The sequence below is a fragment of the Streptomyces sp. NPDC104381 genome (genome assembly GCF_055583745.1).
This window is the reverse complement of the sequence record NZ_JBVJNK010000005.1, coordinates 224,207-279,793: the sequence shown is the minus strand read 5'-3', so window position 1 is coordinate 279,793 and position 55,587 is coordinate 224,207. Positions and strand designations below refer to the sequence as shown.

The following is a 55,587-nucleotide window of genomic DNA, read 5'->3' as shown; positions in this document are numbered from 1 at the left end:
TCTGCCCGGCTACTCCAGCAGGTCGTCCAGGTTGAGCAGCGCCAGCAGGGACACCGCCTCCGCGACCTCCACATAGGCCGCGGCACACGCCCCGCACCGCTGGAGATGCCGGGCGACCGGGCCGCTCTCGTCCTCCTCCAGGGCATCGAGTACGTAGGCGCCCAGCAGCTGCCGCACATGCGGGTCCTCGCCCCGGCCGGCTGTCATCGCACCTCGAATCTCCCGACGGATCCTGCCCTTCTGCCCACGCGGGGCGCGCGCCCCCGGTTCAATGCTGCGTGTAGCCCGGTGCCGAGTCGACGAAAGAGGCGAGACGGGATGCGTCCCGAAGATGACGAAGGAACCGGCGGGGGCGGGCTGCTGGTCCCGATGGCCTGGATGTACTCCGAGTACATCGCCGACGAGGTCCTGGCGACCGGTGACCTGATGGAACCGACGACCCTGGAGTACCGGGCCGGGCGCGACGCGCTCGCCCTGACGATCTTCCTCTCGGACGGTGCGGCCGCCGAGGAGCTCCCCGCGGCGCGGGTGGACGAGCTGCGGCTGCTCACGGCGTACGGCGGCTCCTGGAGGCGGTGGGTCTGCGCGCGGCTGGAGGCGCTGGAGCGGCCGACCGCCCCGGCCGGGCTGCCGGGCCCCGACCTCGCACTGGCGCGGGCCGCCTGGCGGTGGCTGGAGGAGACCGAGCTGCTGGCCGCCGACCTCGACGCCATCGGCCCGCAGCCGTGGGAGCCGGTGGACGCCGACGGCGGGGAGGAGGCGGAGGGCGAGACCCGGGTGTGGACGCCGGCGTGGCAGCTGGGCCTGCCGCTGGGCCATCTGGCCGTCCATCTGTACTGAGCGGCGGAGCCGCGGGTCATGAACCGTGTACGCCCGCACGGTACTTGGGCAGCCTCAGGGTGATCTTCATGCCCGCGCCGACGCCGGTCTCGATGACCAGACCGTAGTCGTCCCCGTACACCTGGCGAAGCCGTTCGTCCACGTTGAGCAGGCCGATGCCGGTGGAGGTGCCGCCCTCGCCGCGCAGGATCTGCCGCAGGCGCTCCGGTTCCATCCCGGTGCCGTCGTCCTCGATAACGACCTCCGCCTCGGCACCCGCGTCCAGCGCGCTGATGGTGATGCGGCTGGTGCGTACGGCGCCTTCGAGTCCGTGCTTGACGGCGTTCTCGACCAGCGGCTGGAGGCAGAGGAACGGGAGCGATACGGGAAGGACCTCCGGCGCGACCTGGAGGGTCACCGAGAGGCGTTCCCCGAAGCGGGCCCGCACCAGCGCCAGATACTGGTCGATGGAGTGGAGTTCGTCGGCCAGGGTGGTGAACTCGCCGTGCCTGCGGAACGAGTAGCGGGTGAAGTCGGCGAACTCCAGGAGCAGTTCGCGCGCCCGCTCCGGGTCGGTCCGGACGAACGACGCGATGGCGGCCAGGGAGTTGAAGATGAAGTGCGGGGAGATCTGGGCCCGTAGCGCCTTGATCTCGGCCTCGATGAGCTGGGTGCGGGAGCGGTCGAGCTCGGCGAGCTCCAGCTGTACGCAGACCCAGCGGGCCACCTCCCCGGCCGCCCTGGCCAGCACCGCCGACTCACGGGGCGCGTAGGCGACGAGCGTGCCGAGCACCCGGTGGTCGACGGTGAGCGGGACGGCGACGGCCCAGCGCAACGGGCAGTCGAGGTCCTCGCAGTCGCTGTGGAAGGCGGTGTCCCTGCCGCTGGCGAGGAGCCCCTCGACCTGGCGCATCACGTCCGCGCCGTGGTGGTCCCCCTCGCCGTCCCACACCAGCACGCTCTCGCGGTCGGTGAGGCAGAGGGCGTCGGTGCCGAGCAGGGAGCGCAGACGCCGTGCCGATCTGCGCGCGCTCTCCTCGGTGAGCCCGGCGCGCAGCGGGGGCGCCGCCAGGGAGGCGGTGTGCAGGGTCTCGAAGGTGGCGTGCTCGACGGGCGTGCCCACATCGCTGGTGCGTACGGGACGGGCGGTACGGCCCAGCAGGAAGCCCGTGCCGAAAAGCAGCAGGACGAGCACGGCGATGACCGCGATCCCGGCCCCGGTCATCGCACCCGCCCCGAGGTCAGCGCCTCCGGCAGATGGAAGCGGGTCATGGCGGCGTTGGTGCCCGGCGGTATCCGCCCCGGGGTGGCCAGGGAGACCAGGATCATCGCGAGGAAGCCGACCGGTACGGACCAGACGGCGGGCCAGGCCAGCAGGGCGTGCGGCCAGCCGGGCGGGCGCACCGCCCCGCTGACGGTGATGGCCACGGACAGCAGTGCGGAGCCGCCGCCGAGCAGCAACCCGGCGATCGCACCGGGCGGGGTGAGCCGCCGCCACCAGATGCCGAGGACGAGCAGGGGGCAGAACGACGACGCGGAGACCGCGAAGGCCATGCCGACGGCGTCGGCCACGGGCACCCGGCTGACCACCAGCGAGCCGGCCAGCGGCACGGCGATGGCCAGGACGGTGGCGAGCCGGAACTGCCGTACGCCGCGCGAGGGCAGGACGTCCTGGGTGATCACTCCGGCGACGGCCATGGTGAGCCCGGAAGCCGTGGACAGGAACGCGGCGAACGCCCCGCCCGCGAGGAGCGCGCCGAGCAGATCACCGCCGAGGCCGCCGATCACCCGGGCGGGCAGCAGCAGGACGGCGGCGTCGGCGTCACCGCCGTGCATGAGCTCGGGTGCGTACAGCCGGCCCAGTGCCCCGTACACCGGCGGCAGCAGATAGAACAGGCCGACCAGGGCGAGCACGGCGACCGTGGTGCGGCGGGCGTCTCGGCCGTTGGGGCTGGTGTAGAAGCGGACCACCACATGGGGCAGGCCCATGGTGCCGAGGAAGGTGGCCACGATCAGTCCGTACGTCGCGTAGAGCGGATGGTCGGCGCGGAAGACGGAGATCTGCTCGTCGAAGCTGACCCGGGGGCGGCCGTCGCCCTGCCAGGCCAGCACCAGGAAGATGGCGGGCACCAGCAGGGCGGTGAGCTTCAGCCAGTACTGGAACACCTGCACGAAGGTGATCGAGCGCATGCCGCCCGCGGCGACGGCGAGCACGACGACGGAGGCGACCAGTACGTCACCGAGCCAGCCGGGCGCCCCGGTGAGGATCTTCAGGGTGAGCCCGGCGCCCTGGAGCTGCGGCACCAGGTACACCCAGCCGGCGCCGACGACGAACACGCTGACCAGCCGGCGTACCTGACGCGATTCGAGCCGCCCCTCGGCGAAGTCGGGCAGGGTGTACGCCCCCGAGCGGCGCAGCGGGGCGGCGACGAACACCAGCAGCACGAGATATCCGGCGGTGTAGCCGACCGGGTACCAGAGCATGTCGGGGCCGTGCACCAGGACCAGCCCGGCGATGCCGAGGAAGGACGCGGCGGACAGGTACTCGCCGCTGATCGCCGCCGCGTTGAGCCTCGGCCGTACGGTGCGCGACGCGACGTAGAAGTCGGAGGTGGTACGGGAGATCCGCAGCCCGAAGCCGCCGACCAGGACGGTGGCCAGGACGACGAGGGCGACCGCCACCACCGCTGCCGGGTGGCCGGGTGCGCTCACGGTGCGGGGAGGCCTTCCACGAGCCGGGCGAAGTCGCGCTCGTTGCGCTCGGCCCTGCGCACGTACCACCAGGCGGCCAGGGTGAGCGGCGGATAGGTGGCGAAGCCGAGCACCGCCCAGACGAGCGCGTTGCTGTGCAGCGCCTCGAAGACCAGGGGCAGGGTCCCGGCAACGAGGGCGAGCACCGCGAAGGCGGTGAGTCCGGCCCGGAGCTGGCTGCGCATCAGTGAGCGTACGTAGGCGCCGCCGAGTGCGGTCTGCTCGTCGATCTCGGACTGGGCACGGTAGCGGGGCAGCGGGCGCACCCGCCGGGGCTCGCCCGTGACCACTTCGCGCCGGGGCGTGCTCTCTGCGGACATGGGCCCGGAGTTTAGGCGGCGCGGGGCCCGGCTGGGAAGGGCCGGCTGCCGGTCGAGCCAGGTCAGCGGCCGGTCTGCCGCATCAGGAGATCGCGCAGGGCGCGGGTGTGGCGGCGGCTGACGGCGAGCTCGGCGCCGCCGATGCGCACGCTCATGCTGCCCGCGTCGAGCCGGAGTTCGTCGATCCGGTTGAGCGCCACGAGATGGCGGCGGTGGATGCGTACGAACCCCCGGGAGCGCCAGCGCTCCTCCAGGGTGGTGAGCGGAATGCGGACGAGATGGCTGCCGGACGAGGTGTGCAGGCGGGCGTAGTCGCCCTGCGCCTCGGCGTACGCGATGTCGTCGACGGGTACGAACCGGATGACCCCGCCCAGCTCGACGGCGACCTGGTCGGCGGCCGCGTCGTGGACGGAGGCGGTGCGCTCACCGACCTGCTCGGCGACCCGGCGGACGGCCTCGGCCAGTCGCTCCCGGCGGACGGGCTTGAGCACGTAGTCGACGGCCTTGAGGTCGAAGGCGTGTACGGCGAACCCCTCGTGGGCGGTGACGAAGACGATGAGCGGCGGCGCGGCGAACCCGGCCAGCAGCTGGGCGACGTCGAGGCCGGTGAGCCCCGCCATGTGGATGTCCAGGAAGACGACGTCGATCGCGGAGGGGTCCTCGGGCCCGGCGTCGACGGCTCCCCCGATACGGCGGAGCGCCTCGGTGGCACCGGTGGCGCCCTCGGCGCTGCGGACGCGGGGATCGGCCCGCAGGAGGTAGAGGAGCTCCTCCAGGGCGGGTGGTTCGTCGTCGACGGCGAGTACGCGCAGCATGAGGCCGGAGTGTAGGTGCTCGGGCGGTGCGATGGCTTGAGTGATTCACGGGTTCGTCGCGTACCTGGGGGCATGCGCGCCATCGAACTTCACCGCGACGCCGGGGCCTATGCGCTCGGGGTGCTCGGGACCGCCGACACCTGCCGCTTCGAGGAGCATCTGGCGGGGTGCTCCGCGTGTGTGGTCAGGCTGCGCGAGTTCGGCCCCGTGGTGGCCCACCTGGCGGCGTACGTACGCCTGCTGCCGCCCGGTGGCGTCCCCCGCCCGGTCCGGCGGCCGTGAGCCGGGCCGCTACTTGAGCAGGCGGGAGAGCCGCCGGTCGGCGAGGGGCTTGCCACCGGTCTGGCAGGTGGGGCAGTACTGGAGCGACGAGTCGCTGAAGGACACCTCCAGGATGGTGTCCCCGCAGACCGGGCAGGGCTGCCCGGTACGGCCGTGGACGCGCATGCCGCTCTTCTTCTCGGCCTTGAGCCGCCCCGCCGCGACGCCCCGGGAGCGTTCGACCGCGTCCTTCAGCGTGGTGCGCATGGCGTTGTACAGGTGGGTGATGTCGTTGTCGCCGAGTGCGGTGGTGAGCTTGAACGGTGACATCTTCGCGACGTGCAGGATCTCGTCGCTGTAGGCGTTGCCGATGCCCGCGATCAGCGACTGGTCGCGCAGGGCCCCCTTGATCTGCCGGCGGGCCCCGCCGAGCACCATCGCGAACGCGTCCCGGTCGAAGGAGTCGGCCAGCGGATCGGGCCCGAGGCGTGCCACTCCGGGCACGTCCGCCGGGTCGTGCACCAGGTGGACGGCGAGGCGTTTCGTGGTGCCCATCTCGGTCAGGTCGAAGCCGTCGCCCCCGGTGAGGACCGTCCGGAGGGCGAGCGGTCCCTTGCCCGGGCGGGGCGGGGCGGCGGGGAAGCTGTCCTTCCAGCGGAGCCAGCCGGCCCGCGCGAGGTGGATGAGCAGATGGAGCTCTCCGGCCGTGATGTCGAGGAACTTGCCGTGCCGGGTCACGGAGGTCACGGTGGCGCCTTCGAGGGCGGTGGGCGGCGGGTCGTACGTCTTCAGGACGCTGATCGCGAGCGGCAGGACGCGGGCGATCTCCTTGCCGACCAGTTGGTCGTCGAGGAAGTCCCGCAGGGCTTCGACTTCCGGCAGTTCGGGCATGACTCCAGCCTGCCGCAACGGCCCCGCGGATGCCCGCCGGACGGCACGCCTTCAGACGGACGGTTCCCGCAGCCCGTAGACCCGCCGCGCGGTGCCCGCGAGGACGGACCGCTGCCCGTCCTCCCCCAGCCCGCGGGTCAGCGTGCGTGCCGCGTCCAGGACCTCGGTGTACCCGGCGGCGAGCCGGCACACGGGCCAGTCGGAGCCGAACATCAGCCGGTCCGGTCCGAAGGCATCGACGACGGTGTCCGCGTACGGGCGCAGGTCGTCAACGGTCCAGGTGCGCGGGTCCGCCTCGGTGACCAGACCGGAGAGCTTGCAGACGGTGTTGGGCAGAGCCGCGAGTGCCCGCAGATGCTCCGCCCAGGGGTGCGCCGTCCGCGTCGCCACCGGCGGTTTGCCGGCGTGGTCGAGTACGAGGGTGAGCTCCGGCAGGAGCGCGGCGGCGCGGGTGGCGGCGGGCAGCTGGTGGGGCAGGACGATCAGGTCGTAGACGAGTCCGGCGGCGGCGACGGCACGCAGCCCGCGCAGGACGTCGGGGCGCAGCAGCCACTCCGGATCGGCCTCCCCCTGGACCTGGTGGCGGATTCCGGCGAGCCGGCCGCCGCCGGGCAGGGCGCGGAGTGCGGCGAGGGCGTCGGCGACGTCCGGGGCGGTGAGGTCGGTCCAGCCGACGACGCCCGCGACCAGGGTGCTGCCGTAGGCGAGCGCGAGGAGTTCGGGGGTCTCCTCGGCCACGGTGACCGTCTGGACGAGCACCGTGGCGACCACTCCGGCGGCTCGGGCCTCGGGCTCCAGGTCGGCGAGGGTGAAGGTGCGGCGGAGAGGGGCGAGTTCCTCGCCGGTGATCCACTCCTGGTCACGCACCGCGAGGTCCCACACATGGTGGTGGGCGTCGACGAGGGGTGGCGGGGTCGTGTTCACAGCACGCCTTCCGCACGCAGGTCGTCCCAGAGCGCGTCCGGGACCGGCGCCCGGAACCGGGCGGCGGCGTCCCGCACCTCTTCCGGCGAGCGCGCCCCGACCAGGACCCCCGCGACGGCCGGGTGGCGGAGCGGGTAGTGCAGGGCGGCGGCCCGCAGCGGTACTCCGTGTCCCTCGGCGATGTCCCGGAGCCGTACGGCCCGCTCCAGGACGGGCACGGGGGCCGCCGTGTAGTCGTACGTCGCACCGGGGCGCGGGTCGATGAGCAGCCCGGAGTTGAAGACACCTCCGACGACCACACCGCGGCCCCGGGCGGCGGCCTCCGGCAGCAGGGTGTCGAGGGCGCTGTGGTCGAGGAGGGTGAGGCGGCCGGCGCAGAGCACCACGTCGACGTCGGTCTCGCGCAGGAAGCGGGTGAGCATCGCGGTCTGGTTCATGCCGGCGCCGATGGCGCCGACCACGCCCTCCGCGCGCAGCCGCTCCAGCGCCGGGTAGCCCTCGCGGAAGGCGGTCTCCCCGTGGTCGTCGGGGTCGTGGAGGTAGACGATGTCGACCCGGTCGAGGCCGAGGCGCCCGAGGCTGTCCTCGATGCTGCGGCGGATGCCGTCGGCGCCGAAGTCCCAGCGGCGCCGGTGGGTGTGCGGCACGGCGAACCCCTCGGACAGCCCCGTGTGGGCCGCCCTTCCGGCGGGGTCCACCGGGTCGAGCAGCCGGCCCGCCTTCGTGGACACCACGTAGGCGTCCCGGGGCCGGTGCCGCAGCGCCTCGCCGAGGCGGCGTTCGGAGAGTCCGAGGCCGTAGTGCGGGGCGGTGTCGAAGTAGCGGATGCCCTCGTCCCATGCCGCGTCGACGGTGGCGGCGGCCTGTGCCGGACCGACCTCGGTGAAGAGGTTGCCGATGGCCGCCGCCCCGAAGCCGAGTCCGGTGATCTCGACCGTGCCGCGTCCGAGCCTGATGCGCCGCATGTCCCTGCCGCCCCCGCCGGTGATCCCTGGTGGTCCTGATGGCCCGTGGAGGACTATTCATCGGATCAATCGGCCGCGTCAACAGGGTCCCGGCGATCGGCACCTACGCCGGCGCGGGCACCGTGGGCACGAGGGCGTGCAGGTCGTGCAGCTCCTCGTGGACCGCGCGCGCCAGCCGGTCGAGATCCGGCAGCGCCTTCCCGTCGGCGACCAGTCCGACCTGTACTCCTCCGCCGTACGTGGTCAGGGCGACGGCCAGCGACTGCCCGCGGGCCAGCGGCGCCATGGGGTAGACGGCGCGCAGCGGGCACCCGCCGAGCGAGAGCGCGGAGCGGGGCAGGGGCACGCTGGTGACCAGGATGTCGAAGAGCATGCGGGCCGCGTTACCGGCCAGCGGCGCTCCGAACCGGTGGGCCAGCGCGGGCAGCTGGTCGGCCAGGACGGCGACGGCGCCCGCCCCGCGCAGCGGCCCGGCCGCCTTGTTCCGGTCCATCCCGGTGCGTACGAGGCGCAGCCGTTCCCGTGGGTCGGGCTCGCCGACGGGCAGTCCCAGGAGGTACGCGGAGAGCTTGTTGCCGGTGGCCGCTCCGCCGGGGCGGCGCCGGGAGACGGGCACCAGGGCGCGCGGGTCGGTTCCGGGCAGCGGCTCACCGCGTTCGAGCATCCAGCGGCGCAGCCCACCGGCCACCACGGCGAGCAGCACGTCGTTGCCCGTGCCGCCCTCGGTGCGGCGGATCCGCTGCACCGCCCCGGCGTCGAGGTCCGCGGTGGCGAGCCTGCGTGTGCCGCTGGAGCGCGCGGTCAGCGCCGTGCCGGCCCGCAGGTCGAGGCGGCTGGCGCGTACGACGGAGGCACCGACCCCGAGCGCCCTGCGCACGTCCCCGAGCCGGTCCATCGCCATGCCCGCGGCCTCGTACGGGCCGGGCAGCCAGGAGCGGGGCGGCACGGGTGTCCGGCGCCGCACCGCGCCCCGGCCCGCACCGGCGGAGGCGATCTGGTCGAAGATGCCGGCGCCGATGGCGACGGCGCGCATCCCGTCGGCGAGCGCGTGGTGCAGCTTCACCAGGACGGCGAACGGTCCGTCACCCGGGCTGTCGAGGAGGTACATCTGCCAGGGCGGCAGGCCCCGGCCGAGCGGCCGTTCCATGAGTTCACCGGCGAGCCGGGTCGCCTCCCCCATGAAGTCGCCCTCGGGGAGCACGACCCGCCTGACGTGACGCTGCACGTCGAAGTCCTTGTCGGTGAACCAGGCCGCGCCGCCGACGGGCAGCAGGACGTCCCGCACCCGCATCCGGAGCCGGGGGATCGCGGCGGCCCTGTCGCCGAGCAGCTCCAGCAGGTCCTGCGCGGTGACACCGGGCACCGGGTCGAAGACGGCGAGGGCGCCGAGGTGCATCGGATGGCTCTCGGATTCGAGGTGCCAGAAAGCCAGGTCAAGAGGTGCCAGAAGCTCGGTACTCAACGGGGCCTCGCGTCTTCGACAGCGGAACGGCGGGATCGAAGTCAATCCCGCAGCGTCAGTTACGGTCAAGTATGGACATGTTACGTACTGTTACAGTCTCGCGCTCTCACGACAGCCGCGCTACCGGTGGCCCGGGATGACGAACTCGCACCACACGCACTTGCCGTTGCCGCGCGACTCCACTCCCCATACGTCGGCGATCCGGTCGACGAGCATGAGCCCTCGGCCCGACACCCCGGACTCCCCCGCGTCCCTGCGGCGCGGCAGCGCGCTGGAGCGGTCCTCCACGTCGACGCGGAGGCGGCGTTCGGGGCCGGTGAGCATCCGGATGGTGACGATGGCTCCGCCGTCGGTGTGCATCAGCGCGTTGGTGATCAGCTCGTCGGCCGCGAGCTCGACCTCGTCCGCCCGGCCCTTGGCGCCCCAGGCCCGGACGGCCGCCCGGATCATGTGACGGGCGGACGTCAGCGCCTCCGGGTCGTTCTGCGCGACGTGCTGCTGGAGACGGCCGCCCGGATGGGGGGCGTGGGCCGCGTTACGGCGCAGCAGCAGCACCGCCATGTCGTCCTCGCCACCGCGCTCGTCGATGACCTCGCAGAGTCGTTCGGCCAGTTTCTGGAGGTCCTGCGGGCCGTCGCGGACCGTCGTCGTCAGCAGGCGCATGCCGTCGTCGAGGTCGGTTCCGGGCAGCTCCACCATTCCGTCGGTGTAGAGGATCATCGTCTGGCCCGGGTCCAGGTCGACGGTGCTGACCGGGTATTCGAGCTGCCCGAACTCCGCCGAGAGACCCAGCGGCAGCCCGCCGTCGACCGGCAGCCTGCGGCAGCTGCCGTCGACGTCCCGCAGGGCCGGGTCGACGTGCCCGGCCCTGACCATCTGCACCACTCCGGTGGTCATGTCGGCCTCGGCGTAGGTGCAGGTCGCGAAGCGGTCCGTGTCGAGCTCGTGGAGGAAGACGGAGGCCCGCGCCATGACCGTGGCGGGGCTGTGCCCTTCGGCCGCGTAGGCGCGGAGCACGATGCGGAGCTGCCCCATGACGGCGGCGGCGTGCGTGTCGTGCCCCTGTACGTCACCGATGACGGCGCCGACCCGGCCGCCGGGCAGCGGGATGATGTCGTACCAGTCCCCGCCGATGTCCCTGCCGAGCCGCGCCGAGCGGTAGCGGACGGCGACCTGGGCCCCGGGCACCTCGGGGATCCGGCGCGGCAGCATCGCCTGCTGGAGCCCTTCGGCGAGGTCGTGCTCCTGTTCGTAGAGCATCGCCCGCTGGAGGCTCTGCGCGATCGAACTGCCGAGGGCCACCAGCAGGTTCCGCTCGTCGCTGGTGAAGCCGGCCTTGTCGCCGTAGAGCAGCCCGAGTGCGCCGATCGGGCGGGCCTGGGCGATGAGCGGCATGTAGGCGGCGGCGGTGATGCCGAGGTGGCTGATGTGCGGCCAGAGGATGGGGTACGACGTCGCGAAGTCCTCCGGCGTCTCGATGAAGCGGGGCGTGAGCGTGCGGATGACCTCGCTCATCGGGTAGGGCTCGTCCGTGCGGGTGTAGCGGGTGCCCTGCACGAACGCCCCTTCGGGGCCGTCCGCCACCAGATGGATGCGTCCGGACTCCAGCAGGCCCATGACGAGGCTGGTGGCACCGAGGTTGGCCAGGCCCCGGGAGCTCTTCAGCACATCGGTGACGTCCTTGACCGTACGGGCGTGGGCCAGCGCCGCCGTGGTGCCCTCGACCAGGCTCGTACGGCGGCGGCGCTCCTCGTCGACGGTCCGCCGGGCGGTGGACTCGGCCAGCTCCTGGGTGGCGTCCCGGATGATCCCGATGATGCGGCGGGGGCGCCCGGTGCCGTCGCGGCGGATGAACCCCTGGGTGTGCGTCCAGCAGAGGGTGCCGTCGCGCCGCGTCCTGCGGAAGTAGGCGCCGTAGTTGCTGCGACCGCTCTTGAGGGCCTGGGAGACCATGCTGTCCAGCCGGATCGCCTCGTCCGGGGGGACGCGTTCCGCGAGCGCCGCCGGACGGCCGTCGTACTCGTCGGGACGCAGGTCGAACACATCGAGGGCGGGCTCGTCCATGTGCATGAGGCCGCTGTCCAGATCCCAGTCGAAGCTGCCCATTCGGTTCAGGGCGAGACTGAGGTCCGGGTGGGCGGGCCAGTCGTCCGGGAGTGACAGGGCACCCGCTACCCGATCATCCATGTGCGCCACTCTGCCATTATTTGTCCGATTCCTCGACCGAACCCACACCTTGAACGCGTTCAAGGTTGCCCCTATGCTCGGCACGACACGAATTGAACACGTTCAATTATGCGTTGTTCGTGCACGTGGACGGGGGTGGGCGCGATGTCCGTACTGGTCGGACTGATCGTGATGCTGGGCATGCTGGTGATCGTTCCGCTGGGTCTGGGGCTCGTCGCCGATCCCTCGCTCGACAGGCTGCGGCGGCTGTGGCCGCTCTTCGCGGTGCCCGGCGCGGTGTCCCTGTGGCTGCCACGCGGCGCCGTCGCCACCGCGCTCGCCCTCTGCTACGCACTGGGTACGCTGCTGCTCGCGGCGCAGGCGCCCCGGCGCCTCGCCCGTACCCGCAGCGCACGCCCGGTGGAGGCCGCCCTGCTCACCGCGCTGGTCACACCGTCGGTCGCCGCGCTCGCCCTGGTCGCCGAGCGCTCCGGACACGAGCTGTTCGGCTTCGGGCTCGGCATCCTGGCGCTGACCGTGCCGCACTTCCACTTCGCCGGTTTCGCCGCCGCCCTCGTCGCCGGGCTCGTCTGCCGCGCGGAGGACGACACGGCGGGCCGGTTCGCCGCCCTGAGCGTGCCGTTCGGCACCCTGCTCGTCCTCGTCGGCTACTTCACCGGGGAGTGGACCGAGCTGGCCGGGGCCGTCGTGCTCACCGCCGGGATGTGGACGGTCGCCCTCCTGACCTGGCGCGCCGCGCCGGCCCCCGGCCGGGACCGCCTCACCCGCGCCCTGCTCGCCGTATCGGCGGGCGTACTCGCGGTCACCATGGTGCTCGCGCTGAGCTGGGCGCTCGGCGAGGCCACCGGACTGCCGCACCCCACCCTGACCTGGATGGCGGCCACGCACGGCCTCGGCAACGCGCTGGGCTTCGCGCTCTGCGCGCTGCTCGCCAGGCGCCGGCTCCAGCACCTCACCCACCCGGAAGGCAGGACCGTATGAGCACGCTGACGTACCCCGAGGTCGGAGCCACCCTGCTCGGACCGCTCCCGGACGGCTACAGCCATCTGCACCACCGCGCCGCCGTCGGCAGGGGCCGGGCCGACTTCGAGGCGGCGGGCGCCGCCGTCACCGAGTGGCGCATGCACCGCGCGTCGGGAGCCACGCTGAACGCCTCCGCCGCGCGTGCCGCCGCCGGAGTCACCGTCGAGGTGTCGGCGGGCGTCGGACCGCTCCGCCTCACCGCCCCCTGCGAGATCGTCTGGACGGCGTACGAGGAACACCGCACCGGATTCGCGTACGGCACACTGCCACGGCATCCGGAGCGAGGGGAGGAGAGTTTCGTGGTGGAGCTGGCGGACGACGGAACGGTGTGGTTCACCGTCATGGCCTTCTCACGGGCCGCCTCCTGGTACAGCCGGCTGGCCGGCCCGCTCGTCCCGGTGGCCCAGCGGTGGTACGCCCGGCGGCTCGCGGCCACGCTGCGCCGCGTCGTGTCGGCCGCCTGAAGGGCGGGGCGCGCCGGATACTGGGGACGGTGGAGTGGTTCACCGCAGACGGCTACTGGCTGAGCAGGCTGATCTTCCAGCGGGCGCTCGCCGTCGTCTACCTCGTCGCGTTCACCGCCGCCGCGCTCCAGTTCCGGGCGCTGATCGGCTCCCGGGGCATGCTGCCGGTGCCCGATCTGCTGCGGCGGACCCCGTGGCGCGCCGCGCCCGGACTGTTCCGCCTGCACTACTCCGACCGCTTCTTCGCGCTGGTCGCCTGGGCGGGCGCCGCGGTCTCCCTCGCCCTGCTGGCCGGGCTGGACGCGCACCTCCCGCTGGGGGCGGCGATGGCCCTGTGGGCGGTCCCCTGGGTGCTGTACCTGTCGATCGTCCAGGTCGGCCAGGTCTGGTACGGCTTCGGCTGGGAGTCGCTCCTGCTGGAGACGGGCTTCCTCGCCGTCTTCCTCGGCAACGGTGACACGGCGGCCCCGGTACTGATCCTCTGGCTGCTGCGCTGGCTGCTCTTCCGGGTGGAGTTCGGCGCCGGGCTCATCAAGATCCGGGGGGACGAGTGCTGGCGGAAGCTCACCTGCCTCGACTTCCACCACGAGACCCAGCCGATGCCGGGACCGCTGAGCTGGTTCTTCCACCATCTCCCGAGGCCCGCGCACCGGGTGGAGACCGCCGCCAACCACGTCACCCAGCTCGTGGTGCCGTTCCTGCTGTTCACCCCGCAGCCGGTGGCCAGTGTCGCGGCGGGGCTGATGGTGGTCACACAGCTGTGGCTGGTCCTCTCGGGGAACTTCGCCTGGCTGAACTGGCTGACGATCGTCCTCGCCCTCGCCGCGGTCGACTGGTCGCTGATCGCCGTTCCGCCGCCGCGCCGACCGGATGCGCCCCTCTGGTACGAGGTGGTGGTCATCGCCGTCACCGCCCTCGTCCTTGCCCTCAGCTACCGCCCGGCGCGGAACCTGCTCTCCCGCCGGCAGGCGATGAACCGCTCCTACGACCCGCTGCACCTGGTCAACACCTACGGGGCCTTCGGGAGCATCAGCAGGATGCGGCTCGAGGTGGTGGTCGAGGGCACCGACGAGGACGTGATCACCGAGGGCACCCGCTGGTCCGAGTACGGCTTCCGGGGCAAGCCGGGCGACCCCCGCCGGCTGCCGCGCCAGTTCGCTCCGTACCATCTGCGGCTGGACTGGATGATGTGGTTCGCGGCGCTCTCCCCCGCCTACGCGCGCTCCTGGTTCGGGCCGTTCGTCGAACGGCTGCTGCGCGGCGACCGCGACACCCTGCGGCTGCTGGGCCACAACCCGTTCCCCGACGGCCCGCCGGCCCATGTCCGCGCCAGGGTCTACCACTACCGGTTCACGGACCCGCGGGAGCTGCGGGCCACCGGGTGCTGGTGGGACCGGACGTACGTACGCGAATTCATGAGGCCGGTGGCGCGCCCCGTCCCGGTGCGGCCCGGCGGGCACGGGCGCGGTCAGGGGGACGGAGGGCGACGGCGGCGGTGACCGGAAAAGGCCCCTGCCCCCGTCCGGAGACGGGGGCAGGGGCCGAGACGCCGCTCGAACGGGTACGGCGCGGGTCAGTCGATCCCGGGCAGGATGTGCGGCTCGGCCAGATCGTCCTCGTAGCCCGCCAGCCGGATCGGTGCGGACCTCGCCCAGACCTCGATGTTCCGGAGCTTCTCGGGCCGGCGGCCCTGCTCCGTGGCCCGTGCGGACGGGCGCGTCTCGGTCTTCGTCATTTCAGGTGTCACCGCGGACTCCTTTGCGTCGCGTAACCCCGGGCGGTGGCGACGCTGCGGCTGTGAGAACCGTGTCGACCGCCCTCTGCGGGGCAGGGGCAGAAACAGTTCGGTCGCGGTGGCGCCGGGTACGGGGTGGGACGGCGGACTGCTTACAGTCCTGTCCCAGGACGGCCGAGGAAGCTTCGTGGATCCCTTGGTGGCGTCCGTTCCACCCAGCCTAACCAAATGAGCGCCGTCCCGCTCGACAGAACGTGTGGCCTGGGTCACTTTCAGCCAACGGGAACGGCGGCGACCCGCTCCACGCGGGGCCGCCGCTGTGTCCCGGGTCACCGCAGGTGACGGGAGGTGCGGGAGAGTCCTGAGGGGGTCACCAGTTCGCGGGGGCGTAATCCTTCAGGAAGCAGCCGTAGAGCTCTTCGCCCTGTTCACCGCGGACGATCGGGTCGTAGACCCGGGCGGCGCCGTCGACGAGGTCGAGCGGGGCGTGAAAACCCTCCTCCGCGAGACGGATCTTGTCGGGGTGCGGCCGCTCGTCGGTGATCCAGCCGGTGTCGACGGCCGTCATGAGGATGCGGTCCTTCTCGAACATCTCCTGGGCGCTGGTGCGGGTCAGCATGTTCAGCGCGGCCTTGGCCATGTTGGTGTGCGGGTGCCCGGCGCCCTTGTAGCCCCTGCCGAACACGCCCTCCATCGCGGAGACGTTCACGACGTAGGCGCGCTTCGCGGCGGTCGAGGCCATCGAGGGGCGGAGCCGGCTGATCAGGATGAAGGGGGCCGTGGAGTTGCAGAGCTGGACCTCCAGGAGCTCGATCGGCTCGACCTCGTCCACGGTCTGGATCCAGCTGTTGGTGTCGTGGAGGTCGGGGACCAGACCGCCGGCGTCGATCGCGGTGCCCGCGGCGATACGGGCCGGCGAGGCGGAGCCGGTCACCAGAGCGAGGTCCGTGACGTCCTGCGCGCTGAGCCCCTCACCCTCCTTGCGGGCCGCGGGCAGGGCGGCCACGCGGTCGACGGTGCCGCTGCCGAAGGTGCCGATCACGTGGGCCGCGGGCAGCTCGCCGGCCGGGAGCGGCGCGGACTCGGCGGCCAGCAGCTCGCTGTAGGCCTGCGGGGAGCGGCGGACGGTCTGCGCGGCGTTGTTGATCAGGATGTCGAGCGGCCCCTCGGCGGCCACCGAGTCGGCGAGCGCGACGACCTGGGCGGGGTCGCGCAGGTCGATGCCGACGATCTTCAGGCGGTGGATCCACTCGTCGCTGTCCGGCATCGCCTTGAAGCGGCGGATGGCGTCGTTGGGGAAGCGGGTGGTGATGGTGGTGTGCGCGCCGTCGCGCAGCAGCCGCAGCGCGATGTACATGCCGATCTTGGCGCGCCCGCCGGTGAGCAGGGCCCGGCGTCCGGTGAGGTCGGCGCGCGCGTCGCGCCGGCCGCGGTTCTCCTTGGCGCACTGCTGGCAGAGCTGGTGGTAGAAGGCGTCCACCTCGACGTACCGGGTCTTGCAGATGTAGCAGGACCTGGGGCGCTGGAGTATGCCCGCGATCTCGGCGGTGGCCGAGGACGACGGCAGGACGCCCTGCGTCTCGTCGTCGATGCGCTCGGCCGAGCCGGTCGCCGTGGCCTCGGTGACGGCCTTGTCGTGCGCGGTCTTGGCGGCGCGGCGCTCCTGGCGGCGGCGCTGCTTCACCGTGCGGTAGATGCCCGCGGTGGCCCGGCGTACGGCGATGGCGTCCGGGTGGTCGACCTCGATGGTGTTCAGCTCGTCGAGCACGCTCAGGCAGACGGCCAGCCGCTCCGGGTCGATACCGGGACCGAACTCGTCGATACCGGGAGCGAACTCCTGGCTGTCCTCTGTCACCGTCATTGCCGTTCCTCTGTCACTCGTCACTCATGCCGTTGTCGGGCTTCGGTGGGGAGTGATCCGGCCGGGAGCCGGCGAGGGCAGGCGCGCACGGGCGGAATGCCCCGGTCAAGTCTGCCACGAGTCGGGCGTTGCTCAGTTCGGTGCCGCCCCCTGCCCGGCTTCGGAGAGCGGGGTGGCGATGGACTCGAGGGACTTCTGCTCGGCCGCCACCGCGAAGAAGAACGCGACCAGTCCGGCGGCCACCATGAGGCCGGCCCCGATGCAGAAGGCCAGGACGGTGTCACCGACCACGCCGCTCGCCGTCAGGTCGGCGAAGACCAGCGGTCCGGTGATGCCTCCTGCCGCGGTCCCCACGGCGTAGAAGAACGCGATCGCCATCGCCCGGGTCTCCATCGGGAAGATCTCGCTCACCGTCAGATAGGCGGAGCTGGCACCGGCGGAGGCGACGAAGAGGACCAGGCACCAGCAGCCGGTCATGGTGACGGCCGTCAGCACCCCGGCCCCGAAGAGCCACGCGGTTCCGAACAGGAGCAGCCCGGAGAGGATGTACGTCCCCGCGATCATCGGCTTGCGCCCGACCGTGTCGAAGAGGCGGCCCAGGAAGAGCGGTCCCAGGAAGTTGCAGAAGGCGATGACGGCGAAGTAGTAGCCGGTGGCACCGCTGGAGACGTCGAAGAACTTCACGAGGATCGAGCCGAAGCCGAAGGTGATGGCGTTGTAGAGGAACGCCTGGCCGATGAAGAGGGCGAGCCCGAGGACGGCCCGTTTGGGGTAGGAGCGGAAGACGGTCCGGGCGATCAGCCCGAACCCGATGCTCTTGCGCTGCCGCACGGTGATGGAGGGCTCGGCCGGGGGCAGGGTCCGGCCGGTCTCCGACTCCACCTCCCGCTCCACCCCCTCGACCAGCTTCTCCGCCTCGTCGTCGCGCCCGTGGATGAACATCCAGCGCGGGCTCTCCGGCACATGACGGCGCACCAGGAGGATGACGAGCCCCAGGACCACGCCCAGCGCGAAGGTCAGCCGCCAGCCGATGTCCTTGGGGAAGATGGCGGTGTCCAGGGCGAGTACGGAGAGGAGGGAGCCGGCCATGGCGCCGAGCCAGAAGCTGCCGTTGATGATGAGGTCGACGCGGCCCCGGTACTTGCTGGGGATCAGTTCGTCGATGGCCGAGTTGATCGCCGCGTACTCCCCTCCGATGCCGAAGCCGGTGAGGAAGCGGAAGAGGAAGAACCACCACGCCGAGAAGGAGATCGCGGTGAGCGCGGTGGCCGCCAGATAGACGGCGAGGGTGATCAGGAAGAGCTTCTTGCGTCCGTAACGGTCGGTGAGCCATCCGAAGACCAGCGCACCGGAGCAGGCGCCCGCCACGTACAGCGCGGCGGCGATGCCGGTGACCTGGGCGTCGGTGATGGGAAGTCCGCTGCCGTCCTCGGACAGCCGGCTGGCGATGTTGCCGACGACCGTGACCTCCAGGCCGTCGAGGATCCAGACCGTGCCCAGGCCGATCACGATCATCCAGTGCCAGCGCGACCAGGGGAGCCGGTCCAGCCGTGCCGGGATCCGGGTCGTGACAGTGCGTCCGTCTGCCGTACCGGTGTCGCTCATGAGTCCTCCTCAGCTTCCGGAACCACAGGTGCCCGGAACGAGGCGTGACTCACACCTGAGCACGGAAGAGTAACCGGAAGCACCCGGGCGGGTACGCAACGTCACCCCTGAGGGCCTTCTTCCGGCCCGCCGCGGATTTTCCGGAAAATCTTCGGTACTGGGTGGCATGAGTTCCGGATCGCGGGGCATGCGCCCGTCACTGCACGCGGATTCACCAGGGAGGGCGACACCATGACGGCCATGTCAGTGCGAACCACCGAAGCGATCGGCACAGCGGGCACGCCGTGCGACGAGGCGGGTGCGGGTTCCGACACGGCCGCGCTTCCGTGGATCGAGGACGCCGGCAAGGTGGCCCCGCAGGACGCCCGGGCCATGTCGAAGCTCTTCTTCGACCGGCTCCAGGCCCTCGAGGAGGGCACCCACGAGTACCAGTACGCGCGCAACACCCTGATCGAGATGAATCTCTCCCTGGTGCGCTTCGCCGCCTCGCGGTTCCGCAACCGGGGCGGTGACGACACCGAGGACATCATCCAGGTGGGGACGATCGGCCTGATCAAGGCGATCGACCGGTTCGACCTGTCCCGCGAGGTCGAGTTCGCGACCTTCGCGGTGCCGTACATCGTCGGTGAGATCAAGCGGTTCTTCCGTGACACGACCTGGTCGGTGCACGTGCCGCGACGGCTCCAGGAGCTGCGCGTCGAGCTGGCCAAGGCCAAGGAGCAGCTGTCGGCGGAGCTCGACCGCGACCCGACCGTCGCGGAGCTCGCCGTGCACCTCGATCTCCCCGAGGAGGAGATCATCGAGGGCCTCGTCGCCGCCAACGGCTACTCGGCGGGCTCGCTGGACACCCCGAACGCCGACAGCGAGTCCGGCAGCGACCAGCGCGCCTACGCCGACCTGCTCGGCGACGACGACCCGGGCATGGAGAGCGTCGAGAACCTGCACACCCTCGCCCCGCTGCTGCGGCAGCTGGACGACCGGGAGCGCAAGATCGTCCGGATGCGCTTCGGCCAGGAGATGACACAGGCGCAGATCGGCGCCGAGCTGGGCGTCTCGCAGATGCATGTGTCGCGTCTGCTCAGCAGGATCGTCAAGCGCCTGCGCGCGGGCATGAGCGTGGAGGCCTGAACCCCCGGCGTACGCACGGATCGACTGAGGCCCGGCCGAGTGCCGGGCCTCAGTCACATATGCTTCCAGCCGATACGGCCGTGGCTGTCCCGTGCCGTCCTTCAACTAGGGGGTGGAGCGTGGCCGACTCGCCGTTGGGCACCTCTGCGCGTGTGCACCGGTCCGGCGTGGTCCCGGAGCAGCAGAGGGGGCTGTCCGGTACGGACGTGTCCGTCTGGGACGTCGACGCGGTCCTGCTCCTGGTGGAGGACGACGCCGGGGACGCGCTCCTGGTCGAGGAGATGCTCACCGACAGCGAGCTGGACGCCCCGCTCACGTGGTGCAAGACGATGGCGGAGGCGCGGCGCTTCCTGCTGGACTGCCGTACGCCGGTCTGTGTCCTGCTGGATCTGCATCTGCCCGATGTGAACGGCCTCGACGCCGTGCGTCAGCTCGTCGGCTCGGCCCCTGACGCGGCCGTGATCGTGCTGACGGGGCTGGCCGAGTCGGAGACCGGTCTGTCGGCGGTGGCGCAGGGCGCGCAGGACTATCTCGTCAAGGGCCGGATCGATCCCGAGGTGCTGGGCCGCGCGGTCCGCTACGCCCTCCAGCGCAAGCACGCCGAGCGTTCGGCGGCCGCGATGCGCACCAGCCGTCTGATCGCCCAGGAGAACGCCCGCCTGGAGCGCGCGCTGCTGCCGATCCCGCTGCTGCTGGACGACAGCTTCCAGGTCGCCGCACGCTACGAGGCCGGGCGCGCGCACGGCCTGCTGAGCGGCGACTTCTACGACGTGGTGCAGACCGCCGACGGCGCGGTGCACGCGGTGATCGGCGATGTGTCGGGGCACGGCGCCGCGGAGGCGGCCCTGGGGGTCTGTCTCCGGGTCGCCTGGCGCACCGCGGTCCTGACCGGTGTCACCCAGCTGGAGAAGATCGGTCTGCTGGAGGGGATTCTCGTCGCCGAGCGGTCCGATCCGCATGTGTTCGCCACCCTGACCTCGCTCGTGTTCCCGCCGGGCCGGGACAGGGTGCTCGTGGCGCGGGCCGGGCATCCTGGGCTGCTGGTGCGGCGCGGCACGGAGGTCGCCTGGGTGGAGCCCGACACGGGCATGGCGCTCGGTCTGCTGCCCGGCGCGGGCCGCTGGACGATCACGGAGCTGGAGCTCTTCCCCGACAGCGAGCTCGTCCTGTTCACCGACGGCCTGTTCGAGGGGCGTACGGGCCCCAAGTCCAGGCTGGGCGAGGACGGTCTGCTGGGCGTGGCCGGCAAGTACGGCGCGCTGGAACCCGCCGCGTTCGTCGACGCGCTGGTCGCCGAGGCCACCGAGAGCGCCTCCCCGTACGGTGGACTGGCGGACGACGTCGCCGTTCTGCATCTGGGCTGGAAGGCAGGTACATGAGCACGGAGGAACCGGCGGCCTCACCGCCCGGACCGATAGCCCGGCTGTCGGTGCAGAACTGGGTGCATCTGATCCTGGCCGGCTTCGTGCTGGTGGTGTGCGGATGCCTCGTCGTGGGAGGGCTCGTCCTCTCCCGGATCTCCGACCGGACCACGGAGCTGGTGGACCGCATCCAGCCCGCCCGCTCGGCGTCCTTCCAGTTGCAGAACGCGCTCCTCGACCAGGAGACCGGGGTACGCGGTTACGCGCTCACCGGTGACCCCTCGTTCCTGGAGCCCTACGAGCAAGGCATGCGGGCCGAGAAGGAGCGGCTGGCCCGGGTGCGCTCGCTGACCGGGGGCGAGCAGCCGTTCGCCGACGACCTGGACCGGCTCGCGGAGTCCGCCCAGCAGTGGCGGACCCTGCGGGCCGAGCCGCTGATCGCGGCGGTGCGCGCGACCGGACCCGCCGGCGCGTCCTCGGCCCCGATCGCGCGGAGCAAGGCGGAGTTCGACGCGCTGCGCGCTCTGTACACCGCCCAGCAGGAGCACCTGGACGAGGCGCGTGACACCGCTCGCGCCGAGCTGTCCGACGCGCGCACCACCCGCGACCGTGCGCTGATCGCCCTCATCCTCGGCTTCGTCCTGGCCGTCGTGTCGCTGAGTCTGCTGCTGCACCGCATGGTGGGCCGTCCCCTGGCCGCGCTGACCGCGGCCTCGGGCAGGGTGCGGCAGGGCTCCTTCGACAGCAGGATCGAGGTCCACGGGCCTTCCGACGTCAGAGCGGTGGCCGCCGCGGCCGAGGACATGCGCCGGCGCCTGGCCGTCGAGCTGGCCGAGTCCCAGGAGCGGGAGACGCTCCTGGCCGAGCAGACCGCGGAGCTGCGCCGCTCCAACTCCGAGCTGGAGCAGTTCGCCTACGTGGCCTCGCACGACCTCCAGGAGCCGCTGCGGAAGGTGGCGTCCTTCTGCCAGCTGCTGGAGAAGCGCTACAGCGCGGAGCTGGACGACCGCGGACGGCAGTACATCGACTTCGCGGTCGACGGCGCCAAGCGGATGCAGGTGCTCATCAACGACCTGCTGACCTTCTCCCGGGTCGGCCGGGTGCAGCAGAGCTGGAAACCGGTCGACCTCGAAGCGGCGCTGGACCGGGCCCTGTCCAACCTCACCCTGATCGTCGAGGAGTCCGGAGCCGTCGTCGTACGCGAGGACGCGCTGCCCGAGCTGCTCGGCGACTCGACGTCGCTCACCATGGTGTGGCAGAACCTGATCGGGAACGCGGTCAAGTTCCGGCGGCGCGACGTGCCGTGCCGGATCACCGTCGGGTGTGTCCGGGAGGGCGACGACTGGCATCTCACGGTCGCCGACAACGGCATCGGCATCGCGCCGGAGTTCGCGGACAAGGTGTTCGTGATCTTCCAGCGTCTGCACGCCCGTGACGAGTACGAGGGGACCGGGATCGGGCTCTCCCTCTGCCGCAAGATCATCGAGTTCCACGGTGGCCGGATCTGGCTGGACCCCGAGCCGGCCGAGGGCACACTGATCCACTTCACCCTGCCCGTCCTCCCCGAGGCACCCACACACACCACGGCGGAGCTCCTCGCCCCCGCCGCCCTCACCCCCCGGTCGGGAGACCCCCTGTGAACGACGCCGTCAAGCCCATCGAGGTCCTGCTCGTCGAGGACGATCCCGGCGACGAGCTGATGACCCGTGAGGCGTTCGAGGACAACAAGATCCGCAACACCCTCCACGTGGTCCGCGACGGGCAGGAGGCGCTGGACTTCCTCTACCGCCAGGGCGAGTACCCGGACGCGCCGCGTCCGGATCTGGTCCTCCTCGACCTGAACCTGCCGAGGTACGACGGCCGGCAGGTGCTGGAGCGCATCAAGACGGACCCGGAGCTGGCACTGATCCCGGTGGTGGTCCTCACCACGTCCTCCGCCGAGGAGGACATCCTGCGGAGCTACAAGCTGCACGCCAACGCCTATGTCACCAAGCCGGTCGACCTGGAGCAGTTCATCGGTGCGGTGCGCCAGATCGACGACTTCTTCGTCAGCGTGGTCCGGCTCCCTCCGCGTCCGTAAGATCTGCAGAGATCTCCCGGAGTGGGATCTCTCGACGCGGGTAGACGAACGGCGAGAAGAGGTCGACGACCTCCCCTGCGGCGCCCCTGGCTGGAGTACATGAACGAACAGGCCACCTCACGGCCGGACGATCCCCTGCAGGGGCCCCCGTCCACCGAGGTTCTGCTCACCGCCGAGGTGTTCGACGGCGAGCCCGGATGCATCGCGCAGGCCCGCGCGCTGGCCGAGCGTTTCCTGGCGCGGCTCGTGGCGGAGTGGCTCGCCGTCCTGGGCGAGCACACCCGCAGCGATCTGATGCTGGCGGTCAGCGAGCTCATCACCAACGCGGACCGCTACAGCCACGGTCCGTACATGCTGGAGCTCGAGGGCGACGCCCGGCGGATCAGTGTCACCGTGTACGACAGCAGCACGGCGCTCCCCGTGCTCTACTCCCCCGACCCGTCCCGCCTCGGCGGTCACGGGATGGAGATCGTGGTCGCGCTCTGCGACCGGCTCACGGCCGAGCGCGTGCCCGTCGGCAAGCGCATCCGCGCCGAGTTCATGCTCAGCACCTGATCGGCCCGGCGCCGGCCTCCGGCCCGTCACGTCCTCGGACACCCGGCGCGTCGGGACGGCGGCGGTGCGTCACCTCTCCGGCGAACTTCTGAGCCTTCGGGCGAGGAGGACTACCGTCAGGAGGAGGACCCTGAAGGGATGGACGTACTACCGGAGCAGTACGCCGAATCGCCGCCTCAGGGACGACGACGCGGCGGCTCCGACGGGACATCGTGGTGTACATGAGTTCCCTCGCGCTTTCCGTGCTGCTGTCACTGGTCTCCGCGGTCGCCTACGCGGCCGGGGCGATCGTCCAGGAGCGCGTGGCCGCGTCCGGTGACAGCCGCCCTTACGCACCGCTGCGCAACGGCGCCTGGTGGGTGGCTGTGGCCCTCAACGGCGTGGGAGCGGTCCTCCACGTCGTGGCGCTCGCGTACGGGCCTCTCAGCCTCGTACAGCCCCTCGGGGCGCTGACGATCGTCTTCGCCCTGCCGATGGCGGCGCTCTTCGTGGGCCGCAGGGCGGGGCGTACGGCCTGGCGCGGTGCGCTGATGGCCACGGTCGGCCTCGCCGGGCTGCTGGCCCTCACTGGGAGCGCGGGGTCCCACACGCTGGCCGGGCCGGAACAGCTCCTGCTCGCGGCCGTGACCGCCGGTGCCGTGGTGGCCGTCCTGCTGCTCGCCAAGGGGCTGCACCGGCCGATGCCGCGCAGCGTGGTGCTGGCCACCGGCGCGGGTGTCGCCTTCGGCATGGCGTCGGTGTTCACCAAGACCGTGGCCGTGGAGTGGACCTCCGGCTCGGTGACGTCCGGGCTGCCGACGCTCCTGGTGATCGCGGCGCTGGCGGCGGCCGGGCTGCTGCTCTCCCAGGCGGCGTACCGGGGGGCCGGTCTGGCGGCGCCGCTGGCGACGGTCACGGTGGTCAATCCGGTGGTGGCGGCCGCCGTGGGTCTCACGATGTTCGGGGAGCAGTTCCGCCACGGCATGACGGGCACCCTGCTCGCCCTCGCCTGCGGGGCGCTGGCGGCGGCCGGTCTGGTGCTGCTGACCACGCAGCGCGTGGGGGCGGAGCGGGTGGAGTCCGAGCGTGCGGAGTCCGAGCGGGTTGAGTCCGGGGAGCGTACGCCGGAGCGGCACACGGGTGGTCCGGACGTGCCCCGGCAGGTGGCGCTGCCCGAGCCGGCGAAACCCGCGGGGGTACAGGGCACGGCGGTGCTGCCGGCCCCCTTTCCGGGGCCCGCCGCGCTCTCCCTGCCGCTGACCCTCCCGTTGGACCACGGCGGCGGGCGCGTGGAGTTCGGCGGCAAGCAGCCCGCCCGCCGGGGTGACTTAGAGGACCTGGCCGGGACGGTTCAGACGCTGACGCCGCCGGCCCTGAGGTAGGCCAGGGGGTCGATGTCGGATCCGTAGCCGGGGCCGGTGCGGATCTCGAAGTGCAGGTGCGGGCCGGTGCTGTTGCCGGTGGATCCGGAGCGCGCGATCCGCTGGCCGCTGCCGACCTGCTGGCCCTCGCGCACATGGAGCGAGGAGAGGTGGGCGTACTGGCTGTACCTGCCGTCGCCGTGCCGGATGACGACCTCGTAGCCGTACGCGCCCGCCCAGCCGGCCGAGACGACCTTCCCGGACGCCACGGCCTTCACGGAGGTGCCGGTGGGTACGGGGAAGTCGACGCCCGTGTGGTAGCCGCTGGACCAGGAACCGGCCTGGTGGTACGGGGTTCCGGTGCGGGCGGACACGGGGGCGGTGAGGGCGGACCGCGGCTTGGACGCCTTCTTGGCGGGGGCCGCGGGCTGCTTCGCCTTCGGCTTGGGGGCGGCCTTCGGGGCCGCCTTCTCCGTGGCCTTCGGGGTGGCGGTCTTCGCGGGCGCGGCCTTCCCCGTGGTCTTCGGTGCCGTGGCCCTGGGGGCGGTCTTCTGCTTCGGGGCGGTCGTCGGCGCTCCGGCCACGTCGAGGGTCAGCCGCTGTCCGGGGAGGATGAGGTCGGGGTCGGCGCCCACCACGGTGCGGTTGGCGGCGTACAGCCGCTGCCAGCCGCCCTGGACCCGCTCGGTCGACGCGATGCCGGAGAGGGAGTCGCCCCGTGCGACGGTGTACGACTCGCGTGGGCCGGGCACCGCGGTCGGGGAGGTCTTCGCCGCCACCGCGTCCCGGGCCTTCGTGGCGGCCGTGCTTCCGGTGGCCGCGCTCCTGGCGGGGCGGGCCTCCGCCGCCTTGTGCTGAGGGGCGTTCGGGGTGGTGGCGGCGGGTGCGTCGCCGCCCTGCTTCAGTCCGGCGCGTACGGAGCACGTCGGCCAGGCGCCCGGGCCCTGCCCGTCGAGGACCTTCTCGGCGACGGCTATCTGCTGGTCCCTGGTCGCCAGATCGGCCCGTGCGGCGTAGGCCGTGCCACCGTAGGCGTCCCAGGTCGAGCGGGTGAACTGCAGTCCCCCGTAGTAGCCGTTGCCGGTGTTGATGTGCCAGTTGCCCGTCGACTCGCAGGCGGCGACCTTCTCCCACACATCGGTCGAGGCGGCCCCTGCCGAGGCCGCCGTGAGCAGCGGGAGCGCGATCCCCGCGCCTCCCGCCGTCACCGTGAGCGAGGCACGGTTGATCCGGCTGGGCTGGTATCTGCGGTGCCGTCCGTTCGCGGCCATGATCAGGCTCCCCCACTGGCAGTAGGACACGTCGCAAGCGGCCAACTTATGGGCCTACGAAGGCCGGTGACAAGGGAACAGCTGCCACCGGCCTCCCACGCGCACCGGCGCACCACCCCGTCCGGCAGGACGGCCACCCGCCACCTGACCTCTTCGAGCACCCTGGGAGAGCGCTCTATCCCCGCCTCTTCCTGATGCTATAAAGGCCCTCATGACGGAACCCCGATCACCCGGCGCGGCGCCCACCCTGGAGGACGTGGCGCGGGCGGCCGGTGTCTCGCGCGCGACGGTCTCGCGGGTCATCAACGGGGTGCGCAACGTCGACCCCGCCATCCAGGAGGCCGTGCGGCAGGCGGTGTCGGTCACCGGTTACACACCCAACCGCGCGGCCCGCTCCCTGGTCACCCGGCGTACGGACGCCCTGGCCCTGGTGGTGTCGGGCGCGGGGGGCGAGCCGGACGGGGAGGGGCCCGCCGAGGAGGGGTCCTTCACGGCCCAGGTCTTCGCCGACCCGTTCTTCGGCCGGGTGGTGACCGGCATCGTCAACTACCTGCGGCCGCGCGGGATGCATCCGGTGCTGATGTTCGCCGAGACCTCCCGGGCCCGGGACGAGGTGCTGGCGTATCTGCGTCAGGGCAGTGCCGACGGGGCGCTGATCGTGTCGACCCACGCGCGGGATCCGCTGCCGGGGCTCATCACGGAGGCCGGGCTGCCCGCGGTGCTGTACGCACGCCCGGCCCGGCCGACCCGGATCAGCTACGTCGACCTGGCCCACCGGGACGGCGCCCGGCTGGCCGCAGAGCATCTGCTGGCCCGTGGCTGCCGCCGGATCGCCACCATCACCGGGCCGCTGGACATACCGGCGGCGCAGGAGAGGCTCGCGGGGTTCCGGGACACGATGGCACAGCACGGCCGTGCCGGCGCCCCGGTCGCCGAGGGACTGTTCACCCAGGAGAGCGGCGAGGCCGCGATGGAACGGCTGCTGGCCGAACACCCGGGGCTGGACGGGGTGTTCGCGGCGAACGACCTGATGGCGACGGGCGCGTGCCATGTGCTGCGGGAGCACGGGAAGCGGGTGCCCGAGGATGTCGCGGTGATCGGCTTCGACGACAGCAGCGCCGCCTCGGCCTGCCGCCCGCCTCTCACCACGGTGCGGCAGCCGGTGGAGGACATGGCGGCGGAGATGGCCGGCCTGCTGCTGGACCGGCTCGCCGCACCGGACAGGCCGGCGACCTCGGTGATCTTCGAACCGGTGCTGGTCGTCAGGGATTCCGCCTAGCACGCCCGGCCCGGGGTCTTCGCGCTGACGCGTGGCGGGGCTCGGCGCGAGCGGCCGGGAGGTCCTCCGGCGCTGCCGCCACCCTGCCGCTCAGCCCGCCGCCGTCCTGCTGCGGCCCGGTGTCACCCGGTCCGGGGCCGGCGCCACGCTCCGGAGGGGCTGGGGCACGGGGCGGGTGCCGCCGCGGGCCAGGAAGTCGGACAGGGGCAGGGTCGCCGCGCCCACCGTGACCGCGTCCGGGCCGAGGTGGCCCAGGTCGATCGTCGTACGGGCCACGGCGTGTTCGAGGGCGTACTCCCGGGCGTACCGGCGGATCTCCGGGAGGAGGTGGGGGCCGATGAGCAGACCCGCCCAGCCGCCGAGCAGGATGCGTTCGGGCAGGAAGAGGTTGACCAGGTCGGCCAGGGCCGCGCCCAGGCACTCCGCCGTCTCGTCCAGGATCGAGACCGCGACCGGGTCCGGGGCAGGGCCGCCGGGTCCCGGGTAGGCGGCCTCCAGGAGTGCGGCGAGTGCCGTCTCGTCGTCGGCGTCCAGGGGGAGCGGGCCTCCGGCCTCCTGCCAGCGCTCCCGCATGGCCTCCGCACCGGCGTAGGCCTCCAGGCAGCCTATGGAGCCGCATCGGCACCGGCGGCCCCGCAGCTGCACCGTGGTGTGGCCCCACTCCAGGGCCGCGTTCGAGAGGTCCTCGTCGAGGATGTCCCCCCGGCTGACGCTGGCGCCGACCCCTGAGCCGATCAGGGCGACGGCGGCCGCGCCGGCACCGCGGCCGCCGCCGAACCACATCTCGGCCTGTCCCAGCGTCTTCGCGCCGTTGTCGATGAAGAACGGCACCTCCGGCGGCACGTCCACCACCTCACGGAGCAGCCGTTCGAAGGGGACCGCGCTCCATCCGATGGTCTGGCCGTGCACGACCGCGCCGGGGCCGCCCGCGGGCTCCGGGGCGTCGCGTTCGATGATCCCGGGCACCCCGATGCCGATGCCGAGCAGCATGCGGGGGTCGGCGCCGGCGTCCCGCAGGACGTCGGACACCCCCGACCTGACATGGCCGACGATGCGCTCGACGTCGTATCCGTGCTGGGCCAGCAGGCGGTCGGTACGGGCGAGTTCCGTCAGTGAGAGGTCGAAGAGCTCGACGCGCACCCGGGTCTCGCCGATGTCGATCCCCACGAACAGGCCGCCACCCGGTGCGATCCTCAGCAGCGTGCGGGGGCGCCCGCCGTCGGAGTCGACGACGCCGGCCTCCTCCAGGAGCCCCTCGGAGGCCAGCTCGGCGACCACGTTACTGATGGATCCCGAACTCAGCCCGGTCGCGGGGCCCAGCTCCTGACGGCTCAGCGGGCCGTCGAAATACAACCGTTGCAATACCCGCGCCCGATTGCCCCTTCGCAGGTCACGCACGGTCCGTCTGCTGCGCTCAGCCATGTTGCTCCCTTCGTCCCGGCAACATACCCCGGTCCGGGCTCTTGACGCGCACTTTCTTCAGCTCTTAAATCACATCTTAAATTAAGAGCGGAAGGGTCGTTCGGATCCCGAACCCGCACCCTCCCCGGAAAGGGGCCACCTTTCATGCGCCACCTCAGAGCCGCAGCAGCCGTCACCCTCGCCATATCCGTCGCCGCCGGAGTCACCGGCTGCGGGGGCGGGACCTCGTCGGCCGGCGGCAGCAACGAGTCGCCGAAGACCCTGACGTACTGGGCGTCCAACCAGGGACCGAGCGTCGAGGCCGACAAGAAGATCCTCACTCCCGAGCTGAAGAAGTTCGAGAAGGAGACGGGGATCAAGGTGAAGCTGGAGGTCGTCCCCTGGGCCGACCTGCTGAACCGCATCCTCGCCGCCACCACGTCGGGTCAGGGCCCGGACGTGCTGAACATCGGCAACACCTGGTCGGCGTCGCTCCAGGCCACCGGGGCGCTGCTTCCCTGGGACGACAAGAACTTCGAGGCGATCGGCGGCCGGGACCGCTTCATCGACTCGGCGGTCGCCTCGGCCGGCAAGGAGGGCGAGCCCCCGGCGGCGGTGCCGCTCTACTCGCTGTCGTACGCCCTCTACTACAACAAGAAGATGTTCGCCGACGCGGGCATCACCACCCCGCCGGCCACCTGGGACCAGCTCGTCGCGGACGGCAAGAAGCTGTCCAAGGACGGCAAGTGGGCCCTGGGCGCCGAGGGGTCCAACCTCTCCAACAACATCCACCAGACGTTCGTCCTGGGACAGCAGCACGGCGCGGACTTCTTCGACAAGGACGGCAAGGCGGACTTCACCTCCGACGGCGCCGTCAGCGCCGTGAAGCAGTACGTCGACTTCATGGCGAAGGACAAGATCATCGCCCCGGGCAACGCGGAGTACGCCCAGAACCAGTCGCTGACGGACTTCGCCAAGGGCCGGACCGCCATGGTCCTGTGGCAGGCCGCCGCCACCACCTTCGCCTCGCAGGGCATGAAGCCGGAGGAGTGGGGCGTGGCTCCCGTCCCCGTGCCGGCCGGTGCGCCGGGCGCGGGCAAGCAGACCAACTCCATGGTGGCCGGCATCAACATGGCGGTCTTCAAGAACACCAAGAACATCGACGGTGCGAAGAAGTTCGTCAAGTTCATGACGAGCGACGAGGAGCAGAAGATCCTCTGCAAGACCTACGGGTCGATCCCGCCCGTCAAGGCCGCCCAGTCGGATCCCGCGTTCGCCGCGCCGGAGCTGAAGGTCCTGCGCGACACCCTCGCCACCAGCGCCGCCCCGCTCCCCCAGGTGCCGAACGAGTCGCAGTTCGAGACGGCCGTGGGCACCGCGGTCAAGGAGCTGTTCGCGGACGCCGCGGCCGGCAAGCCCGTCACCACCGAAACAGTCAAGGCGCGCCTCGAAAAGGCCCAGCAGACGATGCAGCAGTGAGGCTCTCTCCATGACCGCCACCGTGACCACCGACCCCGGGCCCGCCACGTCGGCCGGGGGTACGAGCCGGGGCAGCGGGGGTGCGCGCCGCAGGATGCCGCGCATCCCCGAGCGGATCCGCCAAGGCGGGCTCCCCTACCTCCTGCTCCTCCCCGCAGTCCTCCTCGAACTGCTCATCCATCTGATCCCGATGATCGTCGGCATCGTGATGAGCTTCCGTCAGCTCACCCAGTTCTTCATCAACAACTGGAGCGCCGCGCCCTGGAGCGGCCTGGACAACTACAGGCTCTCCGTCGACTTCGACGCGCCGATCGGCGAGGCCCTCCTCCACTCCTTCTTCGTCACCTGTGTCTTCACGTTCTTCGCCGTCGGTCTCGCGTGGCTCCTCGGGGTCGCCGCGGCGATCATGCTCCAGGAGAGCTTCCGGGGCCGCGGCATCCTGCGGACGATCTTCCTCGTCCCGTACGCCCTGCCGGTCTACGCGGCGGTCATCACCTGGGCGTTCATGTTCCAGCGGGACAACGGGCTGGTGAACCACGTCCTCCACGACCAGCTGGGACTGACCGACCAGCCGTCCTTCTGGCTGATCGGCGACAACAGCATCTACGCGCTGATCATCGTCTCGGTCTGGAAGGGCTGGCCCTTCGCCTTCCTCATGCTGATGGCCGCGCTGCAGAACATCCCGCGCGAGCTGTACGAGGCCGCCTCGATCGACGGCGCCGGGATCTGGCAGCAGATCCGCAAGATCACGCTGCCTTCACTGCGCCCCGTCAACCAGGTGCTGGTGCTCGTGCTCTTCCTGTGGACGTTCAACGACTTCAACACGCCGTACGTGCTGTTCGGGAAGTCGGCTCCCGCGAGCGCCGACCTCATCTCGATCCACATCTACCAGTCGTCGTTCGTCACCTGGAACTTCGGCACCGGCTCGGCGATGTCCGTGCTGCTGCTGCTCTTCCTCCTGGCCGTGACGGCCGTCTACCTGTTCCTCACCTCACGCGGAAGGAAGGCTTCCCGTGCCTAGCCGCGCCGCCCGCCGGTCCCCCATGGCCGCGCCGCAGTCGTTCCTCTGGACCCGCCGCGTCGTCCTGACCCTGCTCACGGGCTTCGTCCTGCTGCCGGTCTACGTGATGATCAGCAGCTCGCTGAAGCCGCTCCAGGAGGTGTCGGGGAAGTTCCGGTGGATCCCGCACGGACTGACCGTGCAGCCGTACTTCGACATCTGGGAGACGGTCCCGCTCGCCAAGTACTTCGTGAACTCGCTGATCGTGGCCGGCTCCGCGACCGTCCTCTCCGTGGTGATCGCGGTGTTCTCGGCCTATGCCGTGAGCCGCTACAGCTTCCGCGGCAAGCGCGTCTTCACCGTCACGGTGCTCTCCACTCAGATGTTCCCGGGGATCCTCTTCCTCCTCCCGCTGTTCCTCATCTTCGTCAACATCGGCAACAGCACCGGCCTGGCGCTCTACGGCTCGCGGGGCGGGCTGATCCTCACGTACCTGACGTTCTCGCTGCCCTTCTCCATCTGGATGCTGATCGGCTACTTCGACTCCATCCCGAGGGACCTGGACGAGGCCGCCATGGTGGACGGCTGCGGCCCGATCCGCGCCCTCTTCCGGGTGGTCGTGCCGGCCGCCGTGCCGGGCATCGTCGCCGTCTCCGTGTACGCGTTCATGACGGCGTGGGGCGAGGTGCTGTTCGCCTCCGTCATGACCAACGACGCCACCCGCACCCTCGCGGTGGGCCTCCAGGGCTACTCCACGCTGAACGACGTGTACTGGAACCAGGTCATGGCGGCCTCGCTCGTCGTCAGCCTGCCCGTCGTCGTCGGGTTCCTGCTGCTGCAGCGCTACCTCGTCGCCGGGCTCACCGCGGGGGCCGTCAAGTGACCGATCCGGAAAGGCAGTCGGTGAACGATCTCAGCGCTCTCCCGGACGACTTCACCTGGGGTGTGGCGACGGCCGCGTACCAGATCGAGGGTGCCGTGGCCGAGGACGGCCGCTCCCCCTCGATCTGGGACACCTTCTCCCACACCCCGGGCGCCGTCGACAACGGCGACACCGGCGACGTGGCCTGCGACCACTACCACCGGGTCCCCGAGGACATCGGCCTGATCAAGCAGCTCGGGGCGGGCGCCTACCGGTTCTCGGTGGCCTGGCCCCGGGTCGTCCCCGGGGGCGACGGCCCGGTGAACAAGGCCGGTCTCGACTTCTACGACCGCCTCGTGGACGGGCTCCTGGAGGCCGGGATCACCCCGTTCGCCACGCTCTACCACTGGGACCTGCCGCAGGTGCTCCAGGACCGGGGCGGCTGGACCGTCCGCGAGACCGCCGAGCACTTCGCGGCGTACGCCTCCGTCGTCGTCGAACGCCTCGGCGACCGGGTCAAGGACTGGGCGACGCTCAACGAGCCGCTCTGCTCGGCGTGGATCGGCCATCTGGAGGGGCGGATGGCTCCTGGTCTGACCGATCTGACCGCCGCCGTCCGCGCCTCGTACCACCTCCACCTCGGCCACGGTCTGGCCGTACGGGCGATCCGCGCACTGGTCCCGGACGCCCGGGTCGGCATCGTGAACAACCTCAGCCCGATCGAGCCGGCGAGCCAGAGCCCGGCCGACCTCGCCGCCGCCGCACGGGCCGACGGCCACATCAACCGGTGGTGGCTGGACCCCATCCACGGCCGTGGCTACCCGCAGGACATGCTCGACCTCTACGGAGTCGGACTTCCCCTGCGCCCGGGCGACCTGGAGACCATCGCGGCGCCACTCGACTGGATCGGGCTGAACTACTACTTCCGCCAGATCGTCACCGACGACCCGGACGGTCCCGTCCCCCACGCCCGGCAGGTACAACTGCCCGGTTCCCGGCGGACCGCCATGGACTGGGAGGTCCACTCCGAGGGCCTGGAGCAGCTGCTGCTCCGCCTCACCGAGGAGTACGGCGCCCGGCGGATCCATGTCACCGAGAACGGCTCGGCCTACCGGGACGTCGTCGGCCCCGACGGCTCGGTGCACGATCCCGAACGCACCCGGTACCTGGAGGAGCACCTGGCCGCCTGCGCCCGCGCCGTGGGCAGGGGCGCGCCACTGGCCGGCTACTTCGCCTGGTCGCTCCTGGACAACTTCGAATGGGCGTACGGCTACGACAAGCGTTTCGGCCTGGTCCACGTCGACTACGAGACGCAGCGCCGCACGGTCAAGACGAGCGGGCGGCGGTACGCGGAGCTGATCCGCGCGTTCTCGGGCGGCAGGCCCCGCACGGCGGCCTGAGCCCTTTCCCCGGGCGACGGCCCGAACCCCCGGCCCGGCGGCCCCACCTGCCGGTGTCCGGGGGTGCTTGTCGTTCGGCACACCGCAGGTGGGCGATCGGACGTGGGAGGTCCGGCGCTTATGCTCGCCGTATGGAGCAGAGCGAAGTCCTCAAGCGAGTGATCGGCATCCTCACGGAGGCGGGCGAGATACAGCGCCATGCCGAGGGGGACGCCGGCGGCGTCGACCCGGACGCCGGCGAGAGCATGGTGACGACCCTCCTCAACGAGACGATGCCGCACATCGCCATCCCCTCCGACGCGACCGTGGAGGAGATGGCCGCTCTGGTGGGGCGCGAGGTCGGCGGTGCCGTCGAACAACTGGTCGGAGCGTTCACCCTCGCCTTCATCGCGCTCGCCCAGATCCACGACTCCGGACAGGAGGACGTGACTTCGGCCGATGTGCTCCAGGATCTGGCGCTGCGGGCCGAGGAGCTGAGCACGGGTGACGAGGGCCCCGAGGAACCTCTCTAGGGGCCGGCAGGAATCTCGCCGTGAACGGGTCCGCGGCGGGCCACGGGGTTCCGTGGCCCGCCGCGGACTGTCCGGCCGCACCGACGGCGGGGAGTGGGACGGTGCGGCGGGTTCTGCGGGCGGTCAGCTCCGGTAGACGCCGAACTCGTAGAGCGAGTAGCCCCAGGGGGTGCCGCGCACGCTGGTGTTCACCCGTACGTAGCGCGCCTCACCTGCGACGTCGATGTCGTCGATGCCGCCGTTGCCCTCGGTGACGGTGTGGACGGTGGTCCAGTTCTGGCCGTCGTCCGAGGTCTGCAGGGTGTACCCCTTGGCGTACGCGGTCTCCCACGCGAGCTGCACATGGTCGAACGCGGTCCTCGCCCCGAGGTCGACCTGGATCCACTGCTGGTCGGCCCAGTCGCTGGCCCAACGGGTGTCGTAGGACCCGTCGACCGCGTTGCCCGCGGGGCAGGGGCAGCCGGTGCTGTCCGGCTGGAAGGTGGACGCGGTGGCCGGCTTGCCCGCCGCCAGGTTCGTGCCGCCGACCTCGGGCGGGACGACCTTGAAGGACTTCGTCTCGATGCCGACGTTGCCCTTGCCGTCCGAGGTCTTGATGTAGACCTTCCACACACCGAGGCGGTCGGGAGCGGTGACCTCGAAGGTACCGTCGCCCTTGTCCGTGAACCGCGCGTCGTTGAGCTGTCCGCTGTCGTCCACGTACTTGCTGCCGAGCAGCACCTGGTGGGTGAGCGGGTCACCGTCGGGGTCGGAGATCGAGGCCTTGACCGTGAAGGGCTTGCCGGCCTGGACGGCCGAGGAGTTCTCCACCGTCATGCCGCTGATCACGGGCGGCGTGTTGTCGCCCGAGGTGTCGGCTCCGTACGCCTGCTTCACCGCGTAGTACGAGAGCCGCTTCTGGCCTGCCGGGAGCAGGTTGAACCAGACCCCGCCGAAGTCGTACTCGGTGCCGTAGTGGAACAGGGTCGCGCCCAGCGCCACTCCGGAGTGGTCGGTGATGCACTGCCACGCCTTGCCGTAACCCGCCGCCTTGGCCACGTCGGTCGGCTCGTCCGGTACGCCGTTGGCGTCGTCGGGCACCTCCCACTCACCGGCGGGGCCGCCCTCGGTCACGATGTACGGCTTGTCGAAGCCCCCGTCCTCCCAGTACTTCTGGATGTCGCAGACGGCTCCGTACGAGTTCACCGCGTACAGGTCGAGGTCCGGGGCGTTCTTCTTGTAGTACGGCCATGCCCCGGTCCACGCGTCGGTCGAGGTGACCGGGTGGTCGGGGTCGACCGCGTGGATCTTCTTGGCGATGTCGTTGACGAACGTCGTGTACGCGTCCCGCTGCTGTTCGAGGGCGTCGCCGCTGTAGCAGTTCTGGAGGCCGAGCACGGACTCGTTGCCCACGTTCCACATGAGGACGCCCGGGTGGTCCTTGTAGGTCTCCACCCACTTGGGGAACTCGGCGAGCATGTCGTTCTTGTAGCCGGTGTCCGTCAGGTAGTTGACGCACCCACCGCTGCCCGGGCCGCCGCCCGGCTGGAGCCAGAAGCCGGCGACGACCTTGATGCCGTTGTCGGCCGCGCTGTCCAGCAGCGGCTTCGTGGTGGCGTCGGTGCCCCAGGTCCGGATGGTGTTGACGCCCATCGACCTGACGTCCGGCATGTACGTCCCGGCGTCGGCGACGGCCGGGCCCCAGGTCAGGCCCTTCACCGTGTACGGCGCACCGTCGACGGTCAGCTTCCAGGCGCCCTGCGATCCCTCGACCTTCACCACGCTGCCGGCCGCCTGCGCGGCGGGCACGGGCAGGGCGGCGGCTCCCGCGGCGACGAGGGCGGCGACGGCGAGACGTGCCGTCGTACGCCGTCGGCCGCGGGCCGTGGGGGTGAGACGTGACCATTTCATGAGGAGACAGCTCCTAGTGGGGGGAGAGGGATGGGAGAGCGCTCTCCCTCATGGGCGCGGTGCACCCATGAGGGAGAGGCGGTGCGATCAGGGAAGTTCGTAGTTCTCGTCCAGGGCGGCCCCCTCACCGGGGTTGTTCTGGTCGTAGCCCCGGGCGTCGCACTGCAGGCCGCCCACGATGCAGTGGCCGACCATCGCGTCCAGGGTCGCGTCGTCCCAGGCGTTGAAGAAGTCGTAGTGGAAGGAGTGGCCCGTGCCGCTGGCCAGCCTCACCTGCGACATGTCACCGTTGACGGGCCAGGCCATCTTGAACTCGATCATCGGCAGGGCGACGGGGTGACTGGCCGGGCAGACGTCCTGGTTGGCGCCCATCACGACCGGATAGGCCATGTGGGCCTGGTGGTCCGGGGTGTCAAGGTGCTGACCGTCCCAGCAACTGGGCGCCTGCATACGGAGGTTGAGCTGGGTGTCCTGGCTGGTGGGGCAGGTGGCCGGGAACTCGTAGTTGTGGTAGCTCTCGCCGCACTCGTACCCCTCGACCATGCCGGGGTGGTTGCGGAACTCCTCGGCGGTCTGCATCGGACTGCCGACGACGAAGCGCAGCCCCTTGGGGAACGGCCGTACGGTCCGGTAGTCGGTGACACCCGCCTTGTAGTAGATGGTCTGCGGACCGACCGGGCGCACCTCCTGATCGCCGTTGTAGAGGGTCGGCATCCAGTACGCGGACAGGTCACCGGGCGCCTTGCACGCCGTGCCGCCCTCGCCCAGCGAGGCGGTGGTGCTGTTCTCGTCCGTGGTGTCGTTGCCCATGAACGTGTGGTTGTGGGACTTGCCGGTCTGCCCCGGGTAGACGATCGGGTCGACCGAACCGGTGTGGTTGACCGAGCAGTTCGCCTGGAACTCGTGGAAGTACCGGTGGGGCGGGATCTCGGTGGACGGCTCCACCCCGGTGACCGGCGGGTTCGCCGGAATGTACCCGTCGCCGTCGGGATCGTCACCCGACGGGACGGGGTCGGCCGCCGCCATCGCGTGCCCCTGCATGACGTGGGACGCCGCGGCCGGGTCACCGGCGCTCCTCGGAGCCGCCTCGGCCGCCGGGGCGCCGGCGCGGGTGATCGCGGTGAACCCCATGACGACCAGGGCCAGTGCGGTGACCATGACGAGGGCGGACACCAGGGTGGTTCTGCTGATTCTTTCGGCCATGCGGACCTCCATGCCGCTCTGCGTCCGCGCACATCGGGTGCGCGGTGGGGGGAGAGTGGAGCTGGATGGTGCGTCGTACGGAAACTCTGGGAGAGCGCTCTCCCAGGGCGGTGCCAGTGTTACGCCGTGGCTGAGAACATGTCAATAGTTCGTGAACCATGCGCGGTGCAAAGGAAGTTGGACACGGGCTGCGGGCGCGGCGCGGTCCGGGGGTGCGGGGGACGCGCGGGGCCGACTGGGCCCGGGGGCGACATCGCGGGGCGCGGCGCGGACCGGGGCGGACGGAGCCCGGGGCGGCATCGCGGGGGGCGTGGCCGGAGCGAGCGGGCGGCGGGTGCGCGTCGGAGGTCCGGTCGCCCCGGCCGGGGGGAGCGCCCGGAGGAAGGTGCCGGCGCCCGGTGACGGGGAGGCCGCAGGGCTGCCACCCGCACGGCAGGGCAGCGGGAGCGTCCGAACGGCGCGCCGCACCCGGATGAGCCGTCGAAGTCCGTCGGGGTCTGTCGGGACGGGGTGACCCGCCGGAGCCCGTACGGTCGGGATGAGCCGTCGAGCCCGTGCGCACGGCTGCGGGCCGGGGCACGGGCCGGGTACGGCCGAGGTCTGCTGCGACAGGGGGCCACCCTGCTGCCGCAGCAGACCGGTCACTACCGCCGGGCCCGCGAAGACCCGGCGGAGCCGTGCGTCAGGCCGTGTGGAGGGTCAGCCCGTAACGGTTGAGGATCTCGTTGATGGGCTGGTGCCAGGTCTCACCGCCGCTGCTGCAGTTGCCCCAGCCTCCCGAGGTGACGCCCTGCGCCTGGTCGCCGCTGATGAACGAGCCGCCGGAGTCGCCGCCTTCGGCGCAGACGCTGGTCTTGGTCATCTGGTGGACGGCGCCCTGGCTGTAGTTGACGGTCTCGTTCTTGGCGAGCACGTTGCCGCAGTGCCAGTGGGTGGTCGAGCCGGACCGGCAGATCGACGCGCCGATCGGGGCCTCGTTGGAGCCGCGGACCAGCTGGTCGGAGACGGTGCCCCAGCCGAGGACCACCGGGACGGTCCACCAGCCGCTGCCCACGTTCACCCAGGCGTAGTCGTTGTCGGGAAAGGAGGAACCCTGGAAGTTGCCGATGGCCGAGCCGTCCCAGCCCCTGACCGCTCCGCCCGCCTGGCCGCAGTGGCCGGCCGTGACGAAGCCACCGTGAACCGAGAAGCCTATGGAACACCGGACGTTGCCGGTGTAGTACGGGTCGCCGCCCACGGTTCCGGCGGCGAAGGTCTGCGGGGCCTCGGCGGTCTGCTCCACCGTGACGGGACCCGCCTTACGGGCCTTCGCGACGAAGGCACGGACATCGTTGTCACCCTGCCCGGAGGCGACGACGTTCACCACGACGCTGTTGGCCTCGGGGTCGACGTGCCAGCTGCTGACGCCGCTGGGTGCGGACAGGGCGTCCAGCTTGCTCTTCACGGCGTCGAGCTCGCGCGCCGTGTGGTTCACGACCCGGACGTCCGCCCCGGCAGCCCGGACGGCACCGGACTTGGCGCTGTCCGTGACGGCGACCGTGAGCCGGCCGCTGTCCGCGTCGTACCAGGAGCCGCCGAACGCCGTCCCGGCCGCGCTGCGCGCCGGGCCCTCGACGGCCGTCGCCGCCTTCTCGGCGGTGAGCCTGGCCTCCGCCTGGCTCTTCGTCAGCCCGAGGTCGCGCTGCATGGCCGTGAGGATGCCGGCCGATGCCTGGGGCTCGGAGGTGGAACGGGTGTCGGCGGCGGAGGCCTGGGTCAGGCCGGCGGTCGCCCAGGTGCCGATGATGAGCAGTGCGGAGAGACCGGTCCGCACCATCGTCGTCTGTCTCAAGGGAGTGCCCCTTCTGTTGTTCCAGCTTCGTGGGGGTGGAACAGGAAGCATCCGAGAGCCGTCTGAGAGCGCTCTCAGAAGTGCCGCTACGGACTGTAGTCCAGTTCGACGGGCAGGTCCATGCCAATGACAGACCGGGCGGACGCGTCTGTGGGACCACCCCTCGGCCATGCGACCAGCCGTGCGGTCAGGGGGTGAGCAGAGGAAGTCCCGCGTCGCGCCAGGGCGCCCGGAACGCGTCCCACCGGCCGCCGCCGTCCTCCGGCACGGTGTCCCAGATCCGTACGGCGCCGGAGGTGACCGGCGGCCAGCCGGGGTCACCCGAGGTGGCGAAATCCGCCCATGCCCGCGTCATGCGCTCGGCCAGGGCGAGGTCGGCGGCGGCGGGAGGCCCTCCGATGAGGAAGTGGACGCTCTCGTCCTCGACGGTGCCGAAGGCGAACGGGATGTCGGCGCAGTGCCAGGCCCTGACCGGCCTCCCCCGGCCGTCGCGCTGCCGGACGAAGCGGGAGAGGTGGGTGCGGCCCCCCGCTCGGGCGTGGGACTCCGCCAGCCTGCTGCTGTACTCGCCGAACAGCAGGTCCCCGTACACGGCCAGACAGAGGTCGTGCACGGACGCTTCGGGCATCAGCGAGCGGTAGGCGTCCAGCAGGGTTCCCGGGAGCCGGTGGTCCGAGGCGAACGTGGCGAGCCGCTGCTCCGTGGTGACGCGTGCGCAGCTGCCCACGGCGTCCAGCAGCCGGTACTCCTCGATGGTGTGGCAGACCATCAGGTCCACCCCGCGAGCCGCTCCCCCGGCACACGCCGTGAGGGGGTCGGTGGGCAGTCCGGCCACGCCCGCCACGGGCCCGTAGATCGCCGGGTCGTAGTGGCGCGGCCCCGAGGCAGGGTCGCGCCGGTAGCTCTCGGCCACCCGGTCGGAGGCGTCGACGAGGGTCCCCGGGGAGGCCGACGCCAGCCCCGCGTACGTGGCGGGCACGCCGGCCGCCGCGGCGACCTCCGCCGTGGTGCGGGCGGCGGGCCCCGGGGTGGCGCAGGCGTTCACGGCGCTGTGCGCGATGGCACGGCGGAAGAGACCGCGGGCCGCGTCCATCACCGCCAGGCAGGCGACCGAGGTCGCGCCGGAGGACTGCCCGGCCACGGTGACGCGGCCGGGGTCGCCGCCGAACGCGGCGATGTTGTCCCGCACCCAGCGCAGCGCGGCGATCTGGTCGAGCAACCCCCGGTTGTCGGGGCAGGGTTCCTCGCCACGGGTGGGCGGGACATGGCCGAACCCCTCGAAGCCGAGCCGGTAGTTGAGGGTGACGACCACGAGTCCGTGCCGGGCCGGCGCCGTACCGTCGAAGTCCGGCTGGGCGGAGGAGCCGAAGACGTAGGCGCCGCCGTGGATCCAGACGAGCACGGGCAGCCCGTCACCGACGCCACCCGGGGTCCAGATGTTGAGGCTGAGGATGTCCTCGTCGCCCGGTGACCAGACGGGCGATCCGGGCAGCTCGGCCGACTGCGGGGCGACGGGCCCGAAGGCGGTGCACTCCCTCACCCCGTCCCAGGGTGCGGCGGGGCGCGGGGCCCTGAATCTCCCGGCACCGAACGGCGGTGCCGCATAGGGGATTCCGCGCAGCTCGACGACTCCCGGATCGCGGACGGACCTCCGCCCGCCGACCACTCCGGCCTCCGTCGTGAACGTCTGCATCGCTTCTCCCCCGTCCGGCCCCTGGCGAGGGCGCCCTGGTGGGCCCTCGGTATGCCCCCTGGGGAAGCCTCGCACCGCCCCGGTGGCCCCGGCCAACACCTGCCGGGCCCCGATCCACACGCCCGCGATGTGAATCGACCGGCAGGCAACCCGTCCGCGAGGTGAATCAGTCGGGCGATCCTCGGCCTGTCGGTCCCGTGCCGCACCCGGGAGCGCCGATCCTGGAGGCGCCCTTCCCGACCCTTCGCACAGGAAGCCCGGTGGCACCATGACATCCGGCCCGTCCCCGGCAGCCGGCGTACACGTACCGGACACGAAGCTCGCGGCCGAGGCCACCGAGCTCGTACGCGACACGACCGGCGAACTCGTCTACCACCACTCGCACCGGGTCTTCCTCTTCGGTGCCCTTCAGGGGCGCCGGCGCGATCTCTCGTTCGACCCGGAACTCCTGTACATCGGCGCCATGTTCCACGACCTGGGCCTCGGCGAACGCTTCCACGACAGTGGCCGGCGCTTCGAGGTGGACAGCGCGGACGAGGCGCGCCGGTTCCTCCAGTCGCGCGGGGTGCCCGAGGACAGCGTCCGGCGGGTGTGGACGGCGATCGCCCTGCACACCACCCCCGGCATCCCGGCCTTCATGGAGCCCGAGGTGGCGCTGGTGACCGCCGGGGTGGAGTACGACGTCCTCGGCATCGGCTACGACGACATCTCCGACGCCGACCGGGCCGCCGTCGTCGCGCTCCATCCACGGCCGGACTTCAAACGCCGGATCCTTGCCGCGTTCACCGAGGGGATCCGCCCCAAGCCGGAGACGACGTTCGGCAACGTCAAGGCCGACGTGCTCCAGCACTACGTTCCCGGCTTCGAGCGCGGTGACTTCGTACGCACCATTCTCGAATCGCCGTGGCCCGAGTGAGGCCCGCCGTCGGTACGGCCGGGGCGCACCGCGCCGTAACGGAGGGACCGTCATGACCGAGGAACGGCAGGAGATGCTGGCACGCCTGGATGTCTTCGTCGGCGAGTGGTCGCTGGAACCGCACTTCCCCGGGGGCCGGTCGTCACCGCCGGGTGAGGTGCCGAAGGCCCGCACCTGGTTCGAGTGGGCCCTCGATGGGCAGTTCCTCGTGCAGCGTACGGAGATTCCGGTCCCCGAGGCTCCGGACGGCCTGATGGTCGTCCGTGCCGACCCGGGGACCGGGGCGTACACGCAGCACTACTTCGATTCACGGGGCGTGGCCCGTCTGTACGCGATGGACTTCGACGGCAGGGTGTGGACGCTCACGCGTGAGTCGCCCGACTTCACGCCCCTGGAGTTCCGTCAGCGGTTCACCGGCACGTTCAGCGAGGACGGCTCCACCATCACCGGCGGCTGGGAGGTCCGTTTCGACGGCGGTGAGTGGGAGCACGACTTCGCTCTGACCTACCGCAGGGCGGGCTGACCCCTCCCCCGGGCATCCGCGCACCAGGGCCTCCCCCGCCACGGGGCGCATGTACGTCCGCGCGGATGGTCCCGGTTCCGCTTCAGGGACGTACGGCTGCGCCCCACCTCCGTGACGCGGCGAGCAGCGCGGCCGTGAACGGGTGCCGGGGCGCGGTCAGGATCTGTTCCCTGGTCCCCTGCTCGACCACGTGTCCCCCGTCCAGCACGGCGATGCGGGTGGCGGGTGCCGCCGTGTCGAGGTCGTGGGTGATCAGCACGACGCCCGGCCCGCCGGGGCGCCGGATCAGCGTCGCGAGGAGGTCCAGCAGGGAGCGGCGGGTCACGGGGTCCAGCCCCGAGGTGATCTCGTCGCAGACCAGCACCCGGGGCCGCGCGAGGAGGGCCCGGGCGAGGGCCGCGCGCTGGAGTTCGCCGCCGGACAGTCCGCCCGGCGTCCTGCGGACGAGGGCGTCGTCCAGTCCCAGGTCCGTCAGCGTCCGCCGGGCCTCCTCCGTCGCCTCCCGGTGAGCGGCGCCGCGCAGGCGGACCGCGGTGCGGGCCACCTGGTCCAGGACCGGCCGGTGTTCGTCGAAGGCGGCCCGGGCGTCCTGGAAGACGTACTGCACGGCGGCGAGCTCCTCGCGGCCGCGATCGCGCAGGCTGCGCGGCAGCGGTGTGCCGTCGAGCAGGATCTGCCCCGTGTGGTCGCGGTGGAGCCCGGCGAGACAGCGGCCCAGGGTGGTCTTGCCGCTGCCCGAGCGTCCGACGACGGCGAGGCATTCGCCGCTGCGGAGCGTGAGCCGGTCCACGTGCAGCACGGGGACGCGGCGGCCGGCCGTGCGGTGGCGGGCGGTGAGCCCGCCGACCGTCAGCAGGTCCGCGCCGGCGTGCCCGGGGTCGGCGTACGGCTGGGTCCTCGGTTCGGCGAGCAGCTCCTTGGTCCACGGGTGCGTGGGGCCGTCCAGGATCCGGTGGGCCGGGCCCTGCTCGACCACACGGCCGCCACGCATCACGAGTACGTCGTCGGCCAGTTCGCGTACGACGTCGAGGTCGTGGCTGAGCAGCAGTACGGCGATGCCCCGGGCGGCCACCGCCGCGAGCTGGTCGACGATGCGGCGCTTGGTCAGGGCGTCCTGCCCGGTGGTGGGCTCGTCGGCGACGACGACCCGGGCGCCGAGGAGCAGCGCCTGCGCCAGGACGACGCGCTGCTGCTGGCCGCCGGACAGCTGGTGCGGGTAGCGGCGCAGTACGTCGGCGGACGCGTCCAGCTGGGCGTCGGCGAGGGCTTCGGCGACGCGCTGTCGTGCCGCCGTACGGCGCTGCGTGCGGGGCAGGTCCCGTACCTGTTGCCGTGCCATGTCGTGCAGCAGGGCTCCGGTGCGGCGGGCCGGGTTGAGGACGGCGGCGGGGTGCTGGGGGACGTAGCCGATCCGGGTGCCGCGGACCGTCACCTCGCCGGTCACGCGGGCGCCCGTGGGGTGTTCGCCGAGCAGGGCGAGGCCGGTCGTGGTCTTGCCGCTGCCGGACGCGCCGACCAGGGCGGTGATGGTGCCGGGCCGGATCCGCAGCGAGACGTGGTCCACGAGCGTCCGCCCGCCGACCTCCACGGTCAGCCCGGTGACGGAGGCGAGCACGGGGTTCTCGTTCATGGGCGACGGGCCTTCCGGGGCGGGGTGCGGCGCTGCATGGCGGCGTCGACGAGCAGGTTGCCGCCCATGGTGAGGGCCACGATGAGGAGGGCGGGCACGACGACGGCCCAGGGCTGGATGAGCAGTCCGGTGCGGTTGCGGTCGACCATCACGGCCCAGTCGGCGGCGTCCGGGGCGACCCCGATGCCCAGGAAGGCGGCGGTGGCCACCAGGTAGAGCACGCCGGTGAGCCGGATCCCGGCGTCGGCGGCCAGGGTACGCAGGATGGACCGCCCGACGTATCCGACGGCGATCCGCCACCAGCTCTCCCCCTGCATGCGCAGGGCCTCCACGGCGGGCCGGGACGCGGCTTCCGCGGCGGCCGCGCGCACGATGCGGGCGGCGTCCGGGATGGAGACGAAGGCCACCAGCAGCGCGAGCCCCACCGCTCCCGGCGGGAAGGCGGCGGCGACGAGAAGGATCATGAGCAGCGAGGGGACGGCGAGCAGGACGTCCGGCGGACGCATCAGCACCTCCTCCAGCCACCTCCGGTGGGTGAGCGCGCCGATCAGGCCGAGCGGCAGGGCCACGAGGTACGCGAGGGCGGTGGCCGCCAGTGCGACGAGGACCACGGGCCGCCCGCCGAGCAGTACCTGCTGCACGACGTCGCGGCCGACGAAGTCGGTGCCGAGCCGGTGCCCTTCGCCGAGGGTGAAGGAGGCGGCGCGGGCGGTGGGCTCCCCCACGAGGAACGGCCCGGCCAGGGCGAGGCCGAGCGGGATCGCGACGACGGCGGCCCCGGGCCCGTATCCGCGGAGCCGCTTCACGCCGCCACCCCCGTGCGCGGGGCGAGCCGGTGGGTGACGAGGTCGGCGCCGAGGTTGAGCACGACGGTGGCGAGACCGAAGGCCACCGCGAGTCCCTGGACGACGGGGATGTCGCGGTCGGCCACCGCGTTCATGAGGACGGTGCCGAGTCCGGGGATCACGTAGAGGGCCTCCACGACGATGACGCCGCACAGCAGCCAGTCGATGGTCCTGGCGAGCTGCTGGGTGGCGGGGGCGAGGGCGTTGGGCAGGGCGTGCGCGTAGCGGACGCGGGCGCCGGGGATCCCGTACCGCTGGGCGTGGGCGGTGTACGGGGCGGCGAGCGCCTCGATCATGCCGGCCCTGACCAGCCGGGCCAGCGAGCAGACGGGCCGGGCGAGCAGGACCAGGACGGGCAGGACGAGCACGGCCGGGTGCGCGAGCAGTCCTGTCCCGTAGCCGACGGCGGTCGGCGGGAACCAGCCGAGCCGCAGCGCGAAGACGCTCACCAGCAGGACGCCGAGGGCGAATTCGGGCACCGCGTAGACGCCGAGGGTCGCGGAGCTGATGAGGCGGTCGGTGAACCGCCCCTCGTGACGGGCGGCCAGGACGCCGAGGCCCAACCCCGCCGGGACCAGGAGCAGGACGGTGACGGTGGCGAGGAGCAGGGTGGGGCCGAAGCCGTCCGCGAGGAATCCGGACACGGGCCGTCCGGAGGTGAGGGAGGTGCCGAGGTCGCCGTGGAGCAGGCCCAGCACCCAGTCGGCCAGGCGCTCGTGGGCGGGACGGTCGAGGCCCATGGCCTCGCGGACGGCCGCGATGCGCTGCGGGTCGGGCTGGTCCCCGGCGAAGGCGACGGCGGCGTCCCCCGGCAGGGCCTCGGTGAGTGCGAAGACCAGCAGGACGACGGCCGCGGTCTGGACGGCGCCGAGCAGCAGCCTGCGGGCGATCCAGGAGCGCAGTCCGTTCACGCCAGCCAGACCTTGTCGAAGCGTGCCCAGTCCAGGGTGTTGGCGGGTGCCTCGCGCGCGACACCGCGCAGGTTGCGTGCGGTGCCGAGGATCCAGTCGCCGAAGCCCCAGACGAGGAAGCCCCCTTCGGTGTACAGCTGTCGCTGCATGCGCCCGTAGAGGGCGGCGCGGGCGGTCCGGTCCCTGGTGGACTGCGCCTGCCGGTACAGCGCGTCGAAGTTCTTGTCCTGCCACTTGGTGGCGTTGGTGGTGGAGTCGGTGAGCAGCCGCTGGGAGATGTGGGACTCGATGGGCATGGCCCCGGAGCGGTAGCAGCACAGGGTGCCGGAGTCGAGGATGTCCTTCCAGTAGGAGTCCTTGCTTCCCATCCGTACGTCGACGGTGACTCCGGCGCGTGCCGCCTGGTCCCGGAAGATCCCGGCGGCCTCGGTGAAGCCGGCGGCGACGGCGGAGGTGTCGAGGGTGACCTTCAGATCCTGGGCGCCCGCCTGCGCGAGAAGGCTGCGGGCGCGGCCGATGTCCTGGGCTCGCTGGGGGAGTTCGTCCGCGTAGTACTCGTATCCCTTGCCGAAGAGGTCGTTGCCCTGCTCGCCCGCGCCGGACAGGGCGCCGTCCACCAGTTCCCGGCGGTCGGCGATGAGGAAGAACGCCTCGCGGACCCGGGGGTCGTCGAAGGGCGGGCGGTCGGTCTTCATGGCGAAGGCCTGCATGGCGCTGTTGCGGAGCCGGACGATCTCGATGCCGCCGGCCTTCTCGTGGGCGCGCCCGGTGGCGGGGTTGAGCTCGTGGGCGTATTCGATCTGGCCGCCGAGGAGGGCGTTGACGCGGGCGGACTCCTCGTTGGCGACGACGAATTCGAGCTCGTCCAGGTGCGGGGCGCCGTCCCAGTGGGTGTCGTTGCGCCGCAGGACGGTGGAGCGGCCGGGGGTGAAGGAGACGAAGCGGAAGGGGCCGGAGCCGACCGGGGCGCGGTCGAAGGAGGTGGCGCCGTCCTTGACGATGTACGTGCCGAACGCGGCTATGACGTTGGGGAATTCGGCCGTGGGCCGTTTGAGGACGAAGTCGACGGTGCGCTCGCCCGTGGCGCGGCTGGCCTTCAGGTCGATGGGTTCCAGGGACGCGCGGGCACGGTACGCCTTCTCGGGGTCGGCGATGCGGCGGTAGCTGTAGAGGACGTCGGCGGCGGTCACGGGTGTGCCGTCGTGGAACTCCGCCTGACGCAGGGTGACGGTCCAGCGGTCGAGGCCCGTGTTCGACTCCCACTTCTCGGCCAGGCGCGGCACCGCGGACAGGTCGGCGCCGTAGTCGGCGAGCTTGTCGAAGAGGGCCTTGCTGCGGGCGGCATCGGCGAAGAGGTTGCCCAGGTGCGGGTCGAGGGTCTCGCTCGCGCCGCCTCCGGCGAAGGCGGCGCGCAGCCGTCCGCCGCGCCGGGGGGTGCCGTCGCCCTTGCCGGACGCGGCCTCGGTGGCCGGAGAGCCGGAGCAACCGGCGAGGGTGAGGGCGCTGAAGCCGGCCACTCCCCCGGCGGCGGCGAGGAAGTCCCGCCTGTGCGGGCCGGGGGAGCGTGTCGGTCGGTCGGCCGGTGCGGTCATGGTTGTTCTCCTGTTTCCGGCTGTGCGGAAGGGGCGGGTGTGGTGACGGCGGGGGTTCTCGCGACGAGGTGGATCCGGTCGCCGTCGGCGGCGTCACCTGGTTCGTCGCCGGGTCGCCAGAGCGGTTCGGTGCGGGGCCCGGGGCCGTCGTACAGGGCGAGGACCTCGAAGCCGTGCACGGTGAGGAAGTGGCGCAGTTCCTGGGGCAGGAGCAGTCGCCACGCGGAGTGCTCCTCGACGGGCGGGCTGCCGTCGTCGGCGGTCCAGCGGCGGGTACGCCGCAGGAGCTGGGCGGCGCGGTCGACGCGCAGTGCGGTGGTCGAGCGGTACGTCGTGCCGTGCCAGGTGAAGCGGGAGACGGTGGGTGCGGTGGGCGGGGCGTCCCGGCCGAGGAAGTACGCGCCGTTGCGCATCTCCGCGACCAGCAGGCCACCGGGCACCAGGGTGCGCCGGCAGGACGCCAGGAATCCGTCGAGCTGTGCGTTGGTGTGGCAGTACAGCAGCGAACTGTCCAGGCACACCACGGCGTCGAAGGCGTGCTGTCCGAGATCGAACCGGCTGAGATCGGCCTGTACGTAGACGGGGCCGGGGTGGTGCGCGCGGGCGTGGGCGAGCATGGTGCCGGAGAGATCGGCACCGGTGACACGGCGTCCGGCGGCGTGGAGGCGGGCGGCGTCGCGCCCGGTCCCGCATCCGAGGTCCAGGACGGCCGGCCCGGCGCCGTACCGTCGCAGGAGGTCCTCGGCCCACCGTCCGGCGAGACGTCCGGGGTCCGGGAACCGTGCCTCGTACAGCTCGGGGCGGTCGGTGAGCAGATTCCCCGTACGGTGCTTCATGCCGCCACCGCCACCGGGGCGGGCCGGGTCCGGGGCAGGGATCCGTTGCGGTGCAGCCAGGTCACGGCGGCCGCCGAGGCGAGTCCGGCCGCGAGGCAGCAGCCCCAGGGGAGCAGCGCGGCCGTGCCGCCGCGTCCGGCGAGGTCCATGGCCCGGCCGACGGCCGCGTTGCCGACGGCGGCGGCGATGCCGGAGACGGCGTAGAAGATCCCGAAGTACGTGCCGGTCAGGGCCTGCCGTCCGAAGGCGGGGATCAGCTCCATGACGAAAGGCTGCGCGATCATGACGCCCAGATGGAGCAGGAGGGCTCCGGCCAGGACGGGCAGCGCGCGCAGGGCGGCGTCCAGGGTGCCGTGCGGGGGTGTGTCCGTACCGGCGACGAGCATCGGCGGTACGAAGGCGAGCCCCATCAGCACCAGGCCCGTGGCAATCCAGCGCCCCCTGGTCCCCCGGCCCTTGAGGGCGCGGGTGATCCGCAGCTGGAAGGCGATGCCCGCGACCGTCCCCACCAGGAAGACGAGTCCGGCGGCTCCGTCCCAGCCGGTGGCCTGGCGGGCACCCGCGGGGAGCAGCAGATAGAGCTGGTTCTCCAGGGTGAACATGCCGACCATGGCCAGGGCGAACGCGAGGAAGGCGCGGTTGCCGACGGCTTCACGCCAGTCGGAGGTGACGCTTCCGGTGGCCGGTGGCGCGTCCCGTGCGGGGAGTACCAGGGCCTGGGCGACGGTGAGCAGGGCGAAGATCCCGGCGGCGGTGAGCGCGGACGCCCGGAAGTCGACGAGGAGCAGGGCGCTGCCGAGGAGCGGTCCGACCAGGGCGCCGGTCGTCGCGAAGACGTTGAACAGGGCGAACGCCTCGGCCCTGCGCTCCCCCGCCTCCTGGGCGAGATAGGTGCGGACGGCGGGGTTGAACAGGGCGCCGGCCACTCCGCTGAGCACGGAGGCGGCGAGCAGGACGGGCAGTCCGTCGCCGAGCGCGAAGAGGGCGAAGCCGACGGTGCGTATCGCGCAGCCGGCGATGATGACGCCGCGTGCGCCGAGCCGGTCGGCCGCGGACCCGCCGATGAGGAAGAGGCCCTGCTGGCTGAGGTTGCGTACGCCGAGGACGATCCCGACGACGGCGGCCGACATGCCCAGGTTGTCGCCGAGGTGGGTGGCGAGGTACGGGACGAGGAGGTAGAAGCCCGTGTTGACGCCGAGCTGATTGACCAGCAGCAGGCGGATGGCGAGGGGGAATCCGCGGATCTCGTGCCAGGTCCTCATGAGGCGGCCCTCCGGGCCCCGGCCTCGGTGCGGGGCCGTACGCCGAGCCCGGGCAGCCCGCCGGCCGAGACGAACCCGTCCTCGCCCCCGACGCCGGTCCAGGGGTCGTGGGCGAGCAGGAGGTGTCCGTCGAGGTCGGTCCAGCGGGCCCGGTCGGCGATGTGGACGGCGGGGGCGATGCCCAGGGTGCTGGCGGTCAGGCAGCCGAGCATCAGGTCCGTGCCACTGTCCTCGATCAGGGCGGCGATGCGCAGAGCGGCGTGCACCCCGCCGCATTTGGCGAGTTTGACGTTGATCCCGTGGACGCGTCCGGCGAGCCGCCGCGCGTCCTCGTACGTGACGGCGTCCTCGTCCGCGATGACGGGTACGGGTGAGCGGGCGGCGAGCCGCGCGAGGGCTTCCGGGTCGCCGGGGGCGAGGGGCTGCTCCACGGCTTCGATGCCGAGGTCGGCGAACCGGGGCAGGAGCGCCCGGGCCTGCGCGGCCGACCAGGCGCCGTTGGGGTCGAGGAGGAGGCGGGCGGCCGGTGCGGCGGCGCGGACGGCGCGCACCCGGTCCAGATCCGCGTCCTGGTCGGGGTCGCCCGCCTTGATCTTGATGACGGAGAACCCGGCGTCGGCGAGCCTGCGGGCCTGGACGGCCGCACGCCCCGGCGAGGTCAGGGAGATCGTGCGCGCGGTGGCGGCCCTCGGTGCCACGGGGGATCCGAGGAAGCGGTGGACGGCGGTGGCGGTGCGCTTGCCGACCAGGTCGAGGAGCGCGGCCTCGGTGGCGGCGGTGACGGCGGCCGGGGTGCCGGGCGCCATGAGCTCGTCGGCGCGCAGCGCGTGCAGGGCGGTCTCCGGTCCGGCGAAGCGGCCGATCGCCTCGCCGGTCCGGGCGGCGAGGCGTTGCAGAGCCACCGTGTCGAGGCCGTAGAAGACACTGGTGACGGCCTCGCCGTGACCGCTGAGGCCTTCGTGCTCGATGGTGAGGCGCACGGCGTCCCGGGCGGCCATGGTCGACCGTGAGATGCGCAGCGGCTCGGCGAGGACGAGCCGCACGGTGTGCTGGGTGAGCTTCACGGCTGCCTCTCCAGGCGTTCGGCCAGGGGGTCGGTGACGGTGGTGCACCGGGCCCAGCCCCCGGAGTACGGGGTGCGTGGGTGCGGGACGTCGACGGGGAGTCCGGCCGCGCGGCCGGGGTCCAGCTGGTGGGCGGTCATGAAGTCGTCGTCGTAGACCGTGCCGAGGTAGCGGTGGGGCCCGTCGGGGAAGACGGTGGCGACGGCGGCCCCCGGGTGGGTGCGGGCGGCCCAGGCGGCGACGCGGGCCACGGCTCCGGTGCTCCAGCCGCCGCTGACGAAGTTGCCCCGGGCGAGGCGCCGGCAGGAGTCGGCCGCTTCGGCCGGGCCGATCCAGTGGACCTCGTCGAAGGCGTCGTAGGCGACGTTGCGCGGATGGATGCTGCTGCCGAGGCCGCGCATCAGGCGGGGCGCGGCAGCCTGTCCGAAGATGGTGGACCCGGTGGAGTCGACGGCGATGAGGCGGAGGCCGGGCCAGTGTCTGCGCAGCGGTCCGGCGATCCCGGCGCTGTGGCCCCCGGTGCCGACGCTGCAGACGAGGATGTCGAGGTGGTCGAGCTGGGTGGCCAGTTCGGCCGCGAGCGTGGCGTACCCCGCCGTGTTGTCGGGGTTGTTGTACTGGTCGGGCCAGTACGCGCCGGGCAGCCGGGCCAGCAGGTCGTGCAGCCGCTCCAGGCGGGCACCCTGCCAGCCGCCACGCGTGGCGGGACGGTCCACGAGTTCGAGGCGCGCGCCGTACGAGCGGAGCAACTGGCGCATGGACGGCTCCAGTTCGCTGTCGCCGACGAGCACGACGGGGTGCCCGAGGGCCTGGCCGGCGAAGGCGAGTCCTATGCCGAGCGTGCCGGAGGTCGACTCCACGACCGGTGCGCCGGGGAGCAGTTCGCCGCGTTCCTCGGCGCCCAGGAGCATGGAGACGGCGGCCCGCGCCTTCATGCCGCCGACGGCCTGGCCTTCGAGCTTCGCCCAGAAGCCGGGGTGGGGCAGGGGCAGCGCGGTGGTGATCCTGGCCAGCGGTGTGCGGCCGAGGAGGGCGAGGAGTTCGCGGTTGGGGGCGAGGGCGGGCAGGGATGCCGTGGTCACGAGGTGCCTCCGTCGTCCGCGCGGTAGTGGTGGATGGTGCCGGGTCCGCCGTCGAGCCAGAAGAAGGGGTACGGCTCGGCGCACACCGCGGCCACCCCGGCGCCCAGGAAGCGGGGCAGGACCGCGCTCCCGGTCTGGGCGAACATGACCAGGGGCTTGCCGCGCTCCCGGGCACTCCTGCGCAGCGGGTCGAAGGTGCCGTTGCCGAGCGTCATGCCGGAGGCCAGTACGGCGTCGCAGCGGTCGATCTCGGCGAGCGCGTCGGTGCTGATCGGCTCGCCCCACTCGGTGGTGCCGCCCTTGAGGTCGCAGGGAATGCAGGTGAGGCCGCGCGAACGCAGCTCCGCCAGCAGGGAGTTGACGACGCCGACGACCAGGACGGCGCCGCCGGGCCGCACGTCCAGCAGGTCGGCCACGGCGGCGGCCCGTGCCCGTGAACGCTCCAGTGAGCTGCCGGCCGGGACGGTCACCGGCTGCGCGCCGTGGGCCCGGGTGTGCGGGGTGACGTCCATCAGGTAGGCGTCCAGGGCCGCGACGCGCACCGGCAGCAGCGGGTGTCGCAGGAGGGCGGCCAGGTCGGCGCCGGCGCAGTCATCGACGGTTCCGGCCCGCAGTGCGCCGGGTTCGGTGGAGCACGATCCGACGGCTCGGTCGAGGCGCAGGCTGAGGACCTCGTTGCGGTATCCGCCGCTCCGGCCGTCGTGCCGTACGGCTTGGGACGTCGTGAAGGCCACGGCGATACGGCGGGTCGACGGGTCCGGGCCGAGCTCACCGGCGAGGGCCTGGCCGAGAAGGGTGTCGAGACACGGGGCGGGGGCGTGCGGGGCCGCCGTCATGAGCGCACCAGCAGGGGGCGTACGTCCGCGAGCAGGGCCTCGACACGGGCCCGGGCGCCGAGCCCGGCGGTGTCGCCCGCCATGATGTGCCCGAGGTACGCGTTGTTGCTGTCCGCCGCCTCGACCGTACGGCCGGCCTCGGCGACCTGGACCTCCAGGACTCCGTCGGCTCCCCGCACCCCATCGGCACCCTCCACGGACGCGAGGGTGCCGGTGGTGCCGGGCACGAGGAATCCGATGGCCGCGCTGCGCAGTCCGGTGTCACGGCGGCGGAGGTCGGGCTCCCGGCCGAGGGCCACGTCGACGCAGGCTGCGGCGAGGTCGATCCCGGTGACGTGCCGGACCAGCTCGGTGATGCGGTTGCCCGCCGGGCGGGGGTTGACCTCCACGACCCGGGGCCCGTCGGCCGTCAGCTTGATCTCGGTGTGCGCCACGACGTCGTCGAGGCCGAGCGCCGCCCCGGCGTCGACGGCGGTGCCGGTGGCGGCGGCGAGGTCGTCCGGGGTCAGGGCGGCCGGGAACATGTGGCCGGTCTCGACGAAGGCCGGGGCCCCTCCGACGCTCTTGTCCGTCACGCCGACGACGTGGGCGACGCCCCGCCGGGTCACGGTCTCGACGCTCACCTCGGGACCGTCGAGGAACTCCTCCAGCAGGATGTGCGGCGAGCGCCGCTGCCCCCGGGCGTTGTGCGGGAAGCCGGCCAGCGCCTCGCAGGCCGCGGCCAGTTGTTCCGCGTCGTCGACCCGACGTACGAACATGCCCGCGCAGAGGTCCACCGGCTTGACCACCAGCGGATAGCCGATGCCCCGGGCGGCCACGGCGGCCTCCGCCCCGTCCGCGCAGACCGCGAAGCGGGGCCCGGGGACACCGGCGGCGGCCAGGACCCGGCGGGTGGAGTCCTTGCGGCAGGCGTTCTCCATGGCGTCGGCGGAGGGGCCCGGCAGTCCCAGCCGGGCGGCGATCCGGGCGGCGGTCGGCAGGTAGTAGTCACAGGAGGTGATCACCCCGTCGAAGCCCAGAGCGCCGTGCAGCCGTTCGACCTGCGGAAGCAGCGTGTCGACGTCATTGGTGGGCGCCGTGACGACGTTACGGGCGGTGAGCAGCGGATGTTCCGTCCCCTCCGGTGCCGTGCGGAGGTAGTGGTGCAGGTCGCGGGTGAGGAAGGTGAAGTGGTGCCCCGCCTCCCCCAGGGCCCGCGGCAGCAGTCTGCTCATCGATCCGACCCAGCTCTCGACCACCAACAGATGAGCCACGAGCTCCCCTTCTCACAGTGCGTTGGGATTGCGGGCAGGCAGAGGCCACCCCTGCGCGGAGGCGTCCGGCCCGACCGCACACACGTTATCGACAATCGTTTTCATTGTCATCTAAAACAGCGTCATGTGTACCGGGCACCCGGCTTCCGTTGCGTCACGCGCCGGACCGGAGTGGAATTGCCTACAGGGGGACCCGGAGGAAGGGACACGCCATGACCGACAGCGACCGGGGGGACGACGTCTATCAGCCGCAGGAGCCGGAGGCCTCCGACCCCGATGACCTGCTGGACCTCGAGGACACCCTGGACACGTCCGCGATCGACGACGTCCTGGACGAGGGCTACTCCCCGCCGGAGCGGCCCTGGGCGGTCGACGACAAGGGCACCACGGCCTCCGAGCAGCACACGGGCGAATCCCTCGACAGCCGCCTGAACCGGGAGATTCCCGAGGACGCCGATCCCACCCCGGACGGCCCGGGAGACCTGGCGGACGGCGACGGGGAGCTCTACGACGACGAGGTGGGGACGGACCGCGCGGGCAGGCTCACCCAGCAGGGCGACGGTCATGTGCCGTCCACGCTCACCGCGCAGGACGTCGGGATCGACGGCGCGGCGGCGTCCGCCGAGGAGGCGGCGATGCACCTGATCCCCGAGGAGCAGGACTTCTTCGGATAGCGCGCGTCCCCGGGCCCGGCCGGGTCACCCGGCTTCCGGCCGGGCGGCTGTCCGCGGACGGGAGGAGAATGGGGGAAGAGGGAGCGCGGCAGGCCCGCCACCGGCACTATTCAGGGAGTCGACATGTCGAATCCGCAGCAGCCCGAACAGCGCAGGAGCGACAGGGGTGGTTCCACCCCGGAGGACAGCGCCGCGATGAAGGCACGACAGGCCGGTCACGGTCCCGGCGGGCGGGCCCACGGGACGGACAAGGGCCGCAAGGGCGGTGGGCGGGGCGGGGCGACGCCGCCGGATCAACGCCCCGACCATCCTTGAGCCGACACATCGCATCCCTGAGCTGACGCGTCGCGTCCCTGAGCCGACACATCGCGTCCCTGAGCCGACGCATCGCGCCGACGGCGCGTCATCCGTGCATGTCAGCCGTCGCTGTCGAGCCGGGAGAAGGCGCTGCTGTCCAGACGTGCGAGAAGATCGGCCGGATTACGGTAGACCTCGGTCGCCCCGGCCTCCACCAGGTCCTCGCGGGCGATCCCGCCCGACAGGAGCGCCACAGCGGTCACGGACGCAGCGGTCGCGGCTTTCATGTCCCAGACCGAGTCACCCACGTACACCGTCTCGCCGCTCGTCCCACCGGCCAGTTCCATCGCATGCAGGATCGGCGCGGGGGCCGGCTTCCCCTCGTCCACGTCGTCCGCGCTCGCCGTGCCGGTGATGACGTCGTCGGCGTCCAGGACGCGCCGCAGCGCCTCGAGCTCCGGACCGGACGCGGAGGTGGCGAGCACCACCTTCCATCCTCGTGCCGCCAGGGCCCGCAGCAGGTCAGCGGCTCCGTCGACCGCGATCAGCCGCTCGAAGTACGTCGCGTACAGCGCTGAGTGCGTGCCGCTGATCCGGTCGTCCTGCCCGGCGTCCCGTCCGGCTCCGAGCAGGTGCTCGATCAGATCGGCGGAGCCCAGGCCGATGGCCCGGTGCACGGCGGTCATGGGAACCGTGTGGCCGGCCTGTCGGAAGGCCTCCCACCAGGCGGTGACATGGAGGTAGTTGGTGTCCACGAGCGTTCCATCCACGTCGAACAGAGCTGCGCGAACCATGACACTCCTCCTGGTGGACCGGGCCTCCGGACGCGCGCTCGGCGCGAGTTTCCGATCGTAAGGCCCGGCAGACAGACACGCAGTGCGGGGGGACTCGGGCCGGTCAGCGGGAGCGGGGGTCGGAGGGGCCGGTGTCCCCCCGGAAGGTGCTCCCGGTCCGGGTCGGTCTGACCCTGGCGCTGATGGTGCTCGCCTGTGTGTCAGTGCGCTGATCGTCGTCCTCTCGGGCGGCCTCGCGCGACGGCTCCATACCGCACTGGGGGTCGGCGACACGGCCGCCGGGAACAGGGCGAGGATTCCGTAGTAGGTCAGTGCCGCCGCCCGGTCGGTGAGCTCGTCCCGCTTGAACTCCTGGAGCGTCCGGCGCAGCACCGCTCCCCAGGACGCCTTGCCGACCTTCGTGGGCGTGTCCGGCGCCGCACGTCCGGGTCAGGTCCCGCGCGCTCACCTCCGCGCGGTCCGGTGCCGCCCTCGCTGCTCTGTTCGCTCGGCATGGGGATCAGCCAATCCCACGCATGCCTGCCGCGCGACCTCACGGCGGGTGCCACGCCTCCAGGTGGAGGAGTGCCCGTACACCGGTGCCGTCGGGGATCGCGGACCGGCCGAAACCCGTCGTTGTGCCGTCCGTCGCCCCGAAAACGCTTGGACGCCGAGCACCGGGGCGCGGAAGACTCCTTCCTCCCGGATCTCCTGCCATGGACGCG

52 protein-coding genes (1 of these 52 running past the window's edge) are annotated in these 55,587 nt (G+C 72.1%); 22 read left to right on the top strand and 30 right to left on the bottom strand.

The window, feature by feature from the left end; all coding sequences use genetic code 11:
• Window positions 1-76, top strand: partial view of a sigma-70 family RNA polymerase sigma factor gene (locus ACZ607_RS19005; protein ID WP_124279171.1) — the final stretch only. The gene continues 494 nt to the left of window position 1, outside the view; the window shows 76 of its 570 coding nt (coding positions 495-570); its start codon lies off the left edge, out of view; its stop codon occupies window positions 74-76.
• Here ACZ607_RS19005 and ACZ607_RS19000 read toward each other — a convergent pair.
• Window positions 10-207 (bottom strand): zf-HC2 domain-containing protein, encoded by a 198-nt coding sequence (locus tag ACZ607_RS19000; protein WP_469735946.1) that lies wholly within the window; start codon window positions 205-207, stop codon window positions 10-12. The two genes, ACZ607_RS19005 and ACZ607_RS19000, sit on opposite strands and share 67 nt — an antisense overlap.
• 111 nt (window positions 208-318) lie before the next feature.
• Between ACZ607_RS19000 and ACZ607_RS18995 the strand changes: the two genes are divergently transcribed.
• On the top strand, window positions 319-840 hold the full coding sequence (locus ACZ607_RS18995) for a hypothetical protein (RefSeq protein WP_469735944.1): 522 nt from the start codon (window positions 319-321) through the stop codon (window positions 838-840).
• A gap of 16 nt (window positions 841-856) precedes the next feature.
• Here the strand turns inward: ACZ607_RS18995 and ACZ607_RS18990 are convergent, their stop codons facing one another.
• From ACZ607_RS18990 to ACZ607_RS18975, 4 genes are all read right to left on the bottom strand, one after another.
• Entirely contained in the window at window positions 857-2,044 is a 1,188-nt protein-coding gene (locus ACZ607_RS18990; RefSeq protein ID WP_469735942.1) for a sensor histidine kinase, read from the bottom strand.
• The gene (locus tag ACZ607_RS18985; RefSeq protein ID WP_469735940.1) at window positions 2,041-3,531 is read right to left on the bottom strand and encodes a sodium/solute symporter; all 1,491 of its coding nucleotides are present in this window, start codon (window positions 3,529-3,531) and stop codon (window positions 2,041-2,043) included. The genes ACZ607_RS18990 and ACZ607_RS18985 overlap by 4 nt, the downstream gene beginning before the upstream one ends.
• A complete protein-coding gene (locus tag ACZ607_RS18980) occupies window positions 3,528-3,890 on the bottom strand; it encodes a hypothetical protein (protein WP_099175792.1) in 363 nt (120 codons plus the stop codon). The genes ACZ607_RS18985 and ACZ607_RS18980 overlap by 4 nt, the downstream gene beginning before the upstream one ends.
• A 62-nt stretch (window positions 3,891-3,952) precedes the next feature.
• On the bottom strand, window positions 3,953-4,705 hold the full coding sequence (locus ACZ607_RS18975) for a LytR/AlgR family response regulator transcription factor (protein ID WP_469735938.1): 753 nt from the start codon (window positions 4,703-4,705) through the stop codon (window positions 3,953-3,955).
• 72 nt (window positions 4,706-4,777) lie between these two features.
• Here ACZ607_RS18975 and ACZ607_RS18970 point away from each other — a divergent pair, with 72 nt between their 5' ends.
• Window positions 4,778-4,987, top strand: coding sequence for a zf-HC2 domain-containing protein (locus tag ACZ607_RS18970; RefSeq protein WP_469735936.1), 210 nt, complete (start codon window positions 4,778-4,780; stop codon window positions 4,985-4,987).
• Between the two features lie 9 nt (window positions 4,988-4,996).
• Here ACZ607_RS18970 and ACZ607_RS18965 read toward each other — a convergent pair whose 3' ends face one another.
• From ACZ607_RS18965 to ACZ607_RS18945, 5 genes are all read right to left on the bottom strand, one after another.
• Window positions 4,997-5,857: an Fpg/Nei family DNA glycosylase gene (locus tag ACZ607_RS18965; protein ID WP_469735934.1), complete on the bottom strand. Its 861-nt coding sequence runs from the start codon at window positions 5,855-5,857 to the stop codon at window positions 4,997-4,999.
• Between the two features lie 51 nt (window positions 5,858-5,908).
• On the bottom strand, window positions 5,909-6,781 hold the full coding sequence (locus ACZ607_RS18960; protein ID WP_469735933.1) for an amidohydrolase family protein: 873 nt from the start codon (window positions 6,779-6,781) through the stop codon (window positions 5,909-5,911).
• The gene (locus ACZ607_RS18955) at window positions 6,778-7,746 is read right to left on the bottom strand and encodes an aldo/keto reductase (protein ID WP_469735931.1); all 969 of its coding nucleotides are present in this window, start codon (window positions 7,744-7,746) and stop codon (window positions 6,778-6,780) included. Before ACZ607_RS18955 ends, ACZ607_RS18960 begins: the two co-directional genes overlap by 4 nt.
• A gap of 103 nt (window positions 7,747-7,849) precedes the next feature.
• A complete protein-coding gene (locus ACZ607_RS18950; RefSeq protein WP_469735930.1) occupies window positions 7,850-9,208 on the bottom strand; it encodes a wax ester/triacylglycerol synthase family O-acyltransferase in 1,359 nt (452 codons plus the stop codon).
• Between the two features lie 120 nt (window positions 9,209-9,328).
• Complete coding sequence (locus tag ACZ607_RS18945; RefSeq protein WP_469735928.1) at window positions 9,329-11,395, bottom strand: SpoIIE family protein phosphatase; 2,067 nt, start codon at window positions 11,393-11,395, stop codon at window positions 9,329-9,331.
• A 144-nt stretch (window positions 11,396-11,539) separates the two neighbouring features.
• Here ACZ607_RS18945 and ACZ607_RS18940 point away from each other — a divergent pair, with 144 nt between their 5' ends.
• The 3 genes from ACZ607_RS18940 to ACZ607_RS18930 are packed head-to-tail and all read left to right on the top strand — an operon-like array spanning window position 11,540 to window position 14,381.
• Entirely contained in the window at window positions 11,540-12,376 is an 837-nt protein-coding gene (locus tag ACZ607_RS18940; RefSeq protein ID WP_469735926.1) for a YndJ family protein, read from the top strand.
• The gene (locus ACZ607_RS18935) at window positions 12,373-12,882 is read left to right on the top strand and encodes a DUF1990 family protein (RefSeq protein WP_469735924.1); all 510 of its coding nucleotides are present in this window, start codon (window positions 12,373-12,375) and stop codon (window positions 12,880-12,882) included. Before ACZ607_RS18940 ends, ACZ607_RS18935 begins: the two co-directional genes overlap by 4 nt.
• 29 nt (window positions 12,883-12,911) lie before the next feature.
• Window positions 12,912-14,381, top strand: a complete 1,470-nt coding sequence (locus tag ACZ607_RS18930) for a lipase maturation factor family protein (RefSeq protein WP_469735922.1) — start codon at window positions 12,912-12,914, stop codon at window positions 14,379-14,381.
• A 74-nt stretch (window positions 14,382-14,455) separates the two neighbouring features.
• On the opposite strand, the gene ACZ607_RS18925 is transcribed toward ACZ607_RS18930, so the two are convergent.
• The 3 genes from ACZ607_RS18925 to ACZ607_RS18915 all read right to left on the bottom strand — a co-directional run bounded on the left by ACZ607_RS18925 (window position 14,456) and on the right by ACZ607_RS18915 (window position 18,083).
• Window positions 14,456-14,629: a hypothetical protein gene (locus tag ACZ607_RS18925; protein WP_469736656.1), complete on the bottom strand. Its 174-nt coding sequence runs from the start codon at window positions 14,627-14,629 to the stop codon at window positions 14,456-14,458.
• Window positions 14,630-14,987: 358 nt separating this feature from the next.
• Complete coding sequence (locus tag ACZ607_RS18920; protein ID WP_469735920.1) at window positions 14,988-16,478, bottom strand: SDR family NAD(P)-dependent oxidoreductase; 1,491 nt, start codon at window positions 16,476-16,478, stop codon at window positions 14,988-14,990.
• A 132-nt stretch (window positions 16,479-16,610) separates the two neighbouring features.
• Complete coding sequence (locus tag ACZ607_RS18915) at window positions 16,611-18,083, bottom strand: MFS transporter (protein ID WP_469735918.1); 1,473 nt, start codon at window positions 18,081-18,083, stop codon at window positions 16,611-16,613.
• Window positions 18,084-18,314: 231 nt separating this feature from the next.
• Between ACZ607_RS18915 and ACZ607_RS18910 the strand changes: the two genes are divergently transcribed.
• The 6 genes from ACZ607_RS18910 (at window position 18,315) to ACZ607_RS18885 (ending at window position 24,568) form a co-directional block, all read left to right on the top strand.
• Window positions 18,315-19,211 carry an RNA polymerase sigma factor SigF gene (locus ACZ607_RS18910; RefSeq protein ID WP_469735916.1) on the top strand — a complete coding sequence of 299 codons (897 nt, stop codon included), beginning with the start codon at window positions 18,315-18,317 and terminating at the stop codon, window positions 19,209-19,211.
• A gap of 119 nt (window positions 19,212-19,330) precedes the next feature.
• Complete coding sequence (locus ACZ607_RS18905) at window positions 19,331-20,590, top strand: PP2C family protein-serine/threonine phosphatase (protein ID WP_469735914.1); 1,260 nt, start codon at window positions 19,331-19,333, stop codon at window positions 20,588-20,590.
• The gene (locus tag ACZ607_RS18900; RefSeq protein ID WP_469735912.1) at window positions 20,587-22,212 is read left to right on the top strand and encodes a sensor histidine kinase; all 1,626 of its coding nucleotides are present in this window, start codon (window positions 20,587-20,589) and stop codon (window positions 22,210-22,212) included. Before ACZ607_RS18905 ends, ACZ607_RS18900 begins: the two co-directional genes overlap by 4 nt.
• Window positions 22,209-22,652 (top strand): response regulator, encoded by a 444-nt coding sequence (locus ACZ607_RS18895; RefSeq protein ID WP_469735910.1) that lies wholly within the window; start codon window positions 22,209-22,211, stop codon window positions 22,650-22,652. Before ACZ607_RS18900 ends, ACZ607_RS18895 begins: the two co-directional genes overlap by 4 nt.
• A gap of 99 nt (window positions 22,653-22,751) precedes the next feature.
• Complete coding sequence (locus ACZ607_RS18890) at window positions 22,752-23,207, top strand: ATP-binding protein (protein ID WP_469735908.1); 456 nt, start codon at window positions 22,752-22,754, stop codon at window positions 23,205-23,207.
• Window positions 23,208-23,428: 221 nt separating this feature from the next.
• The gene (locus tag ACZ607_RS18885) at window positions 23,429-24,568 is read left to right on the top strand and encodes a DMT family transporter (RefSeq protein ID WP_469735906.1); all 1,140 of its coding nucleotides are present in this window, start codon (window positions 23,429-23,431) and stop codon (window positions 24,566-24,568) included.
• On the opposite strand, the gene ACZ607_RS18880 is transcribed toward ACZ607_RS18885, so the two are convergent.
• Complete coding sequence (locus ACZ607_RS18880; protein WP_469735904.1) at window positions 24,538-25,818, bottom strand: transglycosylase family protein; 1,281 nt, start codon at window positions 25,816-25,818, stop codon at window positions 24,538-24,540. The two genes, ACZ607_RS18885 and ACZ607_RS18880, sit on opposite strands and share 31 nt — an antisense overlap.
• A gap of 211 nt (window positions 25,819-26,029) precedes the next feature.
• Here ACZ607_RS18880 and ACZ607_RS18875 point away from each other — a divergent pair, with 211 nt between their 5' ends.
• Window positions 26,030-27,097: a LacI family DNA-binding transcriptional regulator gene (locus ACZ607_RS18875; RefSeq protein WP_469735902.1), complete on the top strand. Its 1,068-nt coding sequence runs from the start codon at window positions 26,030-26,032 to the stop codon at window positions 27,095-27,097.
• A gap of 90 nt (window positions 27,098-27,187) precedes the next feature.
• On the opposite strand, the gene ACZ607_RS18870 is transcribed toward ACZ607_RS18875, so the two are convergent.
• The gene (locus tag ACZ607_RS18870; RefSeq protein WP_469735899.1) at window positions 27,188-28,519 is read right to left on the bottom strand and encodes an ROK family transcriptional regulator; all 1,332 of its coding nucleotides are present in this window, start codon (window positions 28,517-28,519) and stop codon (window positions 27,188-27,190) included.
• Window positions 28,520-28,663: 144 nt separating this feature from the next.
• Between ACZ607_RS18870 and ACZ607_RS18865 the strand changes: the two genes are divergently transcribed.
• The 5 genes from ACZ607_RS18865 (at window position 28,664) to ACZ607_RS18845 (ending at window position 33,751) form a co-directional block, all read left to right on the top strand.
• A complete protein-coding gene (locus ACZ607_RS18865; protein WP_469735897.1) occupies window positions 28,664-29,977 on the top strand; it encodes an ABC transporter substrate-binding protein in 1,314 nt (437 codons plus the stop codon).
• Window positions 29,978-29,987: 10 nt separating this feature from the next.
• A complete protein-coding gene (locus ACZ607_RS18860; RefSeq protein WP_469735895.1) occupies window positions 29,988-30,998 on the top strand; it encodes a carbohydrate ABC transporter permease in 1,011 nt (336 codons plus the stop codon).
• Window positions 30,999-31,020: 22 nt separating this feature from the next.
• Complete coding sequence (locus ACZ607_RS18855) at window positions 31,021-31,860, top strand: carbohydrate ABC transporter permease (protein WP_469736620.1); 840 nt, start codon at window positions 31,021-31,023, stop codon at window positions 31,858-31,860.
• A gap of 20 nt (window positions 31,861-31,880) precedes the next feature.
• Entirely contained in the window at window positions 31,881-33,239 is a 1,359-nt protein-coding gene (locus ACZ607_RS18850; RefSeq protein ID WP_469735893.1) for a GH1 family beta-glucosidase, read from the top strand.
• A 131-nt stretch (window positions 33,240-33,370) separates the two neighbouring features.
• Window positions 33,371-33,751 carry a hypothetical protein gene (locus ACZ607_RS18845; protein WP_099175750.1) on the top strand — a complete coding sequence of 127 codons (381 nt, stop codon included), beginning with the start codon at window positions 33,371-33,373 and terminating at the stop codon, window positions 33,749-33,751.
• Window positions 33,752-33,874: 123 nt separating this feature from the next.
• On the opposite strand, the gene ACZ607_RS18840 is transcribed toward ACZ607_RS18845, so the two are convergent.
• From ACZ607_RS18840 to ACZ607_RS18825, 4 genes are all read right to left on the bottom strand, one after another.
• Entirely contained in the window at window positions 33,875-35,641 is a 1,767-nt protein-coding gene (locus ACZ607_RS18840; protein ID WP_469735891.1) for a galactose-binding domain-containing protein, read from the bottom strand.
• 87 nt (window positions 35,642-35,728) lie between these two features.
• On the bottom strand, window positions 35,729-36,844 hold the full coding sequence (locus tag ACZ607_RS18835; protein ID WP_469735889.1) for a DUF1996 domain-containing protein: 1,116 nt from the start codon (window positions 36,842-36,844) through the stop codon (window positions 35,729-35,731).
• A 682-nt stretch (window positions 36,845-37,526) separates the two neighbouring features.
• Window positions 37,527-38,660 (bottom strand): S1 family peptidase, encoded by a 1,134-nt coding sequence (locus ACZ607_RS18830; protein WP_469736618.1) that lies wholly within the window; start codon window positions 38,658-38,660, stop codon window positions 37,527-37,529.
• A 202-nt stretch (window positions 38,661-38,862) separates the two neighbouring features.
• Window positions 38,863-40,368: a carboxylesterase/lipase family protein gene (locus ACZ607_RS18825; RefSeq protein ID WP_469735887.1), complete on the bottom strand. Its 1,506-nt coding sequence runs from the start codon at window positions 40,366-40,368 to the stop codon at window positions 38,863-38,865.
• A gap of 268 nt (window positions 40,369-40,636) precedes the next feature.
• Here ACZ607_RS18825 and ACZ607_RS18820 point away from each other — a divergent pair, with 268 nt between their 5' ends.
• Window positions 40,637-41,284 carry an HD domain-containing protein gene (locus tag ACZ607_RS18820; RefSeq protein ID WP_469735885.1) on the top strand — a complete coding sequence of 216 codons (648 nt, stop codon included), beginning with the start codon at window positions 40,637-40,639 and terminating at the stop codon, window positions 41,282-41,284.
• A 52-nt stretch (window positions 41,285-41,336) separates the two neighbouring features.
• On the top strand, window positions 41,337-41,807 hold the full coding sequence (locus ACZ607_RS18815; RefSeq protein WP_469735883.1) for a hypothetical protein: 471 nt from the start codon (window positions 41,337-41,339) through the stop codon (window positions 41,805-41,807).
• A gap of 82 nt (window positions 41,808-41,889) precedes the next feature.
• Here the strand turns inward: ACZ607_RS18815 and ACZ607_RS18810 are convergent, their stop codons facing one another.
• The 10 genes from ACZ607_RS18810 to ACZ607_RS18765 are packed head-to-tail and all read right to left on the bottom strand — an operon-like array spanning window position 41,890 to window position 53,118.
• A complete protein-coding gene (locus ACZ607_RS18810; protein WP_469735881.1) occupies window positions 41,890-43,437 on the bottom strand; it encodes an ABC transporter ATP-binding protein in 1,548 nt (515 codons plus the stop codon).
• A complete protein-coding gene (locus tag ACZ607_RS18805) occupies window positions 43,434-44,243 on the bottom strand; it encodes an ABC transporter permease (RefSeq protein ID WP_469735879.1) in 810 nt (269 codons plus the stop codon). Before ACZ607_RS18805 ends, ACZ607_RS18810 begins: the two co-directional genes overlap by 4 nt.
• Entirely contained in the window at window positions 44,240-45,193 is a 954-nt protein-coding gene (locus tag ACZ607_RS18800; RefSeq protein WP_469735877.1) for an ABC transporter permease, read from the bottom strand. Before ACZ607_RS18800 ends, ACZ607_RS18805 begins: the two co-directional genes overlap by 4 nt.
• Complete coding sequence (locus ACZ607_RS18795; RefSeq protein WP_469735875.1) at window positions 45,190-46,785, bottom strand: ABC transporter substrate-binding protein; 1,596 nt, start codon at window positions 46,783-46,785, stop codon at window positions 45,190-45,192. Before ACZ607_RS18795 ends, ACZ607_RS18800 begins: the two co-directional genes overlap by 4 nt.
• Entirely contained in the window at window positions 46,782-47,621 is an 840-nt protein-coding gene (locus ACZ607_RS18790; RefSeq protein ID WP_469735873.1) for a class I SAM-dependent DNA methyltransferase, read from the bottom strand. The genes ACZ607_RS18795 and ACZ607_RS18790 overlap by 4 nt, the downstream gene beginning before the upstream one ends.
• Window positions 47,618-48,883, bottom strand: coding sequence for an MFS transporter (locus ACZ607_RS18785; RefSeq protein WP_469735871.1), 1,266 nt, complete (start codon window positions 48,881-48,883; stop codon window positions 47,618-47,620). Before ACZ607_RS18785 ends, ACZ607_RS18790 begins: the two co-directional genes overlap by 4 nt.
• On the bottom strand, window positions 48,880-49,947 hold the full coding sequence (locus tag ACZ607_RS18780) for an enolase C-terminal domain-like protein (protein WP_469735869.1): 1,068 nt from the start codon (window positions 49,945-49,947) through the stop codon (window positions 48,880-48,882). Before ACZ607_RS18780 ends, ACZ607_RS18785 begins: the two co-directional genes overlap by 4 nt.
• On the bottom strand, window positions 49,944-51,029 hold the full coding sequence (locus ACZ607_RS18775) for a PLP-dependent cysteine synthase family protein (RefSeq protein ID WP_469735867.1): 1,086 nt from the start codon (window positions 51,027-51,029) through the stop codon (window positions 49,944-49,946). Before ACZ607_RS18775 ends, ACZ607_RS18780 begins: the two co-directional genes overlap by 4 nt.
• Window positions 51,026-51,865 (bottom strand): Rossmann-like domain-containing protein, encoded by an 840-nt coding sequence (locus ACZ607_RS18770; protein ID WP_469735865.1) that lies wholly within the window; start codon window positions 51,863-51,865, stop codon window positions 51,026-51,028. The genes ACZ607_RS18775 and ACZ607_RS18770 overlap by 4 nt, the downstream gene beginning before the upstream one ends.
• A complete protein-coding gene (locus ACZ607_RS18765) occupies window positions 51,862-53,118 on the bottom strand; it encodes an ATP-grasp domain-containing protein (protein WP_469735863.1) in 1,257 nt (418 codons plus the stop codon). Before ACZ607_RS18765 ends, ACZ607_RS18770 begins: the two co-directional genes overlap by 4 nt.
• Before the next feature lie 212 nt (window positions 53,119-53,330).
• Between ACZ607_RS18765 and ACZ607_RS18760 the strand changes: the two genes are divergently transcribed.
• Together ACZ607_RS18760 and ACZ607_RS18755 are read left to right on the top strand one after the other, a co-directional pair.
• On the top strand, window positions 53,331-53,792 hold the full coding sequence (locus ACZ607_RS18760) for a DUF5709 domain-containing protein (RefSeq protein ID WP_469735861.1): 462 nt from the start codon (window positions 53,331-53,333) through the stop codon (window positions 53,790-53,792).
• A gap of 123 nt (window positions 53,793-53,915) precedes the next feature.
• On the top strand, window positions 53,916-54,107 hold the full coding sequence (locus ACZ607_RS18755; RefSeq protein WP_469735859.1) for a hypothetical protein: 192 nt from the start codon (window positions 53,916-53,918) through the stop codon (window positions 54,105-54,107).
• A gap of 101 nt (window positions 54,108-54,208) precedes the next feature.
• Here ACZ607_RS18755 and ACZ607_RS18750 read toward each other — a convergent pair whose 3' ends face one another.
• Complete coding sequence (locus tag ACZ607_RS18750) at window positions 54,209-54,883, bottom strand: HAD family hydrolase (protein ID WP_469735856.1); 675 nt, start codon at window positions 54,881-54,883, stop codon at window positions 54,209-54,211.
• Window positions 54,884-55,587 lie beyond the last annotated feature (704 nt).

Bases quoted from the DNA above. Each gene is read 5' to 3' on its own strand.
- ACZ607_RS19000 (WP_469735946.1), bottom strand. From the start codon at position 207: ATGACAGCCGGCCGGGGCGAGGACCCGCATGTGCGGCAGCTGCTGGGC.
- ACZ607_RS18995 (WP_469735944.1), top strand. From the start codon at position 319: ATGCGTCCCGAAGATGACGAAGGAACCGGCGGGGGCGGGCTGCTGGTC.
- ACZ607_RS18990 (WP_469735942.1), bottom strand. From the start codon at position 2,044: ATGACCGGGGCCGGGATCGCGGTCATCGCCGTGCTCGTCCTGCTGCTT.
- ACZ607_RS18980 (WP_099175792.1), bottom strand. From the start codon at position 3,890: ATGTCCGCAGAGAGCACGCCCCGGCGCGAAGTGGTCACGGGCGAGCCC.
- ACZ607_RS18975 (WP_469735938.1), bottom strand. From the start codon at position 4,705: ATGCTGCGCGTACTCGCCGTCGACGACGAACCACCCGCCCTGGAGGAG.
- ACZ607_RS18970 (WP_469735936.1), top strand. From the start codon at position 4,778: ATGCGCGCCATCGAACTTCACCGCGACGCCGGGGCCTATGCGCTCGGG.
- ACZ607_RS18965 (WP_469735934.1), bottom strand. From the start codon at position 5,857: ATGCCCGAACTGCCGGAAGTCGAAGCCCTGCGGGACTTCCTCGACGAC.
- ACZ607_RS18955 (WP_469735931.1), bottom strand. From the start codon at position 7,746: ATGCGGCGCATCAGGCTCGGACGCGGCACGGTCGAGATCACCGGACTC.
- ACZ607_RS18945 (WP_469735928.1), bottom strand. From the start codon at position 11,395: ATGGATGATCGGGTAGCGGGTGCCCTGTCACTCCCGGACGACTGGCCC.
- ACZ607_RS18940 (WP_469735926.1), top strand. From the start codon at position 11,540: ATGTCCGTACTGGTCGGACTGATCGTGATGCTGGGCATGCTGGTGATC.
- ACZ607_RS18935 (WP_469735924.1), top strand. From the start codon at position 12,373: ATGAGCACGCTGACGTACCCCGAGGTCGGAGCCACCCTGCTCGGACCG.
- ACZ607_RS18920 (WP_469735920.1), bottom strand. From the start codon at position 16,478: ATGACGGTGACAGAGGACAGCCAGGAGTTCGCTCCCGGTATCGACGAG.
- ACZ607_RS18915 (WP_469735918.1), bottom strand. From the start codon at position 18,083: ATGAGCGACACCGGTACGGCAGACGGACGCACTGTCACGACCCGGATC.
- ACZ607_RS18910 (WP_469735916.1), top strand. From the start codon at position 18,315: ATGACGGCCATGTCAGTGCGAACCACCGAAGCGATCGGCACAGCGGGC.
- ACZ607_RS18900 (WP_469735912.1), top strand. From the start codon at position 20,587: ATGAGCACGGAGGAACCGGCGGCCTCACCGCCCGGACCGATAGCCCGG.
- ACZ607_RS18890 (WP_469735908.1), top strand. From the start codon at position 22,752: ATGAACGAACAGGCCACCTCACGGCCGGACGATCCCCTGCAGGGGCCC.
- ACZ607_RS18885 (WP_469735906.1), top strand. From the start codon at position 23,429: ATGAGTTCCCTCGCGCTTTCCGTGCTGCTGTCACTGGTCTCCGCGGTC.
- ACZ607_RS18880 (WP_469735904.1), bottom strand. From the start codon at position 25,818: ATGGCCGCGAACGGACGGCACCGCAGATACCAGCCCAGCCGGATCAAC.
- ACZ607_RS18875 (WP_469735902.1), top strand. From the start codon at position 26,030: ATGACGGAACCCCGATCACCCGGCGCGGCGCCCACCCTGGAGGACGTG.
- ACZ607_RS18870 (WP_469735899.1), bottom strand. From the start codon at position 28,519: ATGGCTGAGCGCAGCAGACGGACCGTGCGTGACCTGCGAAGGGGCAAT.
- ACZ607_RS18865 (WP_469735897.1), top strand. From the start codon at position 28,664: ATGCGCCACCTCAGAGCCGCAGCAGCCGTCACCCTCGCCATATCCGTC.
- ACZ607_RS18860 (WP_469735895.1), top strand. From the start codon at position 29,988: ATGACCGCCACCGTGACCACCGACCCCGGGCCCGCCACGTCGGCCGGG.
- ACZ607_RS18855 (WP_469736620.1), top strand. From the start codon at position 31,021: ATGGCCGCGCCGCAGTCGTTCCTCTGGACCCGCCGCGTCGTCCTGACC.
- ACZ607_RS18845 (WP_099175750.1), top strand. From the start codon at position 33,371: ATGGAGCAGAGCGAAGTCCTCAAGCGAGTGATCGGCATCCTCACGGAG.
- ACZ607_RS18840 (WP_469735891.1), bottom strand. From the start codon at position 35,641: ATGAAATGGTCACGTCTCACCCCCACGGCCCGCGGCCGACGGCGTACG.
- ACZ607_RS18835 (WP_469735889.1), bottom strand. From the start codon at position 36,844: ATGGCCGAAAGAATCAGCAGAACCACCCTGGTGTCCGCCCTCGTCATG.
- ACZ607_RS18830 (WP_469736618.1), bottom strand. From the start codon at position 38,660: ATGGTGCGGACCGGTCTCTCCGCACTGCTCATCATCGGCACCTGGGCG.
- ACZ607_RS18825 (WP_469735887.1), bottom strand. From the start codon at position 40,368: ATGCAGACGTTCACGACGGAGGCCGGAGTGGTCGGCGGGCGGAGGTCC.
- ACZ607_RS18820 (WP_469735885.1), top strand. From the start codon at position 40,637: ATGACATCCGGCCCGTCCCCGGCAGCCGGCGTACACGTACCGGACACG.
- ACZ607_RS18815 (WP_469735883.1), top strand. From the start codon at position 41,337: ATGACCGAGGAACGGCAGGAGATGCTGGCACGCCTGGATGTCTTCGTC.
- ACZ607_RS18810 (WP_469735881.1), bottom strand. From the start codon at position 43,437: ATGAACGAGAACCCCGTGCTCGCCTCCGTCACCGGGCTGACCGTGGAG.
- ACZ607_RS18795 (WP_469735875.1), bottom strand. From the start codon at position 46,785: ATGACCGCACCGGCCGACCGACCGACACGCTCCCCCGGCCCGCACAGG.
- ACZ607_RS18790 (WP_469735873.1), bottom strand. From the start codon at position 47,621: ATGAAGCACCGTACGGGGAATCTGCTCACCGACCGCCCCGAGCTGTAC.
- ACZ607_RS18785 (WP_469735871.1), bottom strand. From the start codon at position 48,883: ATGAGGACCTGGCACGAGATCCGCGGATTCCCCCTCGCCATCCGCCTG.
- ACZ607_RS18770 (WP_469735865.1), bottom strand. From the start codon at position 51,865: ATGACGGCGGCCCCGCACGCCCCCGCCCCGTGTCTCGACACCCTTCTC.
- ACZ607_RS18760 (WP_469735861.1), top strand. From the start codon at position 53,331: ATGACCGACAGCGACCGGGGGGACGACGTCTATCAGCCGCAGGAGCCG.
- ACZ607_RS18755 (WP_469735859.1), top strand. From the start codon at position 53,916: ATGTCGAATCCGCAGCAGCCCGAACAGCGCAGGAGCGACAGGGGTGGT.
- ACZ607_RS18750 (WP_469735856.1), bottom strand. From the start codon at position 54,883: ATGGTTCGCGCAGCTCTGTTCGACGTGGATGGAACGCTCGTGGACACC.